This is a genomic window from Streptomyces sp. NPDC048623 (genome assembly GCF_040650755.1).
Classification (GTDB): Bacteria; Actinomycetota; Actinomycetes; order Streptomycetales; family Streptomycetaceae; genus Streptomyces.
The window spans coordinates 1-45,610 of record NZ_JBEZHV010000039.1; the positions used below are offsets into that span (position 1 = coordinate 1).

Sequence of the window (45,610 nt, forward strand, 5' to 3'; positions counted from 1 at the left end):
CGATCTACTTCACCAACGTGTAGTCCGGAATACGCCCGGACCTGCTGCTGATGCCGTCCCAGAACCGCGCGGCGGGTTTCCGGGGAGCGGGAGCGCACCTCCGGCCCTTCTGTACGTGCTGTACGCCTTGTGAGCCTTACGGCATCAGGCGGCGGTGCGCCCGCCGGCCGCGAGGCGCGGCAGGAAGCGGAAGCCGATGCCGCCCGCGATCATGGTGGCGGCCCCGATGATCAGGAACGAGGTCTCGGCGGCACCGGTCTCGGCCAGCTCCTCCTTGGCCTTGCCCTGCTCGACGGGCTGCGAGCCGACGTTGTTGGTGCCGGGGTTGTTGTCGACACACTCGGCACCGTCGAGGTCGACGGTGCAGGTGCCGGTGTTGTTGTCGTCACCCGGGGTGGTGGGCTGGTCCGTCGGGCCCGGCTTGCCGGTCGGCTTGGGGCCCGGCTTGTCGGTCGGCTTGCCCGTGGGCGGAGCCGTCGGAGGCTCCGTCGTCGGGTCCGTCGTGGGCGGAGTCGTCGGAGGCTCCGTCGTCGGGTCCGTGGTCGGCGGAGTCGTCGGAGGCTCCGTCGTCGGGTCCGTGGTCGGCGGAGTCGTCGGAGGCTCCGTCGTCGGGTCCGTGGTCGGCGGAGTCGTCGGGCAGAGCGTCGGGTCGATCTCACAGGTGGGCGGCTCGTCGCCGACCTCGGCGTTGATACCGACACTGATACCCGCGGCCGAGGCCACGCCCGCGGCCGTCAGCGACGCACCGGCCGCAATGACGGCACCGGCAGCGATCCGCGCGACGCGGATCCGCGTCTTCTTCGTCATCTGGCTGCTACCCCCAGTAGCTCAAATCGTCTGTAGAGCTGCGTTCGGGGCCACCGGACACTGGGGGCGTCACACGTACTGGACCTGCCCCCGTTCACACGCGCCCCAGATTCACGCATGCCGCAAGTCACCCTTCCGAGTTTCCGAGGGCACGTCAAGGTCGTTGCGCGTGCGATGCCCGAAAGATCCACTTCTGCCCGCCATACAACGATGCAACTGTGACGTAAACCCTGAACTCCCGCCCCTACCCGGCCAGTTCCCATGTCGACAAAGCGTCAACACTTGAGATCGACTGCTTGCTTCAGCGAATACGTTCCGCCCCCTTAGTGGGAACCTCGCCCCTCCCACCACTGCCCCGCCCGCCGATGCTCCCCGCGGTCCGCGCGACATACGGCGTGCCGTCCTCCAGGGTGCTCAAAGCGGTCTCGTACGCCTCCCAGCCGCGTGGCACCTCGAAGGGGTGCACTTCCTCGGGCGTCGGCTGGAACTTGTCGTTGCTCACGGCCCAGCTCTTGACGTTTCCCTCGACCACGGCGTCCGCGAACACCGACACGGAGTTGATCCGGTAATCCGGACACCTGGCGAGCAGCAGTTTCACGCCGCCGGAGCCGTCCCCCTGGACCGCCACCACAGCCTGCGGACCCGGCGTACATCCCGTGCCGGCCGCTGCCACGGACAGCACCAACGCCGTCCACATCGCCCTGCGTCTGCCTCGCCCCGCCATGCCATTGCTCCATCCGATGCGCGTTCGACGCGCCGTCACGGCGTAACCGGCCTCATCTCCAGCGGACCCCAGCGCCTCAGGTAGCCACCCCACCACAGGTTCGCCTGTCGCCGTCCAGCGTGGGCTTGGGCAGCCGACCGGGCCACCCCATCGCCAGGGACCGCTAGCGCCGCGGCATAAGCGAAGCGGAGATCATCCGGCAGGGCATCCACCTCGCCGCCATGGCCAACCGGGTCTGGGACGAGCCGCTCTTCTCGCGCACGTTCGAGGGGTCGGGCCGGACGCTCTCCAAGGACGAGGTGCGGGACGCGGTCGCCGACGGCGTCACGCGCGGGTCGGGAAGCGCCGCGTGATCATCGTCATCGCCGACACGTCCGGTCTGCTCGCCGCGCTCGACTCGACGCATCCCGAGCAGCGGGCAGCGAGCGAGGCGATCATGGGCGCGGGGCTGCTCGTCATGTCCCCGTTGCTGCTCGCGGAACTCGACCATGTGGCGACCCGCGATCTCGGCCGGACCGCGGCGATCGGCGCGATCGACGACATCCGGCACTGGATGAGGCGCGGACGCGTCATCGTCCCGGAGGTGACCGAGGATCATCTGGGGGCCGCGCAGTCCCTGCGGGCGCGATACGCGGGGCTGGATCTGGATCTCGCAGATGCCGTGAACGTCGCGCTCGCCGCCGACTACGACACCGACGCGATCCTCACCCTCGACCACCGTCGCGACTTCCGCGCCGTCCGCCCGCTGGGCCGGCACAAGGCGTTCCGGATTCTTCCCGACGATCTTCCCCTGTGAGACCGAAAGCCTTGGGCTCCGCTCGTGACGTCACGAGCGGAGCCCAAGGCTTGAGAAGGGGGGAGGGGGGCGGCGCTACTGCACCTGCTCCTGCTGCTTGCGCCAGCGGATGCCCGCCTCCAGGAAGCCGTCGATCTCGCCGTCCAGGACGGACTGCGGGTTGCCGACCTCGAACTCCGTGCGGAGGTCCTTGACCATCTGGTACGGGTGGAGGACGTAGGAGCGCATCTGGTTGCCCCAGGAGCTGCCGCCGTCGCCCTTGAGGGCGTCCATCTTGGCGCGCTCCTCCTGGCGCTGGCGCTCCAGGAGCTTCGCCTGGAGGACGTTCATCGCGCTCGCCTTGTTCTGGATCTGGGAGCGCTCGTTCTGGCAGGAGACGACGATGCCGGTCGGGATGTGCGTGATGCGCACCGCCGAGTCGGTGGTGTTGACGCCCTGGCCGCCGGGGCCCGACGCGCGGTAGACGTCGACGCGGAGGTCCGAGTCGTCGATCTCGACGTGGTCGGACGACTCGACGACCGGGAGGACCTCGACGCCCGCGAAGGAGGTCTGGCGGCGGCCCTGGTTGTCGAAGGGCGAGATGCGCACCAGGCGGTGCGTGCCCTGCTCGACGGAGAGGGTGCCGTAGGCGTAGGGGGCCTTGACCACGAAGGTGGTCGACTTGATGCCGGCCTCTTCCGCGTACGAGGTCTCGTAGATCTCCGTGCCGTAGCCGTGGCGCTCGGCCCAGCGCAGGTACATGCGCTGGAGGCGCTCGGCGAAGTCGGAGGCGTCCACGCCGCCCGCCTCCGCGCGGATGTTGACCAGCGCCTCGCGCTCGTCGTACTCGCCGGAGAGGAGGGTGCGGACCTCCATCTCGTCGAGGGCCTTGCGGACGGACGTCAGCTCGACCTCGGCCTCGGCCCGGGTGTCCGGGTCGTCCATCTCCTCGGCCAGCTCGAAGAGGACCGCGAGGTCGTCGATGCGGCCGCGCAGCGCCTCGGTCTTGCGGACCTCGGCCTGGAGGCGCGAGAGCCGGCTCGTGATCTTCTGCGCCGCCTCCGGGTCGTCCCACAGGGACGGGGCCGCGGCCTGCTCTTCGAGCACGGCGATGTCTGCCCTCATCTTCTCGAGGTCCAGGACGGCCTCGATCGACCCCATGGTCGAGGAGAGGGACTTCAGCTCTTCGGATACATCGACGACTGCCACGCGTCCAGCGTAACGGCTCCGCGCCCCGACCAGGACGCTGCTACGGCTGCGAAGGCTGCGTGGACTGCTTCGAGTCCTGCGGCGGGGCCTCCTCGCCGCCGGACGCCGCCACGTAGCCGCCGACGCCCAGCGCGCCCGCGATCACCACGGCGGCGACCGAGAGGACGAGCCGGCGTTTGCGGACGGCGTCGGCCTTGTGGCGGGCCGAGCCGGGGCGGCGGGCGCTCGCGGAGCGCGGGGCGCGGGCGGTGCCGAGGGGGCCGCCGGAGAGCTCGTCGGGGGCCGGGACCCGCATGGAGGTGTGGGTGTCCCGGTTGGAGTCGGTGGAGGCGCCGGGGACGAGCGGGACCGCGGCGCGGCGCGGGGCCGGCTCGCCGGCGGCGCCGCCGTTCGTCGGGTACGGGTCCTCCTGCGGCTCCGACGCCGGGTCCGCGTCCGGCTCGTCCACGTCGAGCGGCGGGATGCCCTTGAGCATCGGCAGGACGTCGCGCAGCCGGCTGCCGAGCTCGGAGGCGCGCAGCCGGGAGGCGGGCGCCTTGGCGAGGCACTGGACCATCAGCTGCCACAGCTCCTCGGGGATGCCGGGGAGCGGGACGACGGTCTCGGTGACATGGCGGCGCAGTACGGCGCCGGGGTGGCCGCCGCCGAACGGGGTGAAGCCGGCGAGCAGCTCGTACAGGACCGTGGCGAGGGCGTAGATGTCGACGGCGGCGCGCGGCGGCAGGCCCTCGACGATCTCGGGGGCGAGGTAGTCGGGGGTGCCGATGATCCGGGTGGCCTTGGTGCGGCCGGGGGTGTCGATGAGCTTGGCGACGCCGAAGTCGGTGAGGAGGGCGGGGTGCGCGCCGCCGGGGCCGAGCGGGCCCTCCATGTCGAGCAGGATGTTCTCGGGCTTGACGTCGCGGTGCACCACGCCCGCCTTGTGGGCGGCGGCGAGACCGTCGGCGACGTCGGCGATGATCGCGACGGCGGCCTCGGGGGCGAGCCGGCGCTCGCGGTCGAGTCGGGTGCGCAGATCGGTGCCGCGGATCAGGTCCATGACCAGCGCGAGGTCGTTGCCGTCGACGACGAGGTCGCGGACGGAGACGACGTGCGGGTGGTCGAGTCCGAGCAGCGCGGTGCGCTCCTGGACGAAGCGGCCGACGAGCTCCTGGTCGGAGGCGAGGTCCTCGCGCAGCAGCTTGATGGCGACGGGGCCCTCGGGGCCCTCGCCGAGCCACACCGTGCCGGCGCTGCCCCGGCCGAGGATCTGGTGGGCCGTGTAGCGGCTGCCGATATTCCGTGCCAAGACTGCTCCCTCAGCGGCTGCGGTTCGCGTCAAAGTTACGCGTCCGAAGGCGCCGACCGGCACTTCCGAGGGGAAATCACCCCTCGGAAGTCGACAAATCGATGCCCTGGCCGTCCATCGGGGCCCTTCTACTGCCCCGTACCGCCGGTAGCACCGCTCCCGGCGCTGCTGTTCGCGCTGTCGACGAGCGAGGACACCCAGTCCGTGAAGGAGCTGATCCCGTCGCCGATCGCCTCCCAGTAGCCCTTGCCCGAGGCCACCCAGTCCTGGAGCGGGGTGAGCTCCCAGATGAGCCAGCCGGCGACCACGAAGAGCACGATCGTGAACAGGCAGCCCTTGAGGCAGCCGAGGCCCGGGATGTGCATCGGGTTGGCACTGCGCTGACGCGGCGCCCGCGGCTCGCGCGGGACCGGGGCGGGCGCGGGGGCCTGCGGGGGCGGCTGCGGCGGCGTGTAGGCCTGCTGCGGCGGCTGGGGCGCGTACTGCTGACGCGGAGGCTGCGGCTGCTGATACGGCTGGGGCGGGCGCGGCTGCTGGTACGGCTGAGGAGGCCGCGGCTGCTGCGGCTGCTGGTACTGCTGCGGCGCCCCCTGCCCGTACCCCTGCGGCTGCCCCTGCGGGGGCTGCTGGGGCTGGGCGCGGCGCTGGGGGCGGCGGCGCAGCGGGTCCTCGCTGGGGTCGAGGTACTGCACCTGGGTCTGCTCGTTGCGGTCGCGGAGCGCGCCGAGCTGGGTCTGCCAGGGGTGCGGCTCCTCGGGCCGCGGACCGGGCGGGTCCTGCGGTACGGGGGGCATGACCGCGGTCGGGTCGGCGACGCCCGGACCACCGGGACCATGACCGGCCGCGGGCAGCATCGCCGTCGGGTCGGCGGCGCCTGGAGGGCCTCCCGCCGGGCCGCCGGTCGGCAGCACGCTGGTCGGCGCGGCCGGGTCGTACGCGCCCACGGGGGCGGCCGAACCGGTCGGCAGCACCTGGGTGGCGCCCGCCGGGTCCACGCCCGGGGTCTGCGGGACCGGCGCGGGCGCCGGGTCGGGGGCGAGCAGCGCGCCGACGCCCTCGGCGGCCTCGATCTGGGCGGGGGTCGCGTGCACGCCGATGCCGGCGGCGACCGTGCGCAGACCGCGGGCCAGGTTCTCGGCGCCGGGGCGCCGGTCCGGGTCCTTGCTGAGGCAGCGCTCTATCACCGTCCACAGCGGCCCGGGCACGGTGGAGGGACGGCGCGGCTCCTCGCTGAGGTGCCGGTGCAGGACCTCCAGGGCCGTGCCGCCGGCGAACGGCGGGCGGCCGGTGACCAGCTCGTACAGCAGGATTCCGGCGCCGTAGATGTCGACGGCGGAGGTCTGCGGGCGGCCCTCGGCGGACTCCGGCGCGACGTACGCGGGCGTGCCGACGAACTCGTGGGTGCGGGTCAGGCCCGGGGAGTCGGCGAGGCGCGCGATGCCGAAGTCGGTGAGCATCGGGTGCATGCCGCCGTCCTGCTCGGCGAGCAGCACGTTGGCGGGCTTGAGGTCGCGGTGCACGACGCCGTCGGCGTGGCTGGCGGCGAGCGCGTCGGCGATCTGCGCGGTGAGCAGCGCGGCGGCGACCGGGGTGAGCGGGCCGTTCTCGCGGATGTAGCGGTGCAGGTCGGGGCCCTCGACGAGGTCCATGACGAGGGCGAGGACGTCGCCCTCCACGACCAGGTCGCGGGTGCGCACGATGTTGGGGTGGGTGAGCCGGAGCAGCACGGACCGCTCGCGCAGGAAGCGCATCACGATGTCCGCGTCGTTGGCCAGCTCCTCCTTGAGGACCTTGATCGCGACGGTCTCGCCGGGCCGGCCCGCCACCGCCGCCTCGGCGCCGGCCGCCTCTCGCTGGCGGGCTCGCCAGACGGTGCCCGTGGCGCCGCGGCCGAGCGGCTCCTCGAGCAGGTACTTGCTGCCGATAGGCCGCACGTCACGCGCTCCCTGCTGATCGTGGTCCAGGGGTGGTTCGTCGGAGTTTCCCCGGAGTCCCTGTGTGTTTGTGACCCGTCCGGGTGTCCGACCCACTTTAGGGCCTGTCCGGTGCCTCCGAACGGGTCATCGATCGTTCGAGAACCGTCCGGGGGACGGCCGGGAGACAGCCGGGGGAAGGCCGGGGGACGGCCGATTCCGGTGCCGTACGTGTCCGAAAAGAAGACGCCCGAGGCGCGGCGGGGGTTGCCGGAAGTGCTGCGAGACATACGCAACCAGGCGAAATAACGTCCATCGGCGACCGGACAAGATCACTTCGAGGCGACCCGGGGGCAGGTTGTCAGTGGCAGGTGCGAGGATGCGTACAGCACGTCGTGTCGGGGTCGGGAGCTCCGTCACCGTGCCGACCTGTACCGGACGACGCGTCCGCGCCGGGTGGGGGGAGCGAGTGGTCCGGTCCCCTGCCGGGTGCGCCGCGCAGAAGGGACCGCTGACGGCGATGCAGATCCGGCTGACCGTCCTCGCGCCGCACGCCGGCCACGGCGCTGGGCGCGCCTGCGACGTGCTCGTCACCGCGCCCGCGGGGACCGAGCTGGCCGCCGTGGCCTCCTCGCTCGCCGCGGCCGTCTCCGGCCCCGACACGTCCTCCTCCGGCACCACGGTGCTGTACGCGGGCGGGGCACGGCTCGACACCCGCCGCTGTCTGCTCGGCGAGCCGCCGCTGGTCGACGGGGCGGTGCTCTCCCTCCAGGTCCCCGGCCCCGACGACGCCATGGGCGAGATCATGGGCGGGGGCGCGGCGGCCCGGCTGCACGTGGTGGCGGGACCGGACGCCGGCGGGGTGCATCTGCTGCACGGCGGAGCGATCAGAATCGGCCGTTCTGTGGACGCGGACGTGCCGCTCGACGACCCGGACGTCTCGCGCGCCCACTGCACGGTGACGGTCGGCCCGGACGGCCGGGTCACGGTCACCGACCAGGGCTCCACCAACGGCACCACCCTCGACGGCGCCCCGGTCGGCCCGCGCCCCGTCCGCTTCCCGCCCGGCGCCACCCTCCGGGTCGGCGAGTCCGCGCTGCGTCTGACGGGCGGCGCGGAGGGGGGCGGCTCCGGTACGGGGACGGGCTCGGGCTCGCGCGCCGGCGCATCCGGTACGGGCACGGGCTCGGGAGCCGGTGGCAGCGCCGGGTCCGCTCACGCATCCGGCTCCTCTTTGAGGCCCGGATCAGGCTCCGGCACCGGCTCCGGCACCGGCTCCGGCTCCAGCTCCGGGGCGGACGACGAACGGCTGCCGGCCGTCCCCGACGGCGAGGGTCACCTGCGCGTGGGCCTGCGCGCCCAGGACGGCGGCGCCGAGGGGCGCGACGCTCCGGGCGGTACGGCTCCGCAGGGCGCGGGCCCGGCGCCGTACACCGCGCCGTACGGGACGGGCGGCAACCCGGCCCCCGCCGAGGACGAAGACCACAGCTCCCCCTCCCTCCTCCACGCACGCGTGGAGGAGCCCGCCGAGGACGACGGCGAGGTCGAGTCCCACAGCAGGACCCGGCAGACCCGGCGCCGCGGGCTCGGCGCCTGGGCTCGGCGGCTCGCGGGCGGCCGGGAGGAGAGCGGGGACGGCGAGTACGGCGTGGCCCCGGTGCCCGCGTTCGCCGCCGCCCGCCCCGGCGCGGCGCCCCACGGCGGCGACCCCGCCCCCGGCAGCTGGCCCGACCCCGCCGCCGTCCTCCTCACCGCCCTCGGCCCCGGCCCGCGCCTGTGGGAGCGGGGTCCCGGCCACCCCGAGGCCCTGGTGGTCCGGCTCGGCACCACCGACCGCGCCGAGCTCTGCGGCGTGCCCGTCACCGTCGGGCTGCGCGAGACGGGCTCGCTCGGCCTCGCCGGGCCCGCGCCCCGGCTCGGCGGTCTGGCCCGCTCCGTGGTCGCCCAGCTCGCCGCCCTGCACTCCCCCGCCGACCTGGAGATCGTCCTGGTCAGCGCCGACCGCAACCGCCCCCTGGAGGAGCGGCGCCGGGACTGGGCCTGGCTCGGCTGGCTGCCGCACACCCGGCCCGCCCACGGCCAGGAGTGCCGGCTGCTCCTCGCGTACGACCGCGACCAGGCGCACGCGCGGTTCACCGAGCTCACCCGGCGCCTCGACGACGGGCCGCTCGGCCCCGGCTGGCCGAGCGCCGACCGGGCCGCCGTGGCGGAGGCCGCCGCGCACCACGAGGGGCCCGCGACCGTCGTGATCGTCGACGGCGACCCCGGCTCCGCCGCGCTGCGCGAGACGGCGGCCCGGCTCGCCGGGGCCGGACCGGCCGCCGGCATCCATCTGATCTGCCTCGCCGAGGCGCCCGCCGCCTCGCCCGCCTCCCCGGTCGCCGCGACCTACGAGACGGCCTGCGCCGCCGCCCTCCCCTTCCGCGAGTGCGGGGCCGCCGCCCTGCTCAGCGGCGATGTGGCGACCGCGCTGCGGCTGCTGCGCACGGCGGGCGGGCGGGCCGCCGGGCACGGCACGGTCGGCGTCGTGGACGCGGTGTCCGTGGCCTGGGCCGAGCGCTTCGGCCGGGCCCTGGCGCCGCTGCGCACGGAGACCGCCGCGGGCGCGGGTCCGGGCCGGGCGGCGGCCGCGCTGCCGCTCTCGTCCCGGCTCCTCGACGAGCTGGGCCTGGCCCGTGCCACCCCCGCGTCCCTGATGGCCCGCTGGGCCTCCGCCGCGGACGGCACCGCGGTCCTCGGAGCGGGCCCGCGCGGCCCGGTCGCCGTCGACCTCACCCAGGAGGGCCCGCACCTGCTCATCGAGGGCCCGGCGGGCAGCGGCCGCACCGAACTCCTGCGCTCCGTCGCCGCCTCCCTCGCCGCAGGGGCCCGCCCCGACCGCCTCGGACTGCTCCTCGTCGACGGTGCGGGCGGCGAGCGTCGCGGCGAGGGCCTCGCGGCCTGTACGGAGCTGCCGCACGTGACCGAGCACCTGGTGGCCTCCGACCCGGTACGGATGCGGGAGTTCGCCCAGGCCCTGGGCGCCGAGCTGAAGCGACGCGCCGAACTCCTCGGCGACACCCACTTCGCCGACCGCCGCTCCACCCGCCTGATCGGCCAGCGCTCCCCGAGCCCGGCCGAGTCCGTCCCGCCATCCGCCCAGGGCCGGGTCGGCGGGCGGATCCCGGACGCGCGCACGGGGGCGGACCTGCTCGGCGACCGGCCCAGCGGGCGCACCCTTCGAGCGGCGGCCGACGGCTCGATCGGGGACATCCCGAGCACCCGCAGCCACCGCACCGGGGCGCGCGAGGTGTACGACCAGCAGGCCGACACCACCCCGTACCGCACGCCGCCGCCCGGCGCCGACCTGCTCGGCGAGCGGGCCGGCACCCGCACCGACCTGGTGCGCAGCGGGCCCGCGGCCGAGGGTGCGGGTGCGCTGCCGCGGCTCGTGGTGCTCGTGGACGACTTCGACGCGCTGGTCGCACCCGCGCTCGGCGCGCCGGGCCGTCCGGCCGCCGGGTCGGTGGTGCGGGCCCTGGAGTCGGTCGCGCGCCACGGGGCCCGGCTCGGCGTGCACCTGGTGGCGGCCTCCGCCCGCCCGGACCGCACGGCGGACACGGAGCTCGCGCACGGCGCGCGCCTGCGGATCGTGCTCGACCCGCCCCCGGCCGCGCCCGGCCCGGACGAGCCGCAGCCCGGCCGCGGTCGTCTCGGGCACCCGGACGGCCGGGTGACACCGTTCCAGACCGGCCGGGTCACCGGCCGCATCCCCCGTACGGCCACCCTGCGCCCCACGGTCGTCCCCCTGGAGTGGGAGCGCATGGGCGACCCGCCCACCCGCCGCCCGGTCCGCGAGCTGGGCAACGGCCCGACGGACCTGGCCCTCCTGGCCAGCGCCCTGGACCGCGCGGCCCGCTCGGTGGAGGCGTCCCCGGTACCACCCCTGGTTTCCCCGACCCCGGCCTGAGGGCCCCCATGAGGGAGCCGCCTGCCCACCCACCCCAGGGTGTGCCCCCGGACGGGAGCGGCCCCCGCGCACCCACGCACCCACGCACCGCAGCGGCCCGACCCTCGCCCCACCACCCCTCCAGGCCACCCCTGTACCGCACTTGACGCCACGTCACGAGCCGATCACGATCCCGCTCCCCACCCCGAAGGCGGCCTTGCGGGCCTCCGACGCCGCGCGTAGACCTGAACGCACGGGACCGGATGACGCGGGAGAGGCGGGGCTCGGATGCGTGACGGCAGAACTCTTCGACTCGGTGTGGTGGCGGCGGTCGCCGTGCTCGCGGCGGCCGGTTGCGGCGGCGGGAGCGACGGCGGTGACGGCCCGGACAAGACGGCGCCGAAGACCAGCGCGCCCGGCGCGCCCGGGGTCTCGTTACCTTCCCTCAAGGGGGAGAAGATCGCGGTCGCCGCCGTCTGGACGGGGCCCGAGCAGGCGAACTTCACCAAGGTGCTCAAGGAGTTCGAGAAGCGCACGGGCGCGACCGTGACCTTCGTACCGGCGCAGGACCCGATCGTGAACTTCCTCGGGACGAAGATCGCCGGCGGGTCGCCGCCGGACGTGGCGATGCTGCCGCAGGTCGGCGCGATCCAGCAGGCCGCCGCGCAGAAGTGGCTCAAGCCGCTCGGGCCGGAGGCCAAGGCCCAGCTGACGGCGAACTACTCGAAGGGCTGGCAGGACCTCGGCGCGGTCGACGGCACCTCGTACGGGGTGTACTTCAAGGCCGCCAACAAGTCCCTCGTCTGGTACAACACCGCCGCCTTCGAGGACGCCGGCGTGAGCGAGCCGAAGACCTGGAAGGACTTCCTCGCGACCGCCGAGACGATCTCCGCCTCCGGTGTCGCACCGGTCTCGGTCGGCGGCGCGGACGGCTGGACGCTCACCGACTGGTTCGAGAACATCTATCTCTCCCAGGCCGGTCCGGAGAGGTACGACCAGCTCGCGAAGCACACCATCAAGTGGACCGACCCCTCGGTCGCCCAGGCGCTGACCACGCTCGGCGAGCTGTTCGGCAAGCAGAACCTGATCGCGGGCGGCGCGGACGGCGCCCTGCAGACCGAGTTCCCGATGTCCGTCACCCAGACCTTCACGGGCGGCGACCAGGGCAGGGCCGCGATGGTCTTCGAGGGCGACTTCTCGGCGGTGAACATCGCCGAGACCGGCGCCAAGATCGGGACGGACGCGAAGGTGTTCCCGTTCCCGGCCGTCGGCGACGGCAAGGCGCCCGTGGTGACCGGCGGCGACGCGGCGGTGGCCCTGAAGGACACCAAGGGCGCGCAGGCGCTGCTCACCTTCCTCGCCTCGCCCGACGCGGCGCGGATCTGGGCGGCCGAGGGCGGTTTCCTCTCCCCCAACAAGGCGCTCGACCCGGCCGCCTACCCGAACGAGGTGCAGCGGACGATCGCGAAGGCGCTGATCGACTCCGGCGACGCCTTCCGCTTCGACATGTCGGACCAGATGCCGCAGTCGTTCGGCGGAACGCCCGGCAAGGGCGAGTGGAAGACGCTCCAGGACTTCCTGAAGAACCCGAAGGACGTGGCGGGGGCCCAGGCGCGTCTTGAGGCCGACGCGGCCAAGGCGTACAAGGGCTGACCGGTGGACACGTCCACCGGATCCGCCACCGCCTCGCCCACCGCCGAGCCCGCCCGGTCCGACCGGGCGGGCCGCGCCACCCGGCCGACCCGGCCCACCCGTTCCGCCCGGTCCCGGCACACCGCCGTGGCCGTCCTCTTCCTGCTCCCCGCCCTCGTCCTGCTCGGCGCGCTGATCGTCTACCCCATCGGGTACTCCGTCCAGCGCTCCCTCTTCGACCGGTCCGGCGACTCCTTCGCCGGCCTGGACAACTACGTCACCCTCTTCACGGACGACGCGATCCGCACCGCCCTGCGCAACAACCTCGTCTGGGTGGTGCTCGCGCCGACCGTGGCCACGGCGCTCGGCCTGGTCTTCGCGGTGCTCACCGAACGGGTCCGCTGGGGCACGGCGTTCAAGCTGGTCGTCTTCATGCCGATGGCGATCTCGATGCTCGCCGCCGGGATCATCTTCCGGCTGGTGTACGAGCAGGACCCGGACCGCGGGGTGGCCAACGCGGTGTGGGTCGGGGTGCACGACACCTTCGCCGAGGCGTCCGTCTTCCCGCGCGCCCGCCCGCTGCCGGTGCACCCGCTGAAGGCGGCGGGGGGCGGCGCGTACGAGACGAGGTCCCCGGTCCGTACGGGCGAGGTGGCGCGGCTCCCGCTGGTCGGGGTGGCGCCAGCGCAGATGCCGGAGGGCGCCCACCCGGCCCGTACCCCCGCGGCAGACGGCAAGGACACGATCAGCGGCGTCGCATGGCTGGACTTCACCCGGGGCGGCGGCGGGCGGCCGAACACCGTCGACCCGAAGGAGCTCGGGCTGAAGGGGCTGCGGGTCGAGGCCGTGAAGGAGGGCCGCGTGGTGGCCCGGGCGACGGCCGCCGCCGACGGCACCTTCACGCTGCCGGCCGCCGCCGACGGGGCCGTACTCCGCCTGCCCGCGGCCAACTTCCGCGCCCAGTACAACGGGGTCTCGTGGCTGGGCCCGCGTCTCGTCACCCCGGCGATCATCGGCAGTTACGTGTGGATGTGGGCCGGGTTCGCGATGGTGCTCATCGCCGCCGGGCTCGCGGGCCTGCCGCGGGACGTCCTGGAGGCGGCCCGGGTGGACGGGGCGAACGAGTGGCAGGTGTTCCGGCGGATCACCGTGCCGCTGCTCGCGCCGGTCCTCGGCGTCGTCCTCGTCACCCTGATGATCAATGTGCTCAAGGTCTTCGACCTGGTGTTCATCATCGCGCCGGGCTCGGCGCAGGACGACGCGAACGTCCTCGCGCTCCAGCTGTACCGGTCGTCCTTCGGGACGGACGCGGACCTCGGGGTGGGCTCGGCGATCGCCGTGGTGCTGCTGTTGCTCGTGCTGCCCGTGATGGCCGTGAACATCCGCCGTATGCGAAGGGAGAACCGCCGATGAGCGGCGCGAGCAGTACGGGTACAGGGCTGGGAGCCCGGCTCGCCGCCCGCGCCGCCGGCGGCGCGATGCGCGTGTTCCTGGTCCTGGTCGCGCTGTTCTGGCTGACGCCGACGGTCGGGCTGCTGCTCTCCTCGCTCCGCTCGCCCTCCGACATCTCGTCGAGCGGCTGGTGGCAGGTGTTCACCGCGCCGGCGCAGCTGACCACCGAGAACTACCGCGACCTGCTCTCGAACGACACGATCACGGGCTCCCTCGTCTCCACGGTCCTGATCACCGTCCCGGCGACCCTCCTCGTGATCGTGATCGGCGCCTTCGCCGGCTATGCCTTCGCGTGGCTCGACTTCCCGGGCCGGGACTGGTGGTTCCTGCTCGTCGTGGCGCTGCTCGTGGTGCCGGTGCAGGTGGCGCTCGTACCGGTGTCGAAGCTGTTCGGGGCGGTGGGGATCTTCGAGACGACCCTGGGCGTGGTGCTGTTCCACACCGCCTTCGGGCTGCCCTTCGCGATCTTCCTGCTGCGGAACTTCTTCGCGGAGATCCCGCGTGAGCTCCTGGAGGCGGCGCGGCTCGACGGGGCGGGCGAACTGCGCCTGTTCACCCGGGTGGTGCTGCCGCTCGGCGGGCCGGCGGTGGCCTCGCTCGGCATCTTCCAGTTCCTGTGGGTGTGGAACGACATGCTGGTGGCGCTGATCTTCGCGGACGCGCAGTCGCCGCCGATCACGGTGGCGCTCCAGCAGCAGGTGCGCCAGTTCGGCAACAACGTCGACGTGCTCGCGCCGGGCGCGTTCGTGTCGATGGTGATCCCGCTGCTCGTGTTCTTCGCGTTCCAGCGTCAGTTCGTGAACGGGGTGATGGCGGGCGCCGTGAAGTAGCCCGCGCAGCACGCACCAAAGACCACAGAAGACAAGGGAGTCACGCGGTGAGCGCGGCCACCGCCGAACGCGCCAGGTCGTCCAGGTAGCCCTTCGGCTGCGCGGTGCGCACCACGACGAGGCGCCAGTAGAGCGGGCCGATCACCAGGTCCAGGGCCCGGTCGGGGTCGGCGCCCGCCGGGAGTTCGCCGCGCTCGACGGCGGCGCGGACGACCTGGGCGACGACGCCCTGCTGCGGGTCGAGCAGGGCGGCCTTCACGGTGTCGGCGATCTCGGGGTGCCGGGCCGCCTCGACGAGCAGGTCCGGGATGACCTGCGAGGCCACCGGGTGGCGCAGGGCGTGCGCGGCGACCTCCAGGAGGGCGCGGACGTCGCCGTACAGCGAGCCGGTGGCCGGGGCGGGCAGGCCCTGCACGGCGATGGCGCCGATCAGGTCGAGGACGAGCGAGAGCTTGGACTTCCAGCGCCGGTAGACGGCGGTCTTGCCGACCCCGGCGCGGCGGGCGATGCCCTCGATGGACATCCGGGCGAAGCCGACGGCGGCCAGTTCCTCGAAGACGGCGGCGCGGATGGCCTCGGTGACGTCCTCCCGGAGCACGGCGGCTCCCGCGGGGGTGCGGCGGGGGGTGCGCGAGGGTCCGGCGGCTGACGTCATGCACAGGATCTTAACCAGCGGTTACGGAACCGGGTGCGTCACGACGACACGGTTGCGTTCCGACGTAGCCACGTCCTACTCTCCCCGTAGCGACGATACGGACCCGTTCCATCGACGGCTCACCGAAAGCACGGTGCTCGTGACCTCCCCTTCCCTTGCGCCCCCGGCCCCGGCCCCTCCCCTCACCCCGGCCCCGGCGGCCCCCACCTCCGAGGAGCTGCGCGCCCTCGCCCTGCGCCACGGGCTCACCGTCAGCGGCGCGCGCCCCTCGCTCCCCGCGTACGTACGCCGGCTGTGGTCCCGGCGCGACTTCATCACCGCCTTCGCCACGGCCAAGCTGACCGCGCAGTACAGCCAGGCCCGGCTCGGCCAGATCTGGCAGGTGATGACCCCGCTGCTCAACGCGGCCGTCTACTACGCGATCTTCGGCGTCCTGATGGACGTCCGGCACGGCATCCCGGACTATGTGCCGTTCCTGATCACCGGTGTCTTCGTGTGGACCTTCACCTCGCAGACGCTGATGGTCGGGACCCGCGCCATCAGCGGCAACCTCGGCCTGGTCCGGGCCCTGCACTTCCCGCGCGCCAGCCTGCCGATCGCACTGGCCCTCCAGCAGCTCCAGCAGCTGCTCTTCTCGCTCGGCGCGCTGGTCGTGATCCTGTTCTGCTTCGGCGAGTTCCCGCGCCCGAGCTGGCTGCTCGCGGTGCCCGCGCTCGTCCTCCAGGCGCTCTTCAGCACCGGGCTCGCCCTCGCGATGGCCCGCCTGGCCGCCCGTACCCCCGACATCGCGCAGCTGATGCCGTTCCTGCTGCGCACCTGGATGTACGCCTCCGGGGTCATGTGGTCCATCTCCCAGGTCACCGCGGGCCGCGACCTGCCGCGCGCGGTGGAACTGCTGCTCCAGGCCAATCCGGCCGCCGTCTACATCGACCTGATGCGCTTCGCGCTGGTGGAGAGCTTCTCCACCGACCTCCTTCCGCCGCATGTGTGGGCGCTCGCGGCCGGCTGGGCGGTGCTCGCCTTCGCGGGCGGATTCGTCTACTTCTGGAAGGCAGAGGAGACCTACGGACGTGGCTGAGACACACCCCATGACGACACGCGCCATGACGGCACACGCCATGGCGACACACGCCATGACGGCACCCGAACGCACCCCCACCGTCGTCGCCGACGGCGTCCACATCACGTACACCGTCCAGGGCGGCAAGGGCGGGAAGGGCAGCGCCACCTCCGCCCTGAGCCGGATCGTCTCCCGGCGCGGCGCCGCAACCCCCGGCACCCGCAAGGTCCACGCGGTCAAGGGCGTGAGCTTCGCCGCATACCGGGGCGAGGCGATCGGCCTGATCGGTTCGAACGGCTCCGGGAAGTCGACCCTCCTGAAGGCGGTCGCGGGCCTGCTGCCGGTGACCGGGGGCCGGATGTACACCCAGGGCCGGCCCGCGCTGCTCGGCGTCAACGCGGCGCTGATGGGCGATCTGACCGGCGAGCGGAACGTGATCCTGGGCGGGCTCGCCATGGGCATGAGCCGCCGCGAGGTCGCCGAGCGCTACGACGCGATCGTCGACTTCTCCGGGATCAACGACAAGGGCGACTTCGTCTCGCTCCCCATGCGCACCTACTCCTCCGGCATGGGTGCCCGGCTCCGCTTCTCCATCGCCGCCGCCCAGAGCCACGACGTCCTGCTCATCGACGAGGCGCTCGCCACCGGCGACGCGGCCTTCCGCCGCCGCAGCCAGAAGCGGATCGACGAACTGCGCGCCGAGGCGGGCACGGTCTTCCTGGTCAGCCACTCCCATTCGACCATCACCGAGACCTGCGACCGCGCGCTGTGGCTGGAGGCCGGCGAACTGCGCATGGACGGACCGGCGGACGAGGTCGTGGCCGCGTACGAACACTTCACCAGGACACCCACCAAGACCGCAGCAAAGGGGACATAGCGGACTACAGTGCGGTGGGGTGACGACCGACCCGCCCCCGCACGACACCGCCCCCCGCGAGCGCGCCGAGGCCGCGCCGCCCGCGCTCACCCGCTCGCCCTTCGAGTCGGAGACCTTCACCTCCGCCACCTTCGTGACCGTCGGCCGCGGCCCGCTGCTCGCCCTCGGCGCCGTCTGGCTGCTCTCCCGGGCCGGGATGCTGCTGCTCCTGGTCCGCGACAGCCTCGGCATCGGGGGCGTGGGCAGCGAGGTGTACCTCCTCTACCGGCACTGGTACGGCCAGTTCGCGCAGGGCACCTTCCCGCCCGGCGACGTCACCTGGCAGTACCCGCCGGGCGCCGGCCTGGTCATCATGGCGCCCGGCGCCCTGCCCTGGCTCAGCTACTTCCAGGCCTTCGTCGCCCTCGCGCTGCTCGCCGACGCCGCCGTCACCGTCGCACTCGCCCACGCCGACCGCGCCCGGCTCACCCACGGCGCCTGGTACTGGACCCTCGGCCTCCCGCTGCTCCTGCACATCCCGCTCGCCCGCTACGACGTGCAGACCACCGCCCTCGCCGTGCTCGCCCTGCTCGCCCTCAAGCCCCGCTCCACCACCGCCCACCGGATCGGCGGCGTCCTCGCCGGACTCGGCGCGATGGTCAAGGTCTGGCCCGCGCTCGCGCTCATCGGCACCCCGCGCGGCCGCACCACCCGCGAGGCCTGGACCGCCGCCGCCGTCACCGCCGTCACCCTGCTCGCCGCGCTCGCCGTGCTCTTCGCCGAGCCCCTCGGCTTCCTGCGCCAGCAGGGCGACCGGGGCGTCCAGATCGAGTCCCTCGGCGGCACGGCCCTGGCCCTCGCCCGGGCCACCGGCCTGTGGCCCGGCACCGTCCAGTTCCGCTACGGCGCCTTCGAGTACCTCGGCCCCTACGTCTCCACCGTCGGGCACCTGGCCCTGCTGCTGACCGCCACGGCCTTCATCTGGCTGCTGTTCTGGCGCATCCGGGCCCGCCGCTGGACCGAGGCCACCCCGCCCGACGCGGCGCTCGCCGCCGTACTGCTCTTCACCGTCACCAGCCGCGTGATCAGCCCCCAGTACCTGATCTGGCTGCTCGGACTCTCCGCCGTCTGTCTGACCTCCCGGGCCACCGTCATGCGCCCAGTCGCCCTGCTGCTCCTCCCGGCCGCCGCGCTCAGCGCCCTCGCGTACCCGGTCCTGTACGAGGACGTCGTCACCGGCACCTGGCCGGGCCTCGCCGTCATGGTGGCCCGCAACGCCCTGCTGCTCGCGGCGGCGGTGCTGGCCGCGCGGCGCCTGTGGACGGCGACGGTGACCCCGTAGCCGTACACCCGCCGTACGTACGAGAACGGGGCGCCCCCGCCGGTCACGAAGACCGACGGGGGCGCCCCCCTGTCACCGAGGGATCAGCTGTGCGTACGGAGCAGGGTGCGCATCGTCCGCATCGCGACCGACAGGTTCGCCAGGTCGAAGGCGTCCGAGCCCTGGATCTCGTCCAGGGTCGTGCGGGCCCGGCCCAGGATCGCCGTGTTCGTGTCCTCCCAGGCCTTGAACCGCTGCTCCGGGGTGGAGGTGCCGTTGCCGGCCGCCAGGACGTCCGCGGTGAGCGCGGCGTGCGCGGCGAACAGGTCCTCGCGGATGGAGGCGCGGGCCATCGACTGCCAGCGGTCGTTGCGCGGCAGCTCGATGATCCGGTCCATCAGGCCGGAGATCCGCAGCCGGTCGGCCAGGTCGTAGTAGACCTCGGCGACCGCCAGCGGGTCCTTGCCGGTGCGGTCCGCCACCGCGACGATGTCGAGCGTCGGGAAGGCGGAGGAGAAACCGGCCACGCGCAGCGCCAGCTCCTCCGGGACGCCGACGCCGGTCAGCTCGTCCAGGATCGACTGGTACCACTCCAGGTCCGAGCCGCGCAGCAGCTGCGGCAGCTTCTCCCAGACCTGCTCGACCCGCTCCGAGAAGAACTCGATGGTCTCGCCGATCTGGAGCGGCTGCGGCCGGTTGTTGAGCAGCCAGCGGGTGCCGCGCTCGACGAGCCGGCGCGAGTGCAGACGCATCCGGGTCTGGACGTCGGCGGCCACCTTGTTGTCGAGGTCCTCGACGGCGTCCCAGACCTCGCCGAGGCGGAAGATCACGCGGGCCGCGGTCTGCGCGCGCACGATCTCGTCGATCGACGCGCCGGTCTCCTCGCGGAGGCGGTGCAGGAAGGTCGAGCCACCGGTGTTGACGGTGTCGTTGACCAGGACCGTGGTGATGATCTCCCGGCGCAGCGGGTGGGTGTCGACGGCCTCGGCGAACGAGTCGCGCAGCTGCGTCGGGAAGTAGGCGTGCAGCAGCCCGCGCAGGTACGGGTCGTCCGGCAGGTCGGTGCCGATCAGCTCGTCGGCCGCCGTGATCTTGGTGTACGCGAGGAGCACGGCGAGCTCCGGCTGGGACAGGCCCCTGGCGTTGTTGAGCAGGTCGCGGATCTGCCGGTCGTTGGGCAGGAACTCCAGCGAGCGGTCGAGCGCCCCGTCGCGGCCGAGCCGGCGCATGAAGCGCTGGTGGGCGTGGAGCAGGGACGGCGACTGCGCGCAGGCGTTGGCCAGGGCGGTGTTCTGCGCGTAGTTGTTGCGCAGCACGAGCGCGCCGACCTCGTCCGTCATCTCGGCGAGGATCTTGTTGCGCTGCTTGAGGGTCATGTCGCCCTCGGCGACCAGACCGTTGAGCAGGATCTTGATGTTGACCTCGTGGTCGGAGGTGTCCACGCCGGCGCTGTTGTCGATGGCGTCGGTGTTGACCCTGCCGCCCTCGCTGTCGGGTCCGCCGTGGCGGGCGAACTCGATGCGGCCGAGCTGGGTCGCGCCGAGGTTGCCGCCCTCGCCGATGACCTTGGCGCGCACGTCCTGGCCGTCGACGCGGATGGCGTCGTTGGCCTTGTCGCCGACGTCGGCGTTGGACTCGGCCGAGGACTTCACGTACGTGCCGATGCCGCCGTTCCACAGCAGGTCGACGGGCGACTGCAGGATGGCCTTCATCAGCTCGGCCGGGGTCAGCTTGGTGACGCCGGCCTCGATGCCGAGGGCGGCCCGCATCTGCGCGTTGACCGGGATGGACTTGGCGGTACGCGGGTGGACGCCGCCGCCCGCGGACAGCAGCTCGGTGTTGTAGTCGGCCCAGGACGAGCGGGGCAGCTCGAAGAGGCGGCGGCGCTCGGCGTACGAGGTGGCCGCGTCCGGGTTCGGGTCGATGAAGATGTGGCGGTGGTCGAAGGCCGCGACGAGACGGATGTGCTCGGAGAGCAGCATGCCGTTGCCGAAGACGTCGCCGGACATGTCGCCGACGCCGACGACGGTGAAGTCCTCGGTCTGGGTGTCGTGGCCCAGCTCGCGGAAGTGCCGCTTGACCGACTCCCAGGCACCGCGGGCGGTGATGCCCATGCCCTTGTGGTCGTAGCCGGCGGAGCCGCCCGAGGCGAAGGCGTCGCCCAGCCAGAAGCCGTAGTCCTGCGCCACGCCGTTGGCGATGTCGGAGAAGGTCGCGGTGCCCTTGTCGGCGGCGACGACCAGGTAGGTGTCGTCCTCGTCGTGGCGGACCACGTCGGCCGGGGGCACGACCTCGCCGGCCACCAGGTTGTCGGTGATGTCGAGGAGCGCCGAGATGAAGGTCTTGTACGAGGCGATGCCCTCGGCCAGCCACGCGTCACGGTCCACGGACGGGTCCGGGAGCTGCTTGGCGACGAAGCCGCCCTTGGCGCCGACCGGCACGATGACGGTGTTCTTCACCATCTGCGCCTTGACCAGGCCGAGGATCTCGGTACGGAAGTCCTCACGGCGGTCGGACCAGCGCAGGCCGCCTCGGGCGACCTTGCCGAAGCGCAGGTGGACGCCCTCGACGCGCGGCGAGTACACCCAGATCTCGAAGGCGGGGCGCGGCGCCGGCAGGTCGGGGATGGCCTGCGGGTCGAACTTCATCGAGACGTAGGAGTGGGCCTGGCCCGCGGCGCTCTTCTGGAAGAAGTTGGTCCGGAGGGTGGCCTTGATGACGGTGAGGAAGGAGCGCAGGATGCGGTCCTCGTCGAGGGAGGCGACCTGGTCCAGGGCGCCGTCCAACTCCTCCAGGAGCCCGTCGATCAGCTCGGTGCCGGCGCGCTGCCGCTCCGGCGCCATCCGGGCCTCGAAGAGGTTGACCAGCAACCGGGTGGTGTGGACGTTGTTACGGAGGGTGTCCTCCATGTAGTCCTGGCTGAAGGTCGAGCCGGCCTGGCGCAGGTACTTGGCGTAGGCGCGCAGCACCATCGCCTCACGCCAGGTGAGCCCGGCGGAGAGGACGAGGGAGTTGAAGTTGTCGTTCTCGGCCTCGCCGGTCCAGGTGGCGGCGAAGGCCTCCTGGAAGCGCTCGCGGGCGTCGTCGCCGAGGTAGTCACCGTTGCCGGTGGACGTGGGCATCCGCAGGCCGAAGTCGTAGACCCAGGCGTGGGTGCGGTCGGCGCAGCGCAGCTCGTACGGGCGCTCGTCGGTGACCTCGACGCCGAGCCGGTTGAGCACCGGCAGGACGGCGGAGAGGGAGATCTGCTCGCCGGTCTTGTAGATCTTGAAGCGGCGCTCGCCGGCGCCGGACACGACCGGCTCGTACAGCGAGAGCGCGAAGTCCTGCTCGCTGCCGGCCAGGGCCTCCAGGTGCTGGAGGTCGGCGACGGCGGCGCGCGGCGAGTGGTCGGCCTTGTAGCCCTCGGGGAAGGCGTTGCCGTAGCGGCGCAGCAGCTCGGCGGCGCGCTCCTCGCCGCACTCGGCGTTGAGCGCCTCGGCGAAGCCGTCGGCCCAGGAGCGGGTGGCCTCGGCGAGCCGGCTCTCGATGCGGTCGACATCGGCCTCGGTGAGCTTGGCCAGCTCCGTGCCGGGCTCGACGCGGATGACGAAGTGCAGCCGGGACAGGATCGACTCGGTGTTCCAGGCCGTGAAGTCGACGCTGGTGCCGTTCAGCTCTTCCTTGAGGATGTCGATGATGCGCAGCCGGACGCGGGTGGTGTAGCGGTCGCGCGGCAGGTAGACGAGGGCGGAGTAGTAGCGGCCGTACTCGTCCTGGCGCAGGTAGAGCCGCAGCCGGCGGCGCTCCTGCAGGTACAGGACGCTGGTGACGATGGCCTGCAGCTCTTCGGCCGGGGTCTGGAACAGCTCGTCGCGCGGGTAGGTCTCCAGGATCTGGAGCAGGTCGCGGCCGTCGTGGCTGCTCGGCAGGAAGCCGGCGATCTCCAGGACTTCCTGGACCTTGCGCTTGATGACGGGCACCCGGCGCACGGACTCGGTGTAGGCGGCCGAGGAGAAGAGGCCGAGGAAGCGGCGCTCGCCGATGACGTTGCCGTCGGCGTCGAACTTCTTCACACCGACGTAGTCGAGGTACGAGGGGCGGTGGACGGTCGCGCGGCTGTTGGCCTTCGTCAGGATCAGCAGCTTGTGCTCGCGGGCCTTGGCGCGGGCGTCGGCGGGCAGCCGGCTGAAGGACGGGGAGACCGGGTGGGCGTGGTTGTCGTCGCCGCTGTGGTGCGGGTCGGAGCGCAGGATGCCGAGGCCGGTGCCGGGCACGGCGGCCAGGGCGTCGCCGTTGACCAGCTCGTACTCGCGGTATCCGAGGAAGGTGAAGTGGTCCTCGGCGAGCCAGCGGAGCAGCTCGCGGGCCTCCTCGACCTCGGTCGGGCGCAGGTCGGAGGCGGTGGGCTCGTCGGGGAGGCCGTCGGCGATGCGCAGCGCGGCGTCGCGCATCTTCTCCCAGTCCTCGACGGCCTCGCGGACGTCGGACAGGACGCGCAGCAGGTCGCTGGTGATCTGCTTGAGGTCGGCCTTGTCGGTCTCGCGGTCGATCTCGACGTGGATCCAGGACTCGACGAGGACGTCGTGCGGCAGCTCGCTCTTCGGCTTGGGCTTGGGCTCCTTGGTGAGCACCTCGATGAGCTTGCCGGTGAGGTCGCGGCGGACCAGCACCTGCGGGTGGATGACCACGTGGATGCCGCGCCCCTGGCGGGACAGCTCGTTGGTCACGGAGTCGACGAGGAAGGGCATGTCGTCCGTGACGACCTCGACGACGGAGTGGCTGCAGGTCCAGCCGTTCTCCTCGACCGTCGGGGTGTGGACGCGGACGTTCGCGGTGCCCTGCGGACGGTTCTCGGCCAGGCGGTAGTGGGAGAGCGCGGCGCCGAAGACGTCGTCGGCGTCGCGGTCGGCCAGGTCCTCGGGCGCGGTGTGCAGGTAGTAGCGCTGGAGGTAGTCGAGCAGGGTCGCGTGGTCCGGACGCTTCCCGTTCTTCGGCCCCGCCGGAAGTCGCCCCCCGGCCGGGCTGTTCTCAGCTACCCGGGCGGCCCGATCGAGCAGCTCGGCCTTGGCTTCGTCCAGCTTGGTCTGCATGTCCTCTGACTCCTGTCGCGCGCCGTTGCGTGACGTCGGTGGAAGAAAGGACACAACGCCACGACGCGGTGGTACCGGTCGCAAGAGACGTTATGCCGCGATGAGAGATGTCCGGGCGCTTCTCGGCCACGGCGTGTGCGGTGGCCGCGCATGTGCTAGCCGCGCAGGTGGTGGCCGCGCATGGGGTGGCCGTCCGCCCCGGACGGGGGATCTCCGCGAACGCACCGTCGGCCCGGCGCCTGTGGCGAACCGGGCGGATGCCGGGGGCTGCGCTGCCCCCTCGGCGTATCGCGCTGATCACGGGAAAAGCCTATCGCTGTTGACCCCCCGGCCGTCATGAGCCTTATGTGTACAAAAGAGGGGCGCGAAGTTTGACACTGTGGACAGCGACGAATGTTTCGACGGGGCACACGCGGTGAGTACACCGACATCGGAGATCTGGACAGACCGGGGAGTCGCCATGACGAAGATCTTGATCGTGACCGGGGACGCGGCGGAGTCGCTGGAGGTGATGTACCCGTACCAGCGTCTCCTCGAAGAGGGGTACGAGGTCGACATCGCGGCCCCCTCGCGCAAGCAGCTCCGCTTCGTGGTCCACGACTTCGAGCCGGGCTACGACACGTACACGGAGAAGCCGGGCTATACCTGGCCCGCCGACCTGGCCTTCTCGGAGGTCGACGCGGGCGACTACGTGGCCGTGGTGATCCCGGGCGGCCGGGCCCCGGAGTACCTCCGCAACGATCCGGAGCTTCGCAAGATCCTCAAGTCCTTCTTCGACGCGGACAAGCCGGTCGCCCAGATCTGCCACGGCCCGCTGCTGACCGCCGCGCTCGGCTCCCTGGAGGGCCGCCGGGTGACGGCGTACCCGGCGCTCGAACTGGACATGCAGGCGGCGGGCGCGAGCTTCCAGGACACGGAGGCGGTGGTGGACGGCAAGCTGGTGTCGTCGCGGGCGTGGCCGGACCACCCGACGTGGATGAGGGAGTTCCTGAAGGTGCTGAGGGAGTCGGGGGTGTAGGGGCGGTACGGGGGTCCGAGACCGCGCTGGGGGGGTGGGGGAGCTGGGCCGCGCCCGGCTCCCCCACCCCCCACGGCGGTGGCCCTAGACCAGCTCGTCCGCGACGGCGACCGCCTCCGCCAGCGAATCGACGACCGGCACGCCCACCCGCTCCAAGCTGCGGCGGCTGTGCGAGCCGCCGGTGTACAGCACCGCCTTCGCCCCCACGTGCCGCGCCGCCACCGCGTCGTCCGCCGCGTCGCCGATGACGACGACCCGCTCGGCCGGCACCTCGAGCGCCGCCAGGTGCCGCACCATGTGCCCGGACTTGCCGTCGCTGGAGCTGTCGGCGCGCCCGTCCATGCGGACGAAGTGCTCGGCGATGCCGTGCCGCCGCACGAGCGGGATCAGTTCGGCGTGCGGCGCGAGCGACAGCAGCGACTGGGTGAAGCCGGACGCCCGGCGCGCGGCGAGCAGGTCCGCGGCCCCGGTGGTGAGCCCGCAGGCGTCGGCGCGCTCCCAGTAGTGGCGGTGGAAGATGACGTCCATCCGCGTCCACTCGTCATCGGTGGGCAGCCGCCCCAGGAGGCGCTCGTAGAACTTCGGTACGGGCACCGTGTACAGCTCGCGGTACCGCTCCAGGGTGATCGGGTCGAGTCCGAGCTCGGCGAAGGCCGCGTTGGTGGCGCCGATGACGGCGCTGATGTCGTCGAGCAGCGTGCCGTTCCAGTCCCAGACCAGATGCTTGCCGCCGCTGTGTGTGCCGCTGCGTGTGCCGTGCTTCCCGTGCTTCCCCATGGAGAGCCACGGTACCGCCAGGGTCAGGCCAGGAGCCCGGGGATTTCCTGGACGCCGTACCAGAGCAGCTCGTGGTCCTCGGCGCCGTCCACGACGAACTGCGCGTCGCCGTCGCCCTGGTCGGCCGCGCCGAGCGCGTCCGCGGCGGCGGCGACGTCGGCTTCGGCGTCCTCGGCGTCGACGTGCACGGCCGCGGCCTTAGCGAGCGGCACGGCGGCGGCGATCCACACCTCCCCGAGCGCACTCGCGTCGAGCCCGCGGTCGGGATCCATGACGGCGTCCATGTCGGCGACGTCGACGGCGACGACGACGCGCTGCCGGGCCGCGTGGGGATCCTGGGCGATCAGCCGCAGCGAGGCGGCGGCCGCCCGGTTGAGGGCCGCGTACTCCAGCTCCTCGATGTCGTCGGACACGTACCACTCCCGCAGCGCGGGCGTCACCCCATAGGCCACCACCGGCCCGGGCCCGAGCTCACCGGCCTTGTGCGCCAGTGCGAGACCGGGAAGGGTCAGAGGTACGTACACGCGCATGGCTGGCCGCTTTCGTCGTCGGTTTCGCCCTCAGGATACGTGCGAAGGCGGGTACGGGCGGTGGGGGCCCGTTAGCCCGTACGAGGCACCTCCCGCGTCCCCTATCGAGGGCCCGTCTTCCCGTGCCGCCGGGCATCCCGACCACCCCGCCGACGGCCCACAGCCCAGTCCCCGCTTGGCCCGTCATCCGGATAGGTGAACCTCGCCGGGCGGCCGCCGAGCCGCTGTCGCCCCTTGCCCGGCCGGGGCGCCGGACCGTACAAGATCCCCAACGAAGTTACCGACCGGTACCGGACGGTGACCCATCGCGACGAACGGGGATCCTCATGACCACGCACCCTCACCACCCGCACCCCCGCCCCCGGACCGCCCCGCGGCGGCCCACCGGACCCGGGCCCTCCGGGCCGGCCGGGACCCGGCCGCGCGGGCGGGCCGGGGTCTCGCCGCCGCGGGTGGTGCCGTTGCACGTGATGTTCGCGGAACGGCTGCTGGCCGTGCTGAGCGGGGACCGGCCGGTGCACTGGATGCTCGGGTACACCATCGGCGAGGCGTACGAGCAGCTCGTCCAGCTCGCGCCCACGATGCCGCTCCGCTCCTCCGGGCCGCGACCCGTGGTGCGCCGGTGCACCGCGCGACACCCGGGGCACCGGGAGGCCGTGGAGGCCTGCGCCACCATCGCCACGGGCGACCGGGTCCGGGCCATGGCCTTCCGCCTGGAACGCGGCCGTGACCGCCGCTGGCGCTGCGCCGCGGTCGAACTCGACGGGCTCACGTAGGGGCGAGATGCGGGGTACGGGGCGGGCCGTGGGGCCGACGGCCCCTGCGGGCAGCACACAGCCCGAGCCCGCCCGCACACGCGCCGCGCTCGCGCCGCACACGGCAGAGGGGCCGGCCGCCTCCCGGCGACCAGCCCCTCACACCTCCGTGCGCGTCACTTCTTCCGGCGACGCCCACCCGCGCTCTTCTGCGCCTTGCGGCGCTCCGCACGCGTCATGCCGTCGCCCGCGTCACCCGCGCCGCTCTCCGACGCGAAGTCGCCCTCGACGACCGACCCGTCACCGTCGACCTTCGGCGCGGAGAAGTGCAGCCGGTCCGGACGCTGCGGCGTGTCCAGGCCCTTGGCGCGGATCTCCGGGCGGGCGGCGCCCGCCGCGACGGGCGCGTCCTGCTTCTCCAGGGACGGGGCCGGCGCGGCCTCCTGCACCGGGACCTCCTCGACCTGCTGCTCGACCTGGACCTCCAGGTTGAACAGGTAGCCGACGGACTCCTCCTTGATGCCCTCCATCATCGCGGAGAACATGTCGAAGCCCTCGCGCTGGTACTCGACCAGCGGGTCCTTCTGGGCCATCGCCCGCAGGCCGATGCCCTCCTGCAGGTAGTCCATCTCGTAGAGGTGCTCGCGCCACTTGCGGTCGAGGACCGACAGGACGACCCGTCGCTCCAGCTCGCGCATGATGTCGGAGCCGAGCTGCTTCTCGCGCGCGTCGTACTGGTCGTGGATGTCGTCCTTGACGGACTCCGCGATGAACTCGGCGGTGATGCCCGCCCGGTCGCCCGTCGCGTCCTCGAGCTCTTCGACCGTAACCTTCGCCGGGTAGAGCTGCTTGAACGCACCCCACAGCCGGTCCAGGTCCCACTCCTCGGCGAAGCCTTCGGCGGTCTCCTGGCGGATGTAGTCGTCGATCGTGTCGTCCATGAAGTGCCGCACCTGCTCGTGCAGGTCCTCGCCCTCCAGGACGCGGCGGCGCTCGCCGTAGATGACCTCGCGCTGCCGGTTGAGCACCTCGTCGTACTTCAGGACGTTCTTACGGGTCTCGAAGTTCTGCGACTCGACCTGGCCCTGCGCGGAGGCGATGGCGCGGGTGACCATCTTGTTCTCGATCGGCACGTCGTCCGGCACGTTGGCCATGGCCATGACGCGCTCGACCATCTGCGCCTTGAACAGGCGCATCAGGTCGTCGCCGAGCGACAGGTAGAAGCGGGACTCGCCCGGGTCGCCCTGACGGCCGGAACGACCGCGCAGCTGGTTGTCGATACGGCGCGACTCGTGGCGCTCGGTGCCCAGGACGTACAGGCCGCCGAGCTCCTTGACCTCCTCGAACTCCGCCTTCACGGCCTTCTCGGCGCGCTCCAGGGCGGCCGGCAGGGCCGCGGCCCACTCCTCGACGTGCTCGACCGGGTCGAGGCCCGCCTGGCGCAGCTCCGCCTCGGCGAGGTCGTCGGGGTTGCCGCCGAGCTTGATGTCCGTACCACGGCCGGCCATGTTCGTGGCGACCGTGACGGCGCCCTTGCGGCCGGCCTGCGCGACGATCACGGCCTCGCGCTCGTGGTGCTTCGCGTTCAGCACCTCGTGCGGCACGCCACGCTTGCTGAGCTGCTGCGACAGGTACTCGGACTTCTCGACGGAGGTCGTGCCGACGAGGACCGGCTGGCCCTTCTCGTACTTCTCCGCGATGTCGTCGACGACGGCGGCGAACTTGGCGACCTCGGTCCGGTAGATCAGGTCCGGCTGGTCCTTGCGCTGCATGGGCTTGTTCGTCGGGATCGGCACGACGCCCAGCTTGTAGATCTGGTGGAACTCGGCCGCCTCGGTCATGGCCGTACCGGTCATGCCGGAGAGCTTGTCGTAGAGGCGGAAGAAGTTCTGGAGGGTGATCGTGGCGAGCGTCTGGTTCTCGTCCTTGATCGGCACGCCCTCCTTGGCCTCGATGGCCTGGTGCATGCCCTCGTTGTAGCGGCGGCCGGCGAGGATACGGCCGGTGTGCTCGTCGACGATCATGACTTCGCCGTCGATGACGACGTAGTCCTTGTCCTTCTTGAAGAGTTCCTTGGCCTTGATGCCGTTGTTCAGGTAACCGACGAGCGGGGTGTTCACCGACTCGTACAGGTTGTCGATGCCCAGCCAGTCCTCGACCTTGGCGACGCCGGACTCGTGGATGGCGACCGTGCGCTTCTTCTCGTCGACCTCGTAGTCGCCGGTCTCCTCGATGCCCTTCATCGGGTTGCCGGGCTCACCCTTGGTGAGGCGGGTGACCAGCTTCGCGAAGTCGCCGTACCACTTGGTGGCCTGGTCGGCCGGGCCGGAGATGATCAGCGGCGTACGGGCCTCGTCGACGAGGATCGAGTCGACCTCGTCGACACACGCGTAGTTGTGGCCGCGCTGGACGAGCTCGTCCTGGGACCACGCCATGTTGTCGCGCAGGTAGTCGAAGCCGAACTCGTTGTTCGTGCCGTACGTGATGTCGCAGGCGTACTGCTCGCGGCGCTGCGCCGGCGTCATGTTCGCCAGGATGCAGCCGACGTTCAGGCCCAGGAAGCGGTGGACGCGGCCCATCATCTCGGAGTCGCGCTCGGCCAGGTAGTCGTTCACCGTGATCAGGTGGACGCCCTTGCCGGACAGCGCGTTCAGATACGCCGGGAGGGTACCGACGAGGGTCTTGCCCTCACCGGTCTTCATCTCGGCGACGTAACCGAGGTGGAGGGCGGCACCGCCCATGATCTGCACGTCGTAGTGGCGCTGGCCGAGCACGCGCTTGGCCGCCTCACGGACGGTGGCGAACGCCTCCGGAAGGAGGTCGTCGAGGCTCTCGCCGTCGGCGTAGCGCTCCTTGTACTCGTCCGTGAGCGCCCGCAACTCGGCGTCGGAGAGGTTGACGAAGTCCTCTTCGATGGAGTTGACCTGGTCCGCGATGCGGTGCAGTTTGCGCAGGATCTTGCCTTCGCCTGCACGCATGAGCTTGTTGAAGACGGACACTGAGGCTGGTCTCCTTGCCGGTCGGGCCTGGCACTGGGTCTTGTCATGACTCGGGCGCGGGCACGGCAGGTGGTCCCCACCGCAACGGCCATGGTAAGCGAGACCACCCTCGCGGAGGGAGGCCCGCAGTGCCGGAGCGGTGCGAGGCCGGTGCCGAGGGCCTTGGTCCCGCCCGTGACACCTCGCTCCCTGACCAACGCACGAGGCCGCCGGAAGGTGCCGCCCCATGCGAAAAGTGTTCGCATCCGGTCCGGCGGGTCACCAGAATTCCGTCATGGAGCCCATCACACTCACCACCGACCGCCTTCGCCTGCGCCCCTTCGTACCGGAGGACGCCGAGGCGGTGTACGCCGCCTGCCAGGACCCCGGCATCCAGCGCTGGACCACCATCCCGTCCCCGTACAGCAGCGCGGACGCCGAACTGTTCGTGACCCGCATCGCGCCCGAGGGGTGGCAGCAGGACGGGGAGTACATCTTCGCCGTCGAGCCCCTGGAAGGCGGGCCGCTGCTCGCCGCGATCGGTCTGCACCCGCGCGGCCCGGGCATCCGGGAAGTCGGCTACTGGATGGTCAGGGAACACCGTGGCCACGGCTACATGACGGAGGCGGTCGGCGCCGTCGCCCGCTGGGCCTTCGGCTCGCTCGGCGTGCACCGTCTGCTGTGGCGTGCCGAGGTCGGCAACGCGCCGTCGCGGGCGGTCGCCGAGCGGGCGGGTTTCACGATCGAGGGCGTGGAGCGCGCCGGTCTGATCAACAAGGGCACGATCCGCGACTCCTGGCTCGGCTCCCTGCTCCCCTCCGACCTGGGTCTGCCGTCGTCCCTGCCGTACCTCCCGGCGAAGGCCGGGGCGGAGGCATGAGCGCAGGCCGGGGCGGAGGCATGAGCGGGGGCGCGAGCGCGGGCCGGGGATCGGACCGCCGCGAGGGCCTGAGCACTGTCAGTGCCAGGCCCTAGGGTCGGAGCATGACGACCGCCCCGCACCCCGCCGCCGAACTGTCACTGTCCGCCGACGACGCCCGCCGGATCGCCCTGCGGGCCCAGGGATTCCTCGGCGCCCCCGACCGCCGCGCCGGGGTGCGGGGCGTGCTGCGCCACCTCGGGCAGGTCCAGCTGGACACCATCTCCGTCCTCGCCCGCTCGCACGAGCTGATTCCGTACGCGCGCCTGGGCGCGGTCGGCCGCCGCACGGTCGAGGAGGCGTACTGGACGGACGGGCACGCCTTCGAGTACTGGTCGCACGCCGCCTGCATCCTGCCCATCGAGGAGTGGCCGCACTTCGCCTTCCGCCGCCGCGCCTACCGGGACCGCCCGCACTGGAACCACCAGCTGTCGGACGGGGCGTACGAGGCGGTGATCTCCCAGCTGAAGGCCGAGGGGCCGCAGACCGCCACCGAGCTGGGCGGCGCCAAGAACAAGGGCGAGTGGTGGGACTGGTCCGACTCGAAGATCGCCGTCGAGCGGGCACTGATGTTCGGCGAGGTGGTCGTCACCGAGCGGCGCGGCTGGAAGCGGGTGTACGACCTGGCGGAGCGCGCCGTGCCGGACGCGCTGCTGCACGACGACCTGGACGACAGGGAGTGTCTGCGCCGCCTCGTCCGGCAGGCGGGCGAGGCGCTGGGCGTCGGCACCCGGGCGGACCTCGCCGACTACCACCGGATCAAGGGCGAGGCCTTCGACGCGGTGGTGGCGGACTCGGGTCTGGTGCCGGTGACGGTGGCGGGCTGGGGGAAGCCGGCCTGGGCCGATCCCGCGGCGCTCGCGACCGAGCCGCGCGGCCGGCACCGTACGACGCTGCTCTCGCCGTTCGACTCGCTGATCTGGGAACGGCCGCGCACCGAGCGCATCTTCGGCTTCACCCACCGCCTGGAGGCGTATGTGCCGAAGCAGAAGCGGGTGTACGGGTATTTCGCGATGCCCGTCCTTGCGGGCGGCCGGCTGGTGGGCCGGGTGGACCCGGCGCGCGACGGCCGGACGCTGGTCGCCCGGCAGGTCACCCTGGACGGCCCCAAGGCGGTCCCGGCGGTGGCGCAGGCGCTGCGCGAGGCCGCGGAGTGGGTGGGCTGCGACGCGGTCGCGGTCGAGCGGGTGGACGCCCCGGAGCTGGCCCCGGACCTGGTGAAGGCCCTGGGCTGAGGCCCGCGGGCCGGGGTCCCGGGCAACGGGTCCTGGGCAACGGGTCCTGGGCAACGGGTCCTGGGGCGGGAGTCGTGAGCCGGGTCCCGGCCCGGGGCCGGGCCTGTGCAGGGGCGGGTCAGCGGATCTCGAGGATCTTCTCCCGCATCGCGTAGACCACGGCCTCCATCCGGGAGTGCAGCTGCAGCTTCTCCAGGATGTTGCGGACGTGGTTCTTCACCGTGTTCTCGGAGATGAACAGCTCCTTGGCGATGTCCCGGTTGTTCATGCCGGTCGCGACGAGCTTGAGGACCTCCAGCTCGCGGTCGGTGAGGCGCGGCGCGGGCACGAGCCGGCGCTCGTCGGTGCGCTGGATCATCGACTTGAACTCGGTGAGCAGCTTCGACGCCATCGACGGGCTGATCTGCGACTGCCCGTCGGCGACGGCGCGGATCGCGGTGGCGACCTCGTCGGTGGAGATCTCCTTGAGGAGATAGCCGGTCGCGCCCGCCTTGATCGCGTCGTAGAGGTCGGCCTCCTCGTCGCTGATCGTCAGCATGATGATCTTCGCGCTGGGCGCGACCTCCTTGATGGAGGTGCACGCCTCGATTCCGCCCCGCTTGGGCATGCGGACGTCCATCAGGACGATGTCGGGCAGCAGATCCGCGGCCTTGTCGACGGCTTCCGCGCCGTCGCCCGCCTCGCCGACGACCTGGATGTCCTCCTCCTGGGCGAGGACGATCTCCAGACCGCGGCGGAAAAGGGCGTGATCGTCCACGACGAGGACCCTGATCGGCTCGTCACGGGACGTGCCGTTGGCCGAATCCATTCCCTCCGGGTTCACCGGGCCGTCGAGGCTTCGCCCGCCGTGCACCGGCCCGAAGCTGTCCGCCATCGTTCCCACCCCTGAAGGCCGTGGCCTGAAGTCGTGTACTGATTCGCTTTCGGTCCCCAACCGCTCCTCGGAGAGCACCGGTTGGCGTGCACCCCATGCTTTCATGCCGCGGCCCCGGCGCGTTGATCCCCCGTGGGCGCAGACCGGCGCACAGGGGTGCCCCTGGGGGCGCGCGAGGCGCTCCAGGGGCACCGTGTCGTGGTCCGCGACCGGGGCGCGGTCCGGCGGGTCAGCCGCCGAGCGCGCCGCCCGCGCCACCGAGGTCCTCACCGGCGAGCGGGTCGCTCTCGAGGTGGATGACGCCGTAGTCGTAGGCGTGCCGCCGGTAGACGACACTGGGCTGCTTCGTGTCGGAGTCGACGAAGAGATAGAAGTCGTGCCCGACCAGCTCCATCTCGTAGAGCGCCTGGCCGAGCGTCATGGGGGCGGCCGTGTGGGTCTTCTCCCTCACCACCAGGGGGCCTTCGCCCTGTACCTCGATCGAGCCCATCATCGTGGCGGGCACGCTCTCGGACTGGTCGGCGACGAGTTCGCCGCTTCCGTTGAGCTCGGCGGCGCCGTGCACCACGTCGCCGACCTCGGCCGCCGACAGCCGGCCGGCGCCACGGCGTGCGTACCGCTTGTCGTGCTGCTTGCGCAGTCGCGCCTCAAGCTTGCCGTGGGCGAGGTCGAGCGCTGCGTACGGGTCGCCTGCCGCCGCTTCCGCCCGGATCACCGGGCCTCGGGAATGGACGGTGATCTCCACGCGGTCCGACCTGTCGGCCTGCCGCGGGTTGTGCTCCTTGGACACCTCGACGTCGAGGCTGATCACCTTGCCGTCGAGCTTCTGGATCTTCTCCAGGTTCAGCTTCTCGGCCACGTGCTTCCGGAACCGCTCGGGCACCTCGGTCTTGCGGCCCTTGACGACGATGTCCACGCAGAACTCCGTTCCCGGATCGCCCCTCCCGGCTCCTTGGCCGGCGGGCTTATCCCTTTGCACCAGACCCCGGCGATTACCGGAGCCTCGGACTTGGCGACCTGACCCCTTCCTCCCCAGTCGACAAGCTCCCCACCCCATCAACCAGAGGTTAATTCGCCCTGAACTCCTGTCCTGTAGGCGCACCCGTGCATTCGGTGAGGCGTGGCATTCACCATTCCTCACAACCGAACATAGCTCGTTCGGACGGGTGTCGGCACCCGCTGGAGCCGGTTACCTCCATTCGAGTGTTTTCACCGCTCACCACCTGCAACGATGCAACTTCCCCGCGAGTTCCGGTTTATTTCGAACGACGACGGAGAGGATGCGACTACCGCTCCCACGGGCTGTTCGAATTGCCCTTCTCCAGCGCCTCCCTTCGGGCTGTCCGTCAATCCCGTGAACATGAACGGACGGTGTATGGAGCGGAGTGCCCGCGCCGCCTCCGCGAGTGACGCCCCGGTGGTCATCAGGTCGTCCACGAGGACCACCCGCGCGCCCGCCCGCACGGCCTCGGCGAGCGGCCGCCGCCCGGACGCCGCCACCTCCAGGGCCCCGGCCAGGTTCGCCCGCCGCCCCCGCGCACCGAGCCCCGCCTGGTCGGCCACCTCCCGCCGCTGCCGCAGCACCGGCAGAACCCGCGCCGCCCGCCCCGTACGCCGCAGCCGGCCCGCCGCGGCCAGCGCGATCCGCCGCGTCGGATCATGGCCACGCGCCCGCACCGAGCGCCGCGAGGACGGCACCGGTACGAGAAGCAGCGAACCGCCCCCGGACCCGCCGCAGGCCCCGGCAGCGGCCGCCACGGCCCCGGCGAGCGCCACGCCCAGCGGCCCGGCGAGCGGCAGCGCGCCCCGCTCCTTGTGCTCCAGCAACATCGCCCGTGTCACCCCCTCGTACACCGCGGCCGCGTACACCACCGGCAGCCCCACCGGCTCCGGCGTCGGCCGCACCCTCCGAACCGCACCCCCTGTCAGCTCTGCCTCGCACGACGGGCACAGCGCCGTACGAGGACTCCCACAACCTCCGCAGGAGCCCGGCAGCACCAGCCCGGCGATCTCTCGCCACCAGCCCTGCATGGCTCCACTCTCCTCCTGCCCACCCCCTCCGGCCACCCCTGTGGAAAACGCCCTGTGGACAACGCGAGAAGAAAGGAAGAAGGGCCCCGCCCGCAGCACGCGGACGGGGCCCGAAAGGCCCGGAGGGGCGGGCCGGACGACCCCGGGCCGAGGGCCCGGAACGGGCCCCGGCCGCCGCCCCCGACCGGCCGGGCACCCGACGCGCGGCTCAGCCCGGGTAGACCGGGTCGCCGCCCTCCTTCACCACCGGCTGCCAGTTCGTGCCCGGCACCAGCCGCACGATGCCGTCGTTGCCGGAGTCCGCGACCACCGGCGCCTGCTCACCGTGCGGCGCGGCGACCGACTCGACGCCGTTCAGGCCCGGCAGGACCGAGCCGGCCGAGGTCGAGCCGTCCGTCTGCACGTACCGCAGCTGCTGCACACCGCCCGCCTCCGTGCCGACCACGACGAGCCGGCTGGGTCCGGCCCAGGAGACGGCCTTGACCGACTCCAGGCGCGGCGCCGCGTTCTCCAGGTCGGTGACGGCGACCGCCCGCCCGCCGTCGTCGACAGTGCGCTCGACCCGCCCGATCTGCAGGGTGGTGCGCTTGTCCTGGGTGACCAGTAGCGCGATGCGCACCCCGTCCGCGGAGACCCGCAGCGACTCGATGCGCGCGCCGTCCCGCAGCCACGGCGTGCTGACCTCGATCCGCTCGCCCCGCCCGCCCGGCACCATCCACAGGCGCGGCTTCAGCGGGTTGCGGTCGGCGACCCACAGATCGCCGCGGCCGTCCCAGCTCGGCGCCGAGAGCCGGTTGTCCGGCTGGAGGGCGGTGCTGGTGACGACGGGCGCGGTCAGCTCCTCGTCGGTGGTGAGCGAGCCGACCCGCAGCTCGCGCCCGTCCTGGACGACGCCCGCCGCGTAGCTCTCCTCGCGGTCCACGGCCACGGACCGCAGCCCGACCGCGCCCCTCCCGAAGGGGCCGGGCACGGCGGAGGGCTTGTCGGGCTGCCGGGCGCCGACCGACAGCATCATCAGCCTGCCGTGCTCGTCGACGAAGTAGGGGTTCTCGCCGTTGCCGGGGTTGCGGACCGGCGAGTACTCGTCGACCGCCTGCCCCTTGCCGAGCAGGCACAGCCGGTTGCCCTCGCTGCCCTGGATCTCCACCTGCTCGACCCGGACCGAGGTCAGGTCGCCCAGTGTGAAGAGCAGCTGCGCGGCCATCCCCTTGCAGGCCGCCGCGCCGACGTGGTCGGCCTTCTTGTTGAGGGGCACCTTGAGCGTCGACTGGTCGTCCGTCGCGAGCGAGGTGACGCCGTCCCGCAGCTGCGTCCCGGACGGGAAGCGGGTGTCGACGGCCGGGTCGAGCCAGCCCGTCGGGCCCTCCAGGAGCGCCTTCACGGTCTGGGTCACCGGATCCATGCGGGTGACCGGGTCCTGGCGCTGCCGGATGTAGACGGGGTCGGCGACGACCCAGTTCTCGCCGGAGGCGAAGTAGTACTTGTTGACCGAGCGGTAGTTGCGCAGGAAGTCCGCCTCGCCGAGCACCAGGCCCTTGGGCAGGCTGTCGATGCGCCATTCCTTGGTCTTGCCGTCCGCCGAGGGCTGCTGCACGACGTGGATCGACTGGGTGTACTCGGCGGGCGCCTTCGGCTGGTACGCGTGGCTCTCGTCGACCGTCGCGATCTGCCGCCCGAGGAGCGGGAAGGTCCGGCCCTTGGTCTCCGGGTCGGCCAGCCGCACGGCCGGGTCGCGGCCGGGCGCGTTGGTGAGCACGGTGATGCTCTCCTCCGGCTTCCAGCCGCGCGCGGCCTGCTTCGTCAGGTACTTCCGCGCCGTGGCGAAGCCGGGGTCGTCACTCGTCATGGCCTCCAGGAAGCCGTCGACGATCTCGTCCGGGTCGGCGTTCTCCCGGGGCGCGACCGCGTACACGCGCACCTGCGAGTCGCCCGGGTTGGACGCCTTCACGGCCTGGACGTCACCGCTGTCGGGCATGGTCGCGCAGCCGGCGACCAGCAGCGAACCGCACGCCGCGAGGACCACCCCTCGCACCGGCCGTACCGATCCCGGCTTCCCGGATCCCGGTTTCCCCGATCCCGGCTCTCCCGGTGCCGGATTTCCCGATGCCGGCCTTCCCCGCCCCAGGGTCTCCCGCTTCCCTCGAAGGTCAGCGCCCACCAGTCCCGTCCTCCCGCTCGGCGCGCGTCGACGCCATCGCCTCAGCCCCGCCACCGTCGCCGCCACCGTCGCCGTACCCGCTGTTCTCCGCGCCGTCGGCGCCGTCCTCCGCGCCGTCGGCGGACCGGGCCACCACCCGGGCACCGCTGCCCGGCAGGGCCGTGGGGTCGACCGTCGCCCGCGGCACCGGCGGCATCCGCGGCGGTACGGGCAGGGCCGGACGCTCCCCGGCGGGCTGCACCGGCACCGCCGAGAGCCGCGTCCCAGCGCCCGCGGCAGCTCCGGCGCCGACGGCCGTGCCACCGGCCGTGACACCGTCCCCGGCGATGGCGGCCTGCTCACGGTTGCGCCGCGAGTCCTCCGGCTCCAGCGGGATCGGGGAGCCGCGCAGCGGCTCGTCCGCGGTACGCGGCAGGGTCAGCCGGAACTGCGAACCGCCGCCCGCCTCGCCCCACGCCTGGAGCCAGCCCCCGTGCAGACGGGCGTCCTCCACCGCGATCGACAGGCCGAGGCCCGTACCGCCGGTGGTGCGGGCACGGGCCGGGTCGGCGCGCCAGAAGCGGTTGAAGACCCGGGTCGCCTCGCCGGGCTTGAGGCCCACGCCGTAGTCGCGTACGGCGACGGCGACGGCCCCGCCGGCGGCGGCCAGCTTCACGACGACGTCCTTGCCCTCGCCGTGCTCGACGGCGTTCACGACCAGGTTGCGCAGCACCCGCTCGACCCGGCGGGCGTCCGCCTCGGCCACCACGGGCTGCTCGTCGCCGACGACGACGATCCGGCTGCCCTTGCGCTCGGCCAGCGGCTCGGCGCCGCCGATGACCCGTCGTACCACCTCGCGCAGGTCTATCGGCGCGGCCTCCAGGGCCGCCGCGCCCGCGTCGAAGCGGCTGATCTCCAGGAGGTCGGCGAGCAGCGACTCGAAGCGGTCGAGCTGGTCGCCGAGGAGCTCGGCGGAGCGCGCGGTGACCGGGTCGAAGTCGGCCCGCGCGTCATGGATGACGTCGGCCGCCATCCGTACGGTGGTCAGCGGGGTGCGCAGCTCGTGCGACACGTCGGAGACGAACCGGCGCTGCATCCGGGACAGCTCCTCCAGCTGCTGGATCTTGAGCTGGAGGTTCTGCGCCATCTTGTTGAAGGCCTCGCCGAGGCGCGCGATGTCGTCCTCGCCGGTGACCTTCATCCGCTCCTGGAGCTTGCCGACGGACAGCCTCTCGGCGATCCCGGCGGCCATCCGGACCGGGGTGACGACCTGCCGTACCACCAGCCAGGCGATGGCGCCGAGCAGCACGACGACGAACAGCCCGGCGGTCGCCAGCGTGGTCTTGACCAGGGCGAGGGAGTCCGACTCCTGGGTCAGCGGGAAGAGGTAGTAGAGCTCGTACGGGGTGCCGTCGGCGTCGTTGAGCCGCTTGCCGATCACCAGGCCGGGCTCGGACGGCTTGCCGCTGGTGTAGTGGATCCGGGCGAACTTCTGGAAGGTGCTGGTGCCCTGCGCGACGCTGTGCCGCAGGTCGGCGGGGATGCTCGTGGTCGGGTCGACCTCGCCGGAGGCGCGCGCGCCACGGCTCGCGGTGTCGCCCGTCTCCAGGGACAGCGCGACCACGTTGTAGGCGCTCTGGCCGCCGCTGGCGAGCTGCTCGACGAGCGTCGAGCGCCAGTTCACGGACGCGCCGGCCCGGGCGCCGTCCTGGTCGCCCGGCGCGGTCGGCGTGGTCGCCGCCCGGTCCTGGGCGGCGGAGAACCCGCCGGCCGCCTGGCTCTGTGCCGCCTTCTCCTTGGCATCGAGCAGACCGTTGCGGACCTGGCCGATGACCACCAGGCCGAGGAGCAGCACCACGCCGAGGGACATGAGCAGGGTGCCGGCGACCACCCGCACCTGCAGATTGCGCCGCCACACGCGCACCGCCGGCAGCAGCGGGCGGCGCACCCAGCGCATGACGAGCCGGAACACCGGCCCGCCGGGGGCCCCGTCCTGGAGCAGACGGCCGAAACGCGAGCCCCCCCTTCCCGGTCCGGCAGCCCGCCCCGTACGGACCCCCGGGTTCCCGGGCTTCGGAGCAGTACTGCCTGCGCTCATGTCAGCTCGGTCCTGCCTTGTATCCGACACCGCGCACGGTGACCACGATCTCCGGGCGCTCGGGGTCCTTCTCGACCTTCGAGCGCAGCCGCTGGACGTGCACGTTCACCAGACGGGTGTCGGCGGCGTGCCGGTAGCCCCAGACCTGCTCCAGGAGCACCTCACGCGTGAACACCTGCCACGGCTTGCGGGCGAGGGCGACGAGCAGGTCGAACTCCAGCGGCGTGAGGGCGATGGACTGCCCGTCGCGCTTCACGGAGTGACCGGCCACGTCGATGACCAGATCGCCGATGGCGAGCTGCTCGGGCGCCGGCTCCTCCGACCTCCGCAGCCGCGCCCGGATGCGGGCGACGAGCTCCTTCGGCTTGAACGGCTTCACGATGTAGTCGTCGGCCCCGGACTCCAGACCGACCACGACGTCGACGGTGTCGCTCTTGGCCGTGAGCATGACGATCGGCACCCCGGACTCGGCCCGGATCAGCCGGCACACCTCGATCCCGTCCCGCCCGGGCAGCATCAGATCGAGCAGCACCAGATCCGGCTTGGCCTCACGGAACGCCGCAAGCGCCTTGTCGCCGTCCGAGACGAACGACGGCTCGAACCCTTCACCTCGCAGCACGATCCCGAGCATCTCGGCCAGTGCGGTGTCGTCATCGACGACAAGAACGCGTCCCTTCATATCGACATCATCCCATTTCCGTATCAGTCTCAAGGCGGCTGGTGAGATACCTCACTGACCTGCGGTGACGGGCGGACGCCGGCGCCGGGGGCCACGCGGCCGGCCAGCACCGTACCCCGCGGCCTCCGCAACGGACGAGACGCACGATTCAGGCCACCCCGCAACCGGACCCCGGCGGCACGCGCCCGGCCGTCCGGCTGCCGGCTCGGCGCGATGATCGTCGAGCACTGCCGAGCCCGGTATGCGGGCGCGGTTCCGGTGTCCCCCGTTCTGCCCCGCCCCTTGGTTCGTCCCCGGTTCGCCCGCCTGGAGCGGCGTCGGCCCAGTCTGCCCCCACCGGCTCTGACAAGGAAGGTGGCGGAGTAGTGCCCGGGCCCGCCCGTGGGAGGGTCCCGCGTGGCACGATGGCTCCCGGCCGACCGCCCGGACAGGCGTGCGGCCGCAGAGACCGAGCCGGTTCGCCGATCCGGCCCCGCGACCATTCCTCGAGGTGGACGACCGTGAACGACACTCCGGGCTGGACCTCGCCCGGATCTGCTCCCTCCGACGGCCACGACGGCTCCGGTGTTCCCCGGCCCGCCTCGCCCGGCGATGCGAACGGCTCCGTCCCCCAGTGGTCCAAGGAGCAGCCGCCCGCCGGCCAGTGGCAGTCGCCGACCGCTCCCGGGCCCGCCGCCGCGCCGCAGGCCCCGGCCCGTGCGCACGGCGGCGGCTGGGGCGCGCCGCCGCCGCACGGTCACTGGGGCCTGCCGCCGGCCGCCAAGCCCGGTGTGGTGCCGCTGCGTCCGATGACCCTCGGCGACATCCTCGACGGCGCCGCGACGACCATGCGCCGTTACTGGCAGACGGTCCTCGCGATCAGTCTCAGTGTCGCGATCGTCGCGCAGGTCGCGGACATTCTCGGCGCCCGCTACCTGGCCCCGGCGCCCGTGGAGATCAACCCGGACGCCACCCCGGCGGAGGCCCTCTCGCAGAGCGCCGCGTCCATGAAGAACGCGCTGATCGAGTCCGGCCCCGCGTACGTGATCATGATCGCCGCCGGGCTGCTCTGCTCCGCGCTGCTCACCGTCGTCATGAGCCGGGCCGTCCTCGGCCGCCCCGTCACCCTGGGCGAGGCCTGGCGGGACGCCCGCCCGCGGCTGCTCCAGCTTCTCGGGCTCACCGTCCTGGTGACCGTCCTCTCCGCCGCGGTCATGTTCGTGGGCCTGCTGCCCGGCATGCTCCTCGGCGGCGACGCCGGCACGGGCCTGGCCTTCGTGGGCGGCCTCTGCGCCCTCGTCGCCGTCATCTGGCTGACGATCGCGCTCTCCCTCGCCTCCCCCGCGCTGATGCTGGAGCGTCAGGGCGTCATCAAGGCGATGAAGCGGTCCATGAAGCTCGTCCAGGGCTCCTGGTGGCGCATCTTCGGCATCACTCTGCTCACCAATGTGATGGTCGCCGTCTTCACGATGCTGGTCGCCATCCCGTTCCTCATCCTGGCGACGGCCGTCTCCGGCAGCGGTCTCGACTCCTTCATGGAGGGCAGCGTCCCGGAGACCGGCTGGACCTTCCTGATCATCATGGGTATCGGCGGCGTCATCACCAGCGCCCTCACCTACCCGCTGACCTCCGGCGTGACGGTGCTCCTCTACATCGACCAGCGCATCCGGCGCGAGGCCCTCGACCTCGAACTCGCCCGCGCCGCCGGACTCCCCGGTTACGGAGGCTGATGGCGTGACGATCACGGGGGGCACGGCCGGTGACATACCGGAGGACATTCCGCGCGTCCCCGCCCAGGAGGCGGCGGAGCGCGAACTGTCCAAGCCGATGTACCACGAGAACGATCCCAGTCTTCTCCAGCGCGGCCTCGACCGCTTCTGGGACTGGGTCGACAGCCTCTTCGACGCCGCCTCCGGGGCGACCCCGGGCGGCGTCGCCGGACTCGTGGCCGTCGTCATCGTCGTGCTCGCCCTGATCGCCGCCCTCTGGTGGCGCCTCGGCACCCCCCGCCGCACGGTCGCCACCGGCGGTGACTCCCTCTTCGACGACGGCCCGCGCACCGCCGCCGAACACCGTGCCGCGGCCGGCCGCCACGCCGCCGAAGGCCAGTGGAACCAAGCCGTCCAGGAACGCATGCGCGCGATCGTCCGCGCCCTCGAGGAACGCACCCTGCTCGACCCGCGTCCGGGCAGGACCGCCGACGAGGCCGCCTCGGAAGCCGGCCGCCGGCTGCCCACCCACGCCGATGCCCTGCGCGCCGCCGCCCGCGCCTTCGACGACGTCACATACGGCGGCCGCAGCGCCGACGAACCCGCGTACCGCCGCATCGAACAGCTCGACAGCGCCCTGGAGAAGAGCAAACCGACCCTCGCCACAGCCGCCGCCACCGGCTTCACGGAGGCGCCCCGATGAGCCGGTCGGCCACCAGCGCCACCTCCACCTCGCTCACTCCCCGTCAGCTGTGGGCCCGCGCCCGCGGCGCCTTGCTGCTCCTGGCTCTGGTCCTGATCGGCGGCCTCGTCCTGGCCTCCGTCCGCTCCTCCGACCACGGCGGCCGCCTCGACCCGCGCTCCGCCGACCCCTCCGGCAGCCGCGCCGTCGCCGAACTCCTCAAGGCCCGGGGCGTCACCCTCGACGTCCACGACACCCTCGCCGGGGCCACCGCCGCCACCGGCGACGACACCACCCTGCTCGTCACCACCCCCGACCTGCTCACGCCTGATCAGCAGTCCACGCTGTACGGGGCGATGACCCGCTCGGCCGGCCGCACGGTCCTCCTCGGCGCGGGCGCCCCCAGCCTGAACACCCTCGCCCCGGGCATCGACACCGACCTGAGCGTCGTGGTCGCCACCCGCGAGCCCGGACCCGGCTGCACCCTGCCCGCCGCCGCCCGCGCCGGCGGCGCCGAACTCGGCGGCGAGCGCTACCTCACCGGAAGCACCACCGCCGACGCCTGCTACCCCGCGGACGGCCTGCCGACCCTGGTCCGCGTCCCCGGCCCGGGCACCGCCGACACGATCCTCGTCGGCTCCCCCGAACTCCTCACCAACAGGCGCCTCGCCCAGCAGGGCAACGCGTCCCTCGCCCTGCAACTCCTCGGTTCCCACCCGCATCTCGTCTGGTACCTCCCCTCGCTCTCCGATGTGCCCGCCGCCCCCGAGGCCACCGACGACTCCGGCGCCACGTTCCTCGACCTGATCCCCTCCGGCTGGCTGTGGGGCACCCTCCAGCTCGCCGTCGCCGCGGTCCTCGCTGCCGTCTGGCGTGCCCGCCGCCTCGGCCCCCTCGTACCCGAACGCCTCCCCGTCGCCGTCCGCGCCTCCGAGGCCACCGAGGGCCGCGCCCGCCTCTACCGCAAGACCGACGCCCGCGACCGCGCGGCCACCGTCCTGCGCACCGCGACCCGCGACCGGATCGCCCCGCTCCTCGGCATCCCCGCCAAGGACGCCCACTCCCCCGATCTGCTCCTCCCCGCACTCTCCGCCCGGATCCCCGCGACCGCCGCGGGGATCCACCGGACGCTCCTCTTCGGCCCGGCTCCCGCCGACGACGCCGCCCTCGTCCGCCTCGCGGACCAACTCGACGCCCTCGAAAGAGAGGTACGCACCTCATGAGCGCCCCGACCCCCGAGACCGTGACGAGCTCGGACAGCGCCCGCGCCTCCCTGGAGGCCCTGCGCACCGAGATCGGAAAGGCCGTGGTCGGCCAGGACCCCGCCGTCACCGGTCTCGTCGTCGCCCTGCTCTGCAAGGGGCACGTCCTGCTCGAAGGAGTCCCCGGCGTCGCCAAGACCCTCCTGGTACGAACCCTCGCCACCGCGCTCGAACTCGACACCAAGCGCGTCCAGTTCACCCCCGACCTGATGCCCAGTGACGTGACCGGCTCCCTCGTCTACGACACCCGGAGCGCCGAGTTCTCCTTCCAGCCCGGCCCGGTCTTCACCAACCTGCTGCTCGCCGACGAGATCAACCGGACGCCCCCGAAGACCCAGTCCTCGCTCCTGGAGGCCATGGAGGAGCGCCAGGTCACCGTGGACGGAACCCCCCGCCCGCTGCCCGAGCCCTTCCTCGTCGCCGCGACCCAGAACCCCGTCGAGTACGAGGGCACCTATCCGCTGCCCGAGGCCCAACTCGACCGCTTCCTGCTGAAACTGACGGTCCCGTTGCCCTCACGCGAGGACGAGATCAGCGTCCTGACCCGCCACGCCCAGGGATTCGACCCGCGCGATCTGAAGGCCGCCGGAGTGCGCCCCGTCGCCGGCCCCGCGGAGCTCACGGCCGCCCGTAAGGCCGTCGCCAAGGTCGCGGTCTCCGCCGAGATCGCCGGCTATGTCGTCGATATCTGTCGTGCCACGCGTGAATCCCCCTCGCTCGCTCTCGGCGTCTCCCCCCGAGGAGCCACCGCCCTGCTCTCCACGGCCCGCGCCTGGGCCTGGCTGACCGGCCGGGACTACGTCACCCCGGACGATGTGAAGGCCCTGGCGCTGCCGACCCTCCGGCATCGCGTCCAACTGCGGCCCGAGGCCGAGATGGAGGGAGTCACCTCCGACTCCGTCCTCAACTCGATCCTCGCCCACGTCCCCGTACCTCGCTGAGAACGGCACCCCATGGCCCTCACCGGACGCACCGCCCTGCTCGCCGCCATCGGGTCGCTCCCCGTGGGCATCCTCGCGCCCAGCTGGACCGGGATGCTCGCGGTGAACGCGCCACTCACACTCGCAATTCTGTGCGACTACGCGATGGCCGCGCCAGTGCGAAAGCTCCAGTTCACCCGAAATGGTGATACGTCTGTTCGACTGGGTGACGCGGCCGAGGTCCACCTGACCGTCACCAATCCGTCCCGCCGCCGCCTGCGCGCCCAACTGCGCGACGCCTGGCCCCCGAGCAGCGCCCAGAACCCGAAGCGCCAGAAGCTGACGGTCCCCGCCGGAGAGCGCCGCCGCGTCACCACGGCCCTGCGCCCCACCCGCCGCGGCGACCGCCGCGCCGAACGCGTCACCGTCCGCTCCTTCGGCCCCCTCGGCCTCGCCGCCCGCCAGGGCAACCACGAGGTCCCGTGGACCGTACGGGTCCTGCCGCCCTTCACCAGCCGCAAGCACCTGCCCTCACGCCTGGCCCGGCTGCGCGAGCTCGACGGCCGCACCAGCGTCCTCACCCGCGGCGAGGGCACCGAGTTCGACAGCCTCCGCGAATACGTCCCCGGCGACGACACCCGCTCCATCGACTGGCGCGCCACCGCCCGCCAGACCACCGTCGCCGTCCGCACCTGGCGCCCCGAACGCGACCGCCACATCCTCATCGTCCTCGACACCGGCCGCACCTCCGCAGGCCGCGTCGGCGACGTCCCGCGCCTCGACGCCGCGATGGACGCCGCGCTCCTGCTCACCGCCCTCGTCTCCCGTGCCGGCGACCGCGTCGACCTCCTCGCCTACGACCGCCGCCTCCGCGCCCGGGTCCAGGGCCGCTCGGCGAACGACGTCCTGCCCGCCGTGGTCGACGCCCTCGCCCCGCTGGAACCCGAACTCATCGAGACCGACGCCCGAGGCCTCGCGGCCACCGCCCTGGCCCGCGCCCCGCGCCGCTCGCTGATCGTCCTGCTCACGGGCCTGGACGCCGCCCCCGTCGAAGAGGGCCTGCTCCCTGTCCTCCCGCAGCTCACCCAGCGCCACACGGTCGTGGTGGCCTCTCCGTCGGATCCGCACGTGGCCCGCATGGCCGGCACCCGCGGCACGATCGAGGGCGTCTACGAGGCCGCCGCCGCGACGCAGACCCAGTCCCAGCGCCTCCGCACGGCGGAACAGCTCCAGCGCCACGGCGTCACGGTCGTCGACGCGTCACCCGACGCCCTCGCGCCGGCCCTCGCGGACGCGTATCTCGCGTTGAAGGCCGCCGGCAAGCTCTGAGCGCACTGCCGGCTCTGTTCCGGCCTCCGGCTGTTGAGCCGGTGAATCGGGCCCTGAACGCAGAAAAGCCCCGCACCAGATGGTGCGGGGCTTTCCCACAAAGATTGTTCGGCGGTGTCCTACTCTCCCACAGGGTCCCCCCTGCAGTACCATCGGCGCTGAAAGGCTTAGCTTCC

At 72.6% G+C, this 45,610-nt stretch carries 33 protein-coding genes and 1 pseudogene; 18 read left to right on the plus strand and 16 right to left on the minus strand.

The window, feature by feature from the left end; all coding sequences use genetic code 11:
- Positions 1–144: 144 nt before the first annotated feature.
- A complete protein-coding gene (locus tag AB0C73_RS34155) occupies positions 145–807 on the minus strand; it encodes a hypothetical protein (protein ID WP_362537500.1) in 663 nt (220 codons plus the stop codon).
- Positions 808–1,108: 301 nt separating this feature from the next.
- On the minus strand, positions 1,109–1,504 hold the full coding sequence (locus AB0C73_RS34160; protein ID WP_362537502.1) for a hypothetical protein: 396 nt from the start codon (positions 1,502–1,504) through the stop codon (positions 1,109–1,111).
- A gap of 194 nt (positions 1,505–1,698) precedes the next feature.
- Here AB0C73_RS34160 and AB0C73_RS34165 point away from each other — a divergent pair.
- Together AB0C73_RS34165 and AB0C73_RS34170 are read left to right on the plus strand one after the other, a co-directional pair.
- Positions 1,699–1,884: pseudogene (locus AB0C73_RS34165) on the plus strand (hypothetical protein); the annotation flags it as partial.
- The gene (locus tag AB0C73_RS34170) at positions 1,881–2,327 is read left to right on the plus strand and encodes a PIN domain-containing protein (RefSeq protein WP_362537503.1); all 447 of its coding nucleotides are present in this window, start codon (positions 1,881–1,883) and stop codon (positions 2,325–2,327) included. The pseudogene AB0C73_RS34165 and the gene AB0C73_RS34170, both read left to right, overlap by 4 nt.
- A 75-nt stretch (positions 2,328–2,402) precedes the next feature.
- Here AB0C73_RS34170 and prfB read toward each other — a convergent pair whose 3' ends face one another.
- The 3 genes from prfB to AB0C73_RS34185 all read right to left on the minus strand — a co-directional run bounded on the left by prfB (position 2,403) and on the right by AB0C73_RS34185 (position 6,737).
- Positions 2,403–3,515, minus strand: coding sequence for a peptide chain release factor 2 (gene prfB, locus AB0C73_RS34175; protein WP_362537505.1), 1,113 nt, complete (start codon positions 3,513–3,515; stop codon positions 2,403–2,405).
- Positions 3,516–3,555: 40 nt separating this feature from the next.
- The gene (locus tag AB0C73_RS34180; RefSeq protein WP_362537507.1) at positions 3,556–4,803 is read right to left on the minus strand and encodes a serine/threonine-protein kinase; all 1,248 of its coding nucleotides are present in this window, start codon (positions 4,801–4,803) and stop codon (positions 3,556–3,558) included.
- Positions 4,804–4,931: 128 nt separating this feature from the next.
- On the minus strand, positions 4,932–6,737 hold the full coding sequence (locus AB0C73_RS34185; protein WP_362537509.1) for a serine/threonine-protein kinase: 1,806 nt from the start codon (positions 6,735–6,737) through the stop codon (positions 4,932–4,934).
- Between the two features lie 499 nt (positions 6,738–7,236).
- Between AB0C73_RS34185 and AB0C73_RS34190 the strand changes: the two genes are divergently transcribed.
- From AB0C73_RS34190 to AB0C73_RS34205, 4 genes are all read left to right on the plus strand, one after another.
- Positions 7,237–10,665, plus strand: coding sequence for an FtsK/SpoIIIE domain-containing protein (locus tag AB0C73_RS34190; protein ID WP_362537511.1), 3,429 nt, complete (start codon positions 7,237–7,239; stop codon positions 10,663–10,665).
- A 267-nt stretch (positions 10,666–10,932) separates the two neighbouring features.
- The gene (locus AB0C73_RS34195; RefSeq protein WP_362537513.1) at positions 10,933–12,297 is read left to right on the plus strand and encodes an ABC transporter substrate-binding protein; all 1,365 of its coding nucleotides are present in this window, start codon (positions 10,933–10,935) and stop codon (positions 12,295–12,297) included.
- 126 nt (positions 12,298–12,423) lie between these two features.
- Positions 12,424–13,689: a sugar ABC transporter permease gene (locus AB0C73_RS34200; protein ID WP_362537555.1), complete on the plus strand. Its 1,266-nt coding sequence runs from the start codon at positions 12,424–12,426 to the stop codon at positions 13,687–13,689.
- Entirely contained in the window at positions 13,686–14,558 is an 873-nt protein-coding gene (locus AB0C73_RS34205; RefSeq protein ID WP_362537515.1) for a carbohydrate ABC transporter permease, read from the plus strand. Before AB0C73_RS34200 ends, AB0C73_RS34205 begins: the two co-directional genes overlap by 4 nt.
- A gap of 40 nt (positions 14,559–14,598) precedes the next feature.
- Here the strand turns inward: AB0C73_RS34205 and AB0C73_RS34210 are convergent, their stop codons facing one another.
- Positions 14,599–15,213, minus strand: a complete 615-nt coding sequence (locus AB0C73_RS34210) for a TetR/AcrR family transcriptional regulator (protein WP_362537517.1) — start codon at positions 15,211–15,213, stop codon at positions 14,599–14,601.
- A gap of 139 nt (positions 15,214–15,352) precedes the next feature.
- Between AB0C73_RS34210 and AB0C73_RS34215 the strand changes: the two genes are divergently transcribed.
- The 3 genes from AB0C73_RS34215 (at position 15,353) to AB0C73_RS34225 (ending at position 18,471) form a co-directional block, all read left to right on the plus strand.
- Entirely contained in the window at positions 15,353–16,291 is a 939-nt protein-coding gene (locus tag AB0C73_RS34215; protein WP_362537519.1) for an ABC transporter permease, read from the plus strand.
- A gap of 10 nt (positions 16,292–16,301) precedes the next feature.
- Positions 16,302–17,150, plus strand: coding sequence for an ABC transporter ATP-binding protein (locus AB0C73_RS34220; RefSeq protein WP_362537521.1), 849 nt, complete (start codon positions 16,302–16,304; stop codon positions 17,148–17,150).
- 196 nt (positions 17,151–17,346) lie between these two features.
- Positions 17,347–18,471: a glycosyltransferase 87 family protein gene (locus AB0C73_RS34225; protein WP_362537557.1), complete on the plus strand. Its 1,125-nt coding sequence runs from the start codon at positions 17,347–17,349 to the stop codon at positions 18,469–18,471.
- An 83-nt stretch (positions 18,472–18,554) separates the two neighbouring features.
- On the opposite strand, the gene AB0C73_RS34230 is transcribed toward AB0C73_RS34225, so the two are convergent.
- Complete coding sequence (locus AB0C73_RS34230; protein ID WP_362537523.1) at positions 18,555–23,522, minus strand: NAD-glutamate dehydrogenase; 4,968 nt, start codon at positions 23,520–23,522, stop codon at positions 18,555–18,557.
- Between the two features lie 460 nt (positions 23,523–23,982).
- Here AB0C73_RS34230 and AB0C73_RS34235 point away from each other — a divergent pair, with 460 nt between their 5' ends.
- The gene (locus AB0C73_RS34235; RefSeq protein WP_362537525.1) at positions 23,983–24,540 is read left to right on the plus strand and encodes a DJ-1/PfpI family protein; all 558 of its coding nucleotides are present in this window, start codon (positions 23,983–23,985) and stop codon (positions 24,538–24,540) included.
- Positions 24,541–24,624: 84 nt separating this feature from the next.
- Here the strand turns inward: AB0C73_RS34235 and AB0C73_RS34240 are convergent, their stop codons facing one another.
- Together AB0C73_RS34240 and AB0C73_RS34245 are read right to left on the minus strand one after the other, a co-directional pair.
- Entirely contained in the window at positions 24,625–25,317 is a 693-nt protein-coding gene (locus AB0C73_RS34240; RefSeq protein ID WP_362537527.1) for an HAD hydrolase-like protein, read from the minus strand.
- 23 nt (positions 25,318–25,340) lie between these two features.
- Entirely contained in the window at positions 25,341–25,847 is a 507-nt protein-coding gene (locus tag AB0C73_RS34245) for a hypothetical protein (protein WP_362537529.1), read from the minus strand.
- A gap of 470 nt (positions 25,848–26,317) precedes the next feature.
- Between AB0C73_RS34245 and AB0C73_RS34250 the strand changes: the two genes are divergently transcribed.
- Entirely contained in the window at positions 26,318–26,623 is a 306-nt protein-coding gene (locus AB0C73_RS34250; protein ID WP_362537559.1) for an Rv3235 family protein, read from the plus strand.
- A 155-nt stretch (positions 26,624–26,778) separates the two neighbouring features.
- Here the strand turns inward: AB0C73_RS34250 and secA are convergent, their stop codons facing one another.
- Positions 26,779–29,601 carry a preprotein translocase subunit SecA gene (gene secA, locus AB0C73_RS34255; RefSeq protein WP_362537531.1) on the minus strand — a complete coding sequence of 941 codons (2,823 nt, stop codon included), beginning with the start codon at positions 29,599–29,601 and terminating at the stop codon, positions 26,779–26,781.
- A gap of 274 nt (positions 29,602–29,875) precedes the next feature.
- Between secA and AB0C73_RS34260 the strand changes: the two genes are divergently transcribed.
- The gene (locus tag AB0C73_RS34260; protein WP_362537533.1) at positions 29,876–30,460 is read left to right on the plus strand and encodes a GNAT family N-acetyltransferase; all 585 of its coding nucleotides are present in this window, start codon (positions 29,876–29,878) and stop codon (positions 30,458–30,460) included.
- Between the two features lie 104 nt (positions 30,461–30,564).
- A complete protein-coding gene (locus tag AB0C73_RS34265; RefSeq protein WP_362537535.1) occupies positions 30,565–31,734 on the plus strand; it encodes a crosslink repair DNA glycosylase YcaQ family protein in 1,170 nt (389 codons plus the stop codon).
- A 118-nt stretch (positions 31,735–31,852) separates the two neighbouring features.
- On the opposite strand, the gene AB0C73_RS34270 is transcribed toward AB0C73_RS34265, so the two are convergent.
- The 6 genes from AB0C73_RS34270 to mtrA form a co-directional block, all read right to left on the minus strand.
- Positions 31,853–32,608 carry a response regulator transcription factor gene (locus AB0C73_RS34270; RefSeq protein ID WP_362537537.1) on the minus strand — a complete coding sequence of 252 codons (756 nt, stop codon included), beginning with the start codon at positions 32,606–32,608 and terminating at the stop codon, positions 31,853–31,855.
- A 229-nt stretch (positions 32,609–32,837) separates the two neighbouring features.
- Positions 32,838–33,524: a ribosome-associated translation inhibitor RaiA gene (raiA, locus tag AB0C73_RS34275; protein WP_362537539.1), complete on the minus strand. Its 687-nt coding sequence runs from the start codon at positions 33,522–33,524 to the stop codon at positions 32,838–32,840.
- A 293-nt stretch (positions 33,525–33,817) separates the two neighbouring features.
- Positions 33,818–34,639, minus strand: coding sequence for a ComF family protein (locus tag AB0C73_RS34280; protein WP_362537541.1), 822 nt, complete (start codon positions 34,637–34,639; stop codon positions 33,818–33,820).
- A gap of 208 nt (positions 34,640–34,847) precedes the next feature.
- Positions 34,848–36,614, minus strand: a complete 1,767-nt coding sequence (locus AB0C73_RS34285) for an LpqB family beta-propeller domain-containing protein (protein WP_362537561.1) — start codon at positions 36,612–36,614, stop codon at positions 34,848–34,850.
- Between the two features lie 172 nt (positions 36,615–36,786).
- Entirely contained in the window at positions 36,787–38,874 is a 2,088-nt protein-coding gene (gene mtrB / locus AB0C73_RS34290) for an MtrAB system histidine kinase MtrB (RefSeq protein WP_362537543.1), read from the minus strand.
- A gap of 1 nt (position 38,875) precedes the next feature.
- Complete coding sequence (mtrA, locus tag AB0C73_RS34295; protein ID WP_030250475.1) at positions 38,876–39,553, minus strand: two-component system response regulator MtrA; 678 nt, start codon at positions 39,551–39,553, stop codon at positions 38,876–38,878.
- A gap of 500 nt (positions 39,554–40,053) precedes the next feature.
- Between mtrA and AB0C73_RS34300 the strand changes: the two genes are divergently transcribed.
- From AB0C73_RS34300 to AB0C73_RS34320, 5 genes are read left to right on the plus strand one after another with little or no spacing between them, the layout of a single operon-like run.
- Complete coding sequence (locus tag AB0C73_RS34300; protein WP_362537545.1) at positions 40,054–41,262, plus strand: hypothetical protein; 1,209 nt, start codon at positions 40,054–40,056, stop codon at positions 41,260–41,262.
- A gap of 4 nt (positions 41,263–41,266) precedes the next feature.
- Complete coding sequence (locus AB0C73_RS34305; protein ID WP_362537547.1) at positions 41,267–41,944, plus strand: DUF4129 domain-containing protein; 678 nt, start codon at positions 41,267–41,269, stop codon at positions 41,942–41,944.
- Complete coding sequence (locus AB0C73_RS34310; protein ID WP_362537549.1) at positions 41,941–43,146, plus strand: DUF4350 domain-containing protein; 1,206 nt, start codon at positions 41,941–41,943, stop codon at positions 43,144–43,146. The genes AB0C73_RS34305 and AB0C73_RS34310 overlap by 4 nt, the downstream gene beginning before the upstream one ends.
- Complete coding sequence (locus AB0C73_RS34315; protein ID WP_362537551.1) at positions 43,143–44,126, plus strand: MoxR family ATPase; 984 nt, start codon at positions 43,143–43,145, stop codon at positions 44,124–44,126. The genes AB0C73_RS34310 and AB0C73_RS34315 overlap by 4 nt, the downstream gene beginning before the upstream one ends.
- Positions 44,127–44,138: 12 nt before the next feature.
- Entirely contained in the window at positions 44,139–45,434 is a 1,296-nt protein-coding gene (locus AB0C73_RS34320; protein ID WP_362537553.1) for a DUF58 domain-containing protein, read from the plus strand.
- The last annotated feature ends 176 nt before the right edge of the window (positions 45,435–45,610 follow it).

Bases quoted from the DNA above. Each gene is read 5' to 3' on its own strand.
- AB0C73_RS34230 (WP_362537523.1), bottom strand. From the start codon at position 23,522: ATGCAGACCAAGCTGGACGAAGCCAAGGCCGAGCTGCTCGATCGGGCC.
- AB0C73_RS34285 (WP_362537561.1), bottom strand. From the start codon at position 36,614: ATGCCCGACAGCGGTGACGTCCAGGCCGTGAAGGCGTCCAACCCGGGC.
- AB0C73_RS34240 (WP_362537527.1), bottom strand. From the start codon at position 25,317: ATGGGGAAGCACGGGAAGCACGGCACACGCAGCGGCACACACAGCGGC.
- AB0C73_RS34190 (WP_362537511.1), top strand. From the start codon at position 7,237: ATGCAGATCCGGCTGACCGTCCTCGCGCCGCACGCCGGCCACGGCGCT.
- AB0C73_RS34310 (WP_362537549.1), top strand. From the start codon at position 41,941: ATGAGCCGGTCGGCCACCAGCGCCACCTCCACCTCGCTCACTCCCCGT.
- AB0C73_RS34315 (WP_362537551.1), top strand. From the start codon at position 43,143: ATGAGCGCCCCGACCCCCGAGACCGTGACGAGCTCGGACAGCGCCCGC.
- AB0C73_RS34320 (WP_362537553.1), top strand. From the start codon at position 44,139: ATGGCCCTCACCGGACGCACCGCCCTGCTCGCCGCCATCGGGTCGCTC.
- AB0C73_RS34210 (WP_362537517.1), bottom strand. From the start codon at position 15,213: ATGACGTCAGCCGCCGGACCCTCGCGCACCCCCCGCCGCACCCCCGCG.
- AB0C73_RS34280 (WP_362537541.1), bottom strand. From the start codon at position 34,639: ATGCAGGGCTGGTGGCGAGAGATCGCCGGGCTGGTGCTGCCGGGCTCC.
- AB0C73_RS34195 (WP_362537513.1), top strand. From the start codon at position 10,933: ATGCGTGACGGCAGAACTCTTCGACTCGGTGTGGTGGCGGCGGTCGCC.
- AB0C73_RS34205 (WP_362537515.1), top strand. From the start codon at position 13,686: ATGAGCGGCGCGAGCAGTACGGGTACAGGGCTGGGAGCCCGGCTCGCC.
- AB0C73_RS34160 (WP_362537502.1), bottom strand. From the start codon at position 1,504: ATGTGGACGGCGTTGGTGCTGTCCGTGGCAGCGGCCGGCACGGGATGT.
- AB0C73_RS34265 (WP_362537535.1), top strand. From the start codon at position 30,565: ATGACGACCGCCCCGCACCCCGCCGCCGAACTGTCACTGTCCGCCGAC.
- AB0C73_RS34270 (WP_362537537.1), bottom strand. From the start codon at position 32,608: ATGGCGGACAGCTTCGGGCCGGTGCACGGCGGGCGAAGCCTCGACGGC.
- AB0C73_RS34220 (WP_362537521.1), top strand. From the start codon at position 16,302: ATGACGACACGCGCCATGACGGCACACGCCATGGCGACACACGCCATG.
- AB0C73_RS34245 (WP_362537529.1), bottom strand. From the start codon at position 25,847: ATGCGCGTGTACGTACCTCTGACCCTTCCCGGTCTCGCACTGGCGCAC.
- AB0C73_RS34260 (WP_362537533.1), top strand. From the start codon at position 29,876: ATGGAGCCCATCACACTCACCACCGACCGCCTTCGCCTGCGCCCCTTC.
- AB0C73_RS34235 (WP_362537525.1), top strand. From the start codon at position 23,983: ATGACGAAGATCTTGATCGTGACCGGGGACGCGGCGGAGTCGCTGGAG.
- mtrA (WP_030250475.1), bottom strand. From the start codon at position 39,553: ATGAAGGGACGCGTTCTTGTCGTCGATGACGACACCGCACTGGCCGAG.
- AB0C73_RS34155 (WP_362537500.1), bottom strand. From the start codon at position 807: ATGACGAAGAAGACGCGGATCCGCGTCGCGCGGATCGCTGCCGGTGCC.
- mtrB (WP_362537543.1), bottom strand. From the start codon at position 38,874: ATGAGCGCAGGCAGTACTGCTCCGAAGCCCGGGAACCCGGGGGTCCGT.
- AB0C73_RS34225 (WP_362537557.1), top strand. From the start codon at position 17,347: ATGCTGCTGCTCCTGGTCCGCGACAGCCTCGGCATCGGGGGCGTGGGC.
- AB0C73_RS34250 (WP_362537559.1), top strand. From the start codon at position 26,318: ATGTTCGCGGAACGGCTGCTGGCCGTGCTGAGCGGGGACCGGCCGGTG.